The sequence below is a fragment of the Paracoccus sp. SJTW-4 genome (assembly GCF_047716885.1).
GTDB classification, from domain to species: domain Bacteria; phylum Pseudomonadota; class Alphaproteobacteria; order Rhodobacterales; family Rhodobacteraceae; genus Paracoccus; species Paracoccus solventivorans.
Genome location: NZ_CP136681.1, coordinates 2,817,417 through 2,874,014, shown reverse-complemented (window position 1 = coordinate 2,874,014; position 56,598 = coordinate 2,817,417). Strand labels below are relative to the sequence as shown.

Below are 56,598 nucleotides of genomic sequence, written 5' to 3'. Positions count from 1 at the left end.
GCTGGGGTTTGCATCCTTGGGGCTGGTGGCGATCTATCCCTTTGCCAAGCGCTTCACCTGGTGGCCGCAGGTGTTCCTGGGGCTGGCCTTCAACTGGGGGGTGCTGCTGGCCTTTGCCGCCCATGGCGGCAAGCTGCACCCGGCGCCGCTGCTGGCCTATGCGGCCGGGATCCTGTGGACGCTGCATTACGACACCATCTATGCCCATCAGGACGCCGAGGATGACGCGCTGATCGGGGTGAAATCCACCGCGCGGCTGTTCGGAAACGACAGCCCGCGCTGGCTGCTGGGCTTTGCCGCGGGGTCAGTGCTGCTGCTGGCGGCGGCGGTGGCGGCGACGCGCCCCTCGGCGGTGCAGGCGGTGCTGGCGATGCTGGGGATCGCGGGGTTCGCCGCGCATCTGCTGTGGCAGCTGCGCCTGTTCGACCAGCACGACAGCGCCTCGTGCCTGCGGCTGTTCCGCGCCAACCGCGACGCCGGGCTGATCGTGGCGGGGGCGCTGCTGCTGGCCGGGCTCGCCCAGGTTTGATTGCGGCGCGGTCCGGGCGCACCCATCTGGGGCAGGACCGCTGACGACAAGGAAAGACCCGGCATGGCCGATACGGACCGAAACGCGACCCCCTCTCCCTCCGTCCGCCGCCACCGCCGCTGGCGGGGACGGCTGGCCGGGCTGGGGCTGCTGGGGCTGGCCGCGGGCGCGGCCCTGACGGCCGGGCAATGGGCCACCACCCGGATCGAGGACCGGCTGGCCGCAAGGGTCCGGGCCGAGCTGGCCCAGCAATCGCTGGACTGGGCCCGGATCGCGGCCGACGGGCTCGAGGTGCGGCTGACCGGCACTGCCCCCGACGAGATCCAGCACCTGCGCGCCGTCGCCGCCGCCTCGGGCGCCGCCGCCAGCGTCACCGGGCTGTCCCGGATCAGCGATGCCGTCACCGTCGCCAGCGCCGACCGGCCCGCGCCCCCGCCCTTCCGGCTGGAGATCCTGCGCAACGAACAGGGCACCTCGGTGATCGGGCTGGCGCCCCGCGCCATGCAGCGGCGCCCGCTGATCGAGCGGCTGGGCCGCGCCGCCGGTCCCGCGCGGTTGACCGACCTGCTGGAGCTGGCCGACCATCCCGTGCCCGACCACTGGGACGCGGCGGTGGGCTTTGCCGTGGCCGCGGCCGAACAGATGCCGCGCGCCAAGATCGCGGTCACGCCAGGGCGGGTGGAAATCACCGCGGTGACCAACGGTCAGGCCGAAAAGACCCGGCTGGAACAGGCGCTGTCGCTGGCGCTGCCCGCGGGGGTGGTGCTGGCCACCCATATCACCGCGCCGCGTCCGGTAATCGCCCCCTTCGTTCTGGAAATCGCCCGCGATGCCGAGGGCACCAGCCTGAGCCGCTGTTCCGCCGACACCATCCCCAGCCGCGACGCCATCCTGGCCGCCGCGGCCGAGGCCGGGGTGGCCGGCACCCCGGGCTGCCAGGTCGGGCTGGGCGCCCCCTCGCCGCAATGGTCCGCCGCCGCGGTGGCGGGGATCGAGGCGCTGGCGGCGCTGCCCGCCGGGCGGCTGACGATCACCGACACCCAGGTGGTGCTGGATGCCCCCGCGCAGGCGGCCGAAGGTTTCGCTGCCGCCCGCGACGGGCTGGCGCAGGCGCTGCCGCGCAGCTTCGCGCTGACCGCCACGCTGGCCCCGCCCGCCCCGGGCGATCCCGCGGCGGGGGACGGGCCGCTGCAACTGCTGGTCAGCACCGGCCCGCAGGGGGTGCGGCTGCAAGGCGCGGTTCCCGACGAGCGCATGGGCGCGGCGCTGGCCAGCCTGGTGGCGGCGCGGCTGGGACCGGCGGATGCGGCCGGGCTGACGGTGCGCGGCGACACGCCCCCCGGCTGGGCCGCCCGCGGCATGGCCGCGGTCGAGGCGCTGGACGTGCTCGACCGCGGCACCGCCACAGTAACGCCGGCGCTGATCGCGCTGGACGGCACCACCGGCAACCCCGCCGCCGCCGCCGAGATCGCCGCGCGGCTGGGGATGCGGCTGGGCGCCGGCGCCGCGTATGAGCTGGCGCTCAGCTACGATCCCCGGCTGGATCCGGCCTCTGACCTGCCCGACGGGCAGCAATGCGTCGATGCGCTGAACACCGCCATGCAGCAGGCCGAAATCGGGTTCGAGCCGAACCGCGCCGCCCTGGCCGGCGAGGTCGGCCCCAGCATCGCCGCGCTGGCCGAGCAGTTGGAGCCCTGCAGCGATTTCCGCATCGAGGTCGGCGGCCATACCGACTCGCAGGGCTCGGCCGAGTTCAACCGCAAGCTGTCGGCGGATCGCGCCCGCGCGGTGATCGCGGCGCTGGCCGAGGCGGGCGCCGACACGCGCCACTTGTCCGCCGTCGGCCACGGCGCCGACCGGCCGGTGGCCACGAACGCCACCCCCGAGGGCCGCGAGGCCAACCGCCGCATCGAGTTCCGCCTGCTCTCGCCCGAGCCGGTGACGACCGAGCCCCCGGTGCAGATCACCACCCGCGGGGTGACCGTGGCCGTGGCAGCGGCGAACGGGGCGGCAGCGCCCGACCGCGGCGCGGAGGGGCAGGATGCCCCGCCGGAGGGTGCAGGTACGGGCGAGGATGGCGGGGCAACGACGCCGGACAGCGAGGCGGAGCGGCAGGATGCTCTGCCGGAGGGCGCGGTGGCAGATGGCGGTTACGCGCCACAGGCGCCGCCGGAGGAGGCCGCGGAGGGTGGCGCGGCAGAGGCGGCGTCGGAAGCTGCCGCGGAAGGTGACGGGGCAGAAGATGCGGCTGGAGCCACGGCAGAGGATCCGAGTGGCGCGGCAGCAGATGATGCTCCCAGCGCCACCGGAGACGCAGGCGACGATACGCCGACCCCCGCAACTGCCGCCCCGGCACCCGAGGCTGCATCGGGCGGCTCTGCACCCGAGGATTCTGCGCCGGAAGCCTCGGCAGCGGACACACCTGCCGGCGAGGCTTCTGCGGCAGACAGCCGGCAGCCGGGCGCACCGGAAGACGCCGGAGCGGACGGCACCACCCCACCGCAGGACGGCGCCGATGCTGCCGCAGCGACAGCCCTCGCAGGTGACACCGGCGCACCGGAAGACGCCGGAGCGGGCGGCACCACCCCACCGCAAGGCGGCACCGATGCTGCCGCAGCGACGGCGCCCGCAAGGGAAGCCAGCGCCCCAGAGGACACCGAAGCCGGTAGCATCACCTCGCCGCAAGACGGCGCCGATGCTGCCGCAGCGACAGCCCCCGCAGGTGACACCGGCGCACCAGATGACGCCGAAGCGGATACCACTACCCCACCGCAAGACGGCACCGATGCTGCTGCAGCGACAGCGCCCGCAGGGAAAGCCGGCGCACCGGCGGGTGCCGAAGCAGACGGCACCGCCTCACCGCAAGACGACGCCGCAGCGGCACCCGTGGGAACCGCGCCGCGGCCGCCGCCCGCGCGGCCGTCGCGTTAGAGACTGCAGCGCGGGCCGGAACCCGTCGGCGGGGGTTTGCCGGGGCGGGGCGTCGGGCGGTCTTGGCTCTCGCCCGGCCGCGGCGGGCGGCGTAAGCTCGGGGCATGAATCAGACCGAATTGATGATCGCCATCGCCGGCGGACTGTTCGCGGCCTTCCTGCTGGGCTGGCTGGCCGGCTGGCTGGCGCTGCGGGCCGGCGACTCGGGCGCTGACCGGGCGGTGCCGCCCCCGCCCACGGGCTTTGCCGACATGGAGGCCCGGATCGCCGCGGCCGAGGATGCCGCCACCCGCGCCGAGGACGACCTGCGCGTCGCCCAGATCGAGATCGAGGAGCTGCGCAACTATATCGAGCGCAAGCTGGCGCAGACCCCCGGCCAATCCTGACCGGCCCGCAGAGGCGGGAAAGGCGGCGGGCTCAGCCCTCGGCCGGGCGCCCCACCACCAGCGTCGCCCAGTCCCCCAGGTCGTCGCGGCGGATCAGCGGCACCCCGGCGGCGGCATAGGCGGCGGCCACGTCGTCCGCCTGCCCGGTCAGGATGCCCGACAGGATCGCCCGCCCGCCCGGCGCCAGATGCCGCGCCATTTCGGGCGCGAGGTCGATTAGCGGCTGCTTGAGGATATTGGCAAAGATCAGCTCATACGGTCCCGCATCATGCAGCAGCGGGTGCGAGAACCCCTCGGCCATCACGCATTCCACCCGCCCGTCCAGCCCGTTGGCCAGCACGTTGGCCTGGGCGGTCTCGACCGCCACCGGGTCGATATCGGACGCCAGCACCAGCCCCGGCAGCACCCGCGCCGCCGCCATCGCCAGCACCGCGGTGCCGCAGCCGATATCGGCCACGCGCTGCGGGGTCTCACCGGCCGTCAGCATCCGGTCCAGCGCCAGCAGGCAGCCGCGGGTGGTGTCGTGGTGGCCGGTGCCAAAGGCCATCGCGGCCTCGATGCACAGCGCTTCCGCCCCTTCGGGCACGCGGTCGGCGTCATGGGCGCCGTGGACGAAGAACCGGCCGGCCTCGACCGGCGTCAGCTCGCGGCGGACATGGGCCACCCAGTCGACCTCGGGCAGTTCGGACACCGCAAAGGGCTGCGCGCCATGGGCGGCGGCCAGCAGCGCCAGCGTGATTTCGTCAGGGGATTCGGTGAAATAGACCCCGACCTCCCAGCGGTCGGAGCCGTCCTCGATCTCGAACACGCCGCTGCCCACGGGCTCGGGGGTCAGCATGTCCTCGCACGCCTCGGCCAGCGCCTCGGCGGCGGCGCGGCCCTGCGCATGGGTCAGCGCGGTCCAGGTCGCCATTACAGCACCCCCGTCGCCACCGAGGACCCGCCCGCCGAGGAGGACGAGGGTTCCGGGTTGCCGTCGCTTTCGCCGCTTGCAGCCTCGTGCACCGCGGCGGCGCTGGAGGCCTGCACCCCGGTACCGCGCAGCCCGCAATAGCCGTCGGGAACCTTGTGCAGATATTGCTGGTGGTCCTCTTCCGGGGCGCGCCAGAAGCGGTCGAGCGGCGCGATCTGCGTGGTGATGCGCCCGTAGCCGTTCACCGCCAGCCGGTTGTCATAGTCGATGCGGCTGGCCTCGGCCGCGGCCAGCTGGCTGTCGGAGGTGGTGAAGATCACCGAGCGATACTGGTCGCCGACATCGTTGCCCTGCCGGTTACCTTGGGTGGGATCGTGGTTTTCCCAGAAGATCTTGAGGATCTGTTCCGTGCTGATCCGGCTGGGGTCGTAGACCACGCGCACCACCTCGGCATGGCCGGTGCCGCCGGCGCAGACCTGGCGATAGGTCGGGTTCTCGGTGCTGCCGCCGGCAAAGCCGACCTCGGTCAGGAACACGCCCTCCTGCTGCCAGTAGAGCCGCTCGACCCCCCAATAGCAGCCCATGCCCAGCACGATATCCTCGAACCCCTTGGGCGTGGGCGTGTCGAGCGGGCGGCCGAAAATGGCGTGGATCGGGGCTTGCATGGCGTGCTCCTGTCGGTTGGTCCCTGATCTAGGGCGCGGGGCGGGGTTTCACAACGCCTTGCGCGGCGGTCCGGTTCTGCGACAGGCTGGGCCGCGCGGCGAGGCCGGACCGGGGGCCAGCCCCCGGGCCCCCGGGATATTTTCGTAATGGAGAATGGCATGAAGGCGGGACCGTTGAACCTGATTACCGATGTCGCCGGGCTGCGTGTCGGCAATGCCTCGGACCCGGCGCTGAAATCCGGGGTGACGGTGCTGACCTCGGACGCGCCATTCGCCTGTGGGGTGCATGTGATGGGCGGCGCGCCGGGCACGCGGGAAACCGACCTGCTGTCCCCGGACCGGCTGGTGCAGGCGGTGGATGCGCTGGTGCTGGCCGGCGGCTCGGCCTTTGGGCTGGGCGCGGCCGAGGGCGTCGTGGCCGGGCTGCGGGCGGCGGGGCGCGGCTTTGCGGTGGGGGACGCGCGCGTGCCGATCGTGCCGGGCGCGATCCTGTTCGACCTGCTGAACGGCGGCGACAAGGGCTGGGGCGACAACCCCTATCCGGCGCTGGGGGGCCGCGCGCTGGAGGCGACCGGGGTCCGGTTCGCGCTGGGGTCCGAGGGCGCGGGGACCGGGGCCTTGACCGCGCAGTGGAAGGGTGGGCTCGGCTCGGCCTCGGCGGTGCTGGACGACGGCACCACCATCGGCGCGCTGGTGGCGGTGAATGCGCTGGGGTCGGTGACCGCGCCCTCGGGGCAGTTCTGGGCGGCTCCGTGGGAGCTGGGGGACGAGTTCGGCGGGCTGGGCCTGGCGGGCCCCTATGATCCGGGCCATGAGCCCGCACCGGAAAAGCGGCAGGGCGAGGCCACCACCATCGGCATCATCGCCACCGACGCGGCGCTGGACAAGGCGGCGCTGACCCGGCTGGCGGTGGGGGCGCATGACGGGTTCGCCCGCGCCATCGTGCCCTCGCACACGCCCTTCGACGGGGATCTGGTGTTCGCGGTCTCGACCGGGGCGCGCAAAGGGGCGGACCCGTTCCGGCTGGGCCATGCCGCCGCCTGCACCATGGCGCGGGCCATCGCGCGGGCGGTGTTCCTGGCCACCCCGGCCCCGGGCGATCTGCAGCCCTGCTGGCGGGCCGCGCGGGGCTGAGGGGCGCGCTTGCGGCGGATGCACGCCCGCGCCCGGTCTTGCGGCCGCCGGCACTGGACAATGGCGGCGGCTGGTGTTCACGTCGCGCCTGACCGATGCCCGGCCAGTCATACCGGAGGAGACCATGACCGCCCATTCGACCGATCTGAAGACCCTGCTGCGCGACCCCTCGCTGCTGGAAACCCGCGCCTTCGTGGCGGGCGAGTGGGTGGAGGCCGACGACGGCGCGACCTTCGAGGTGAAAAACCCCGCCCGCGGCGACGTGATCGCCCGCGTGGCCGACCTGTCGCGGGCCGAGGTCGCCCGCGCCATCGAGGCCGCCCACCGCGCCATGAAGGACTGGGCCGCCCGCCCCGCCAAGGAACGCGCCCAGGTCATGCGCCGCTGGTTCGAGCTGATGATGCAGAACCAGGACGACCTGGGCACCATCCTGACCGCCGAACAGGGCAAGCCCCTGCCCGAGGCCAAGGGCGAGATCGCCTATGGCGCCAGCTTCATCGAGTGGTTCGGCGAGGAAGCCAAGCGCGTCTACGGCGAGACCATCCCCGGCCACATGGCCGACAAGCGCCTGACCGTGCTGCGCCAGCCGATCGGGGTGGTCGGCTCGATCACGCCGTGGAACTTCCCCAACGCGATGATCACCCGCAAATGCGGCCCCGCGCTGGCGGTGGGCTGCGGCTTCGTCGCAAGGCCGGCGGCGGAAACGCCGCTGTCGGCGCTGGCGCTGGCGGTGCTGGGTGAACGTGCCGGGCTGCCCAAGGGGATCCTGTCGGTGGTGACCAGTTCGCGGTCCTCGGACATCGGCAAGGAGTTCTGCGAGAACCCGCTGATCCGCAAGCTGACCTTCACCGGCTCGACCGAAGTCGGGCGCATCCTGCTGCGCCAGGCCGCCGACCAGGTGCTGAAATGCTCGATGGAGCTGGGCGGCAACGCCCCCTTCATCGTCTTCGACGACGCCGATCTGGATGCGGCGGTGGAAGGGGCGATGGCGTCGAAGTTCCGCAACAACGGCCAGACCTGCGTCTGCGCCAACCGCATCTATGTGCAGGCCGGGGTCTATGACGAGTTCGCGCGCCGGCTGGCGGCGGCGGTGGACAAGCTGACCGTGGGCGACGGGCTGGAGACCGGCACCACCACCGGCCCGCTGATCAACGCCGATGCCGTGGAAAAGGTCGAGGAACATATCGCCGACGCGCTGGACCGCGGGGGCAAGGTGGTCACCGGCGGCAAGCGCCACGAACTCGGCGGCTCCTTCTTCCAGCCGACGGTGGTGACGAACGTGCCGGCCGACGCCAAGGTCTCGACCGAAGAAACCTTCGGCCCGCTGGCGCCGCTGTTCCGCTTCGAGACCGAGCAAGAGGTGATCGACAAGGCCAATGCCACCATCTTCGGCCTGGCCGCGTATTTCTATGCCCGCGACGTCGGCCGCATCACCCGCGTGCAGGAATCGCTGGAATACGGCATCGTCGGCGTGAACACCGGCATCATCTCGACCGAGGTCGCGCCCTTCGGCGGCGTCAAGCAGTCGGGGCTGGGCCGCGAGGGCTCGCGCCACGGCATCGAGGATTATCTGGAAATGAAATACGTCTGCCTGTCGATCTGAACCGGAAAAAGAAGGGGGCTGTCTGCCCCCCCATCGCCTGACGGCGATTCCCCCCGAGGATATTTCTGCACCAAAGACCTCATGGAGCTGCAGGCGCGGTCTTTGGTGTGAAAATATCCCGGGGTCCGGGGCAGAGCCCCGGTCCGGCGCGGCCCGTGATCAGACCAACTCGACCGCGATGGCGGTGCCCTCGCCACCGCCGATGCAGATGGCGGCGACGCCGCGTTTCTTGCCCTGCGTCTTCAGCGCGTTGATCAGCGTGACCACGATACGCGCCCCCGAGGCGCCGATGGGGTGGCCCAGCGCGCAGGCGCCGCCGTTCACGTTCACCACCTCGGGCGACAGGCCCATCTTCTGCATGAAGGCCATGGGGACGACGGCGAAGGCCTCGTTCACCTCCCACAGGTCGACGTCTTCCTTGCTCCAGCCCAGCTTCTCCAGCAGCTTTTCTGCGGCGGGGACCGGGGCGGTGGGGAATTCGGCCGGGGCCTGGGCGTGGCCGGCATAGCCCATGATGCGGGCGATGGCGCCCTCGGCCTTGTCCGACAGCACCAGCGCCGCCGCCCCGTCCGAGATCGAGGACGAGTTCGCCGCCGTCACCGTGCCGTCCTTGCGGAACGCCGGCTTCAGGGTCGGGATCTTGTCGGGGCGAGCGTTGCCGGGCTGTTCGTCGGTGTCCACCAGCGTCTCGCCGCCGCGGGTCGCGACCTTGACGCCCACCACCTCACCGGCAAAGCGGCCCTCGTCGATCGCGGCCTTGGCCCGGGTCAGCGAGCGCAGCGCGTATTCGTCCTGCGCCTGCCGGGTGAACTGGAACTCGGCGGCGCAATCCTCGGCGAAGGTGCCCATCAGCCGGCCCTTGTCATAGGCGTCTTCCAGCCCGTCGAGGAACATCGAATCCATCACCTGCCCGTGGCCCAGCCGGGCGCCGCCGCGCATCTTGGGCAGCAGATAGGGGGCGTTGGTCATGCTCTCCATTCCCCCCGCGACGATGGTGCGGGCCGAGCCGGCGCGGATGGAATCGGCAGCCGACATCAGCGCCTGCATCCCCGAGCCGCACATCTTGTTCAGCGTGACCGCGGGCACCGACTGCGGCAGCCCCGCCCCCAGCGCCGCCTGGCGCGCGGGCGCCTGCCCCTGGCCCGCGGGCAGGACGCAGCCCATCAGCACCTCGTCGACCTGCTCGCCGCCCACCCCGGCGCGGGCGATCGCCTCGGCGATGGCGGCGGCGCCCAACTCGGGCGCGGTGAGCGGAGCAAGGGCGCCCTGCATTCCCCCCATCGGGGTGCGGACGGCGGCGTGGATATAGACCTCGGGCATGGCACTCTCGGCTGTTTGCGATTTGGTAACGAGTTTCGGCTAACCATGGGGCAAAGGACGGATTCGCCGCAAGGGTCAGGGATGCAATTCCATACAGATCTCATCGACGACGGGGTCAGGGTGCGGGTCGAGGAACCGCGGCTGGACGCCGCCATCGCCATCCGCTTCAAGGACCGGCTGCGCGATGTGGCGGCGCGGCACGGGCCACGGATCCTGCTGGACCTGACGCCGGTGCAGTTCATGGACAGCTCGGGGCTGGGGGCGGTACTGGCGATCCGCCGCATTCTGCCCGAGGGCCACCGGCTGGAACTGACCGGACTGACCCCGAACGTGGACCGGGTGTTCCGCCTGACCCGGATGGACACGGTGTTCACCATCCACCGCGACCCGGATGCGCTTCCTCCCCCTCCCGCCCCGGATGATGAGGCCGACAGATGATCGACGACATGCCGTTCCCCCCTTGCGGCGACCGCCGACCGCGCGGGGCGCCGATGTTCCACCGCATCCTGGCGGCCGAGCCGCTGACCGTGCAGCAGGCGCTGATCGACCTGCGGGTGCGCTTTGCCGGCGCCGTGCCCGCCGATGCCCTGGACCGGATGGAGCTTGCGATGGCCGAGGTGCTGAACAACATCGTCCAGCACGGGCGCCATCCCCCGGGCGTCGCGCCGCGCGGGCGGCCGCCCCCGGTCACCATCCACCTGACCGTGACCAGCCACGCCGGCGGGCTGGCCTGCGCGGTCGCCGACGACGGCACCCCGCTGCCGCCGTCCTGCCTGGTCCCGGCCCGGCTGCCCCCGCCCGAGATCGCGGCCCTGCGCGAGGGCGGGTTCGGCTGGTTCATGATCCGCGACCTAACACAATCGCTGTTCTATTTCCGCGAGCAGCGGCGCAACGTGCTGTGCTTCCACATCCCCCCGGCCGAGGACGGGCGCCGCCCCTCGGGCACCGCGGTGGTGGCCTGAGGGATGCGCCCTGCCCCGGCACCGGCCCGCCCCTGCCGCGCCCGCCGGACGGTCCGCGGACGCCGCCGGCACCTGCCGCGACAGGCGCCTGCGGCCCGGAATCGCGGGTTTTCAGGCCGCTGCCGCCGGCGCGTCGAAAATCCCACACTGCGGCCAAATGCGGCACTGGCGGCGCGGCTCGGTGCTGGACTGACGGAATGTTGACCGCTAGAAACGCGCCTGCGAGGGCTGTCCAGAGCGGCGGCCCGACCTGTCGTATCGGCCCGGCTCACCCGCGCTGGCCCCGAATTGGAGAATGACCGTGTCCCACGCTGAAGACCACGCAGGAGACCACGGCGCCACCCGGAGGGACTTCCTCTATTACGCAACCGCCGGTGCCGGCGCGGTTGCGGCCGGGGCAGCCGCCTGGACCCTGATCAACCAGATGAACCCCTCGGCCGACGTGCAGGCCCTTTCCTCGATCCAGGTGGATATCAGCGGCGTCGAAGAGGGCACCCAGCTGACCGTCAAGTGGCTGGGCAAGCCGGTGTTCATCCGCCACCGCACGCAAGAGGAAATCGACCGCGCCCGCGCCGATGACGGCGCCACGCTGATCGACCATCAGTCGCAGAACCCCAACAAGCCGGGCTCGAACGCCGACGACATCAACCGCACGCTGGACGACGAGGGCCGCTGGCTGGTCCAGATCGGCGTCTGCACCCATCTGGGCTGCGTGCCGATCGGCGACGGCGCCGGCGACTACCAGGGCTGGTTCTGCCCCTGCCACGGCTCGCACTATGACGCCTCGGGGCGGATCCGCCGCGGCCCGGCCCCGCAGAACATGCATATCCCCGTCGCCGCCTTCCTGGACGACACCACCATCAAGCTGGGCTGAGGAGCGCGACGATGTCCGCCGGTATTCCGACCGATCACTACGAACCCAAGACCTCAGCCGAACGCTGGATCGACCGCCGCCTGCCGATCGTGCGGCTGCTGGTCGATTTCGTCACCCTGCCCACCCCCAAGAACCTGAACTGGTGGTGGATCTGGGGCATCGTGCTGACCTTCTGCCTGGTGCTGCAGCTGGCCACCGGCATCGTGCTGGCGATGCACTACACCCCCCATGTCGACCTGGCCTTCGGCTCGGTCGAGCATATCATGCGCAACGTCAACGGCGGGTATTTCCTGCGCTACCTGCACGCCAACGGCGCCTCGCTGTTCTTCCTGGCGGTCTATATCCACATCTTCCGCGGGCTGTACTACGGCAGCTACAAGGCCCCGCGCGAGATCACCTGGATCGTCGGGATGCTGATCTACATCGCCATGATGGCGACCGCCTTCATGGGCTATGTGCTGCCCTGGGGGCAGATGTCCTTCTGGGGCGCGACGGTGATCACCGGCCTGTTCGGGGCGATTCCCGGCGTCGGCCCGGCGATCCAGACCTGGCTGCTGGGCGGCCCGGCCGTGGACAACGCCACGCTCAACCGCTTCTTCTCGCTGCATTATCTGGTGCCCTTCGTGATCGCGGCGCTGGTCGTGGTGCACTTCTGGGCCTTCCACACCACCGGCAACAACAACCCCACCGGGATCGAGGTGCGCCGCACCTCGAAAGAGGAAGCCAAGCGCGACACCCTGCCCTTCTGGCCGTATTTCGTCGTCAAGGACCTGGTCGGGCTGGCCATCGTGCTGGTGATCTTCTTCGCCGTGGTCGGCTTCATGCCGAACTACCTCGGCCACCCCGACAACTACGTCGAGGCGAACCCGCTGGTCACCCCCGCGCATATCGTGCCCGAATGGTACTTCCTGCCGTTCTACGCGATCCTGCGCGCCTTCACCGCCGACGTCTGGCTGGTGATGGCGGTGAACTGGGTCACCTTCGGCATCGTGGACGCCAAGTTCTTCGGCGTGATCGCGATGTTCGGCGCGATCATCGTGATGGCGCTGGTGCCGTGGCTTGACACCTCGCGCGTGCGCTCGGGCCGCTACCGCCCGCAGTTCAAGTGGTGGTTCTGGCTGCTGGCCGTCGACTTCGTGGTCCTGACCTGGGCGGGGGCGATGCCGGCGGAAGGGATCTACCCCTATATCGCCCTTGCCGGCGCCGCCTACTGGTTCGCCTATTTCCTGGTGATCCTGCCCCTCCTCGGCGTGATCGAGCGGCCGCTGCCGATCCCGAACACCATCGAGGAAGACTTTGACGCGCACTACGGTCGCGCTACCCACCCCGCCGAGTAAGGAGAGGCGCGAATGTCCCTGAGAAACGTCACACTCACGGCGGTCGCGGCCCTGTCCCTCGGGATGGCAGCGAACGCGCAGAGCACGACCACCGTCACGGTGCCGCTGAACGAGCCCGGCACCCAGGCGCCGGTCCCGACCGGCCCCGGCACCACCGTCACCCGGCTGCCCGACGGCTCGAGCACGGTCGAGACCACCGGCGCGACCCCGGAGCCGCAGGCCGCGGCCCCCGCGGCCCCGGCAGCTGCTGCCCCGGCGGCTCCGGCCGCCACCGCTGCGCCGGTCGCCGCGGAACCGGCGCCGGTGACTGCCGAACCCGAGCCGCAGGCCGCGGCCGAGGTCACCGCCCAGGCGGCCGACACGGCTACACCGGCCACGACCGAAGAACCTGCCGCGGAAGAGGCTGCGGCCGAACCGGTGGCAGAGGAACCCGCGGCCGAGGCGCCGGCGGAAGAAGCTCCCGCGGAAGAAGCCGCGGCCGACGAGGCCCCGGCCGAGGAAGCCGCCGAAGCCGAAGCCGCCGCCGAGGACGAAGCGGTCGAGGAAGCCCCCGCCGAGGAAGCTGCCGCCGACGAGGAAGCCGCCCAGGACGAGGCGACCGAGGACGAGGCCCCGGCCGAGGCTGTCGAGGACGAAGCCGCTGCGGAAGATCTGACCGAGGATGTTGCCGTCGCGGAAGACTCCACCGAGGAGGACGCCCCGCAGATCGACGAGGCCGCGGAAGCGACCGAGGCCGCCACCCACGACCAGGTCATCCACGACGTCTCCTTCAGCTTCGAGGGTCCGTTCGGCACCTACGACCAGCTGCAGCTGCAGCGCGGCCTGCAGGTCTACACCGAGGTCTGCGCCGGCTGTCACGGGATGAAGCAGGTGCCGCTGCGCACCCTCTCGGACCCCAACGGCCCGCAGCTGCCCGAAGACCAGATGCGCGCCTATGCCGGCGAGCTGTCGATCTTCGACCCCGAGCTGGACGACGAGCGCCCGCGCGAGCCGACCGACATGTTCCCGACCGTCGAGGGCGAGGGCATGGGGCCGGACCTGTCGCTGATGGCCAAGGCCCGCGCCGGCTTCCACGGCCCCTACGGGACCGGGATCAACCAGCTGTTCCACGGCATCGGCGGGCCCGAGTACATCTACTCGATCCTGACCGGCTACACCGGCGAAGAGATGGAGCAGGCCGGCACGGTGCTGTACGAGAACACCGCCTTCCCCGGCGGCTGGATCTCGATGGCGCCGCCGCTGTCGGACGATCAGGTCACCTACGAGGACGGCGCGCCCACCGACCTGAACAGCATGGCACAGGACATCTCGGCGTTCCTGATGTGGACCGCAGAGCCCAAGATGATGGAGCGCAAGCAGTCCGGCCTGGTCGCGGTCCTGTTCCTGATCGTGCTGACGGTGCTGCTGTACCTGACCAACAAGCGCCTGTGGTGGCCGATCAAGCACCGCGACGAGGTCACCGGCAGCGACCGCTGACCGCTCTTGGAAACCAACCGAACGCGCCCCACCGGGGCGCGTTCTGCATTTCGGAGCTGGCGGGCCCAGCCGGGGATACCTCCAGACGACAGGCGGGAGCGGGAACCTCCGGACCACAGACGGGACAGCACGGCTGCCTCCAGACTCACCACGGCTGCACCGGCAACCCCACCTCGCCGCCATCAGCTCCGTTTCGGGCCGGCGCGGCGGCGATGGACGCTTAAAAGGACGGCACGCCGGCAGAGCAGACAAAGCCGCAATCCGGTCCGCACCCCAATGGTCGCCAAAGCTCCGCTCCGCATCCCTCCTCTGCACGTCGCACGAGCCGTCCTCTCGGCAATGCTCCATCAGGCTACGCCGATAGCCAGCCATTATCGGCCCGATCCGCACAAGCTCGGCGGCGATGGGCGCCTGAGAAGACGATACGCCGCCAAGTCAGACGACGCTGCAGCCCGGCCTGCGCGTCAATGATCGCCAAAGCGCGCCCCTTCCGATGCGGCGGGGCATTCCACTTCCTCTGTACGTCGCGGTGCCAAGCCTTCCTCTGGACAATGCTCCATCCGGCTACGTCGATAGCCCATTCCAGCCATCATCGGTCCCCATTTCGCGCCGGCGCGGCGATGGACGCCTGTCGAGAAGACAACAGGCGGGGAGAACCGGCGACCCTGCAGCCCGGACCGCGCCTCGATGGTCGCTAACGTGCGCGTCTCCGCTGCGGCGATGCATTCCACTCCTCGCAAGTCGCTGCGCCAAATCTCCTCTCGGCAATGCTCCCTAGACTGCACCGATAGCCATTCCCGCCACCATCACCCCCGTTTCGCGCCACCTCGGTAGCGACGGAAGCCCGTCAAGAAGCCGATAAGCCACCAGGGTTAGGCGACGCTACAGCCGGCCTGTGCCTCGATGTTCGCCAAAGCACGCCCTCCGCTGCGACGATGCATTCCACTCCTCGCAAGTCGCCGCGCCAAGCCTCCTCTCGGCAACTACGCCGATAGCCCGCATCAGCCACCAATCGCCCCCATTACGCACTGACACGGCGCCGATGGGCGCTTAAGAAGAACGGTTCACACCTGAAAACGATAGACCACCGGCGACAGGCAACACTCCAGCCCGGCCCACGCCTCGATGGTCGCCAAGGCGCGCCCTCGACGGGCCGCATCCACCCTCGCACGTCGCGGCACCTAGCTTCCCTCCTGGCAACCTGTTCCGACACCGCTGGCGCATTACCGCCCGCCCAGCCTCTCTCAGAGCCCCCGCCCCCGCCCGCTCCCCCATCACGACGCTTGCGGGCAGCTCTGCCGACGCTTATCTGGCTTGCCATGCGCATCCCGTTCCTGTCGCCGCGGCGGCCCGTCGTTTCTGTCATCCGCCTGCAGGGCGCCATCGGGGCCGCGGCCCGTGCGGGCGCGATCGGGCTGTCCGATGCCGGGCTGGCGCCGCTGCTCAGCCGCGCCTTCAGGCGCCGCAGCCCGGCGGCGGTGGCCATCGCGCTGAACTCGCCCGGCGGGTCGCCGGTGCAGACCTCGCTGATCGCCGCCCGCATCCGCCGGCTGGCCGAGCGCCACAAGGTTCCGGTGCATGTCTTCGTCGAGGATGTGGCGGCCTCGGGCGGGTACTGGCTTGCGACGGCCGCGGACAAGATCTGGGTCGATCATTCCTCGGTCATCGGCTCGGTCGGGGTGATCTCCTCGAGCTTCGGGTTCGCGGATTTCATCGCCCGCCACGGGATCGAGCGGCGCATCCACACCGCCGGCACCGCCAAGGCCTGGCTGGACCCGTTCCGCCCCGAACAGCCCGAGGATGTCGCCCGGCTGCACCGGCTGCTGGAGCCGATCCACGCCGCCTTCAAGGATCAGGTGCAGTCGCGCCGCGGCGACCTGCTGCCCGCTGACCGCGACCTGTTCACGGGCGAGGTCTGGGTCGGCCAGCAGGCGGTCGACCTCGGGCTGGCCGACGGCATCGGCCATCTGGAGCCGGTCATGCGCGACCTGTTCGGCCAGGATGTGCAGTTCCTGACCTATGGCCTGCGCACCCCGTTCCTGCGCCGCTTCGGCATCTCGGCCGAGGACCTGCTTGACGCGGCGGCCGAACGGGCGGCCTTCGCGCGCCTGACCCCGGGGGGCTGAGATGCTCAAGATCGTCGTCCTGTTCCTGCTGATCATGCTGGCCTTGGCGCTGGCCTTCGGCCCCGGTTTCCGCCGGGTGATCGCCCGTATCCTGGGGCTGCCCCTTGGCCGCTAGGGGGGTGGCACTGGTCACCGGCAGCGCACGGCGGCTGGGGCGGGCAATGGCGCTGGCGCTGGCCGGGCGCGGCCATGACGTGGCGGTCCACTACTTGGGCTCGCAGGCCGAGGCCGAGGCGACCGCCGCCGAGGCCCGTGCCCTGGGCGTCAATGCCCGCATCTTTCGCGCCGATCTGCTGGACGAGGGCGAAACTCAGGCGCTGATCCCGGCCGTCGCCGCGGCGATGGGGCCGCTGACGGTGCTGGTCAACAACGCCTCGATCTTCGAATACGACAACATCGCCACCGCCACCCGCGACAGCTGGGACCGGCATCTGGGCTCCAACCTGCGGGCCCCGTTCATCCTGACGCAGGCATTCGCCCGGCAGCTGCCCCCCGCGCCCCAGACGGGACCCGAGCCGCAGGCCCATGGGCTGATCGTCAACCTTGTCGACCAGCGGGTGCTGAAGCCGACGCCCGAGTTCATCACCTATTCGCTGGCCAAGGCCGGGCTGTGGGCGCTGACCCGCACCTCGGCGCAGGCGCTGGCGCCGCGGATCCGCGTCAACGCCATCGGCCCCGGCCCCACCCTGCAGGGCGCCCGGCAAAGCGCCGGGCATTTCGCCCGCCAGCGCGCCGCCACCATCCTGCAACGCGGCGGCGATGCGGATGACATCGCGCGCGCGCTGCTGTATCTTCTGGATGCGCGGGCGGTGACGGGGCAGCTGATCTGCGTCGACGGCGGCCAGCACCTGGCCTGGCAGACCCCCGACATCATCGGCGACTAGCCCGCCCGCGGCGGCACCCCGCGGCACTTTGTCCACCATCGCTGCGGCAGCCCGCCGATTGTCACGAATCCTTCAAGGGAATCATCCGCTTGTGGCGCATACAAAGAAAAACGATGAAAAACAGCCCCTTGCAACACTGCCTGTTTTTTGAGCAAACCCGGGAAAGCCTAGGAATCCCTGATCCGGGGGCCATGGTTTCGCAGCCGTTCCACAGAGTTATCCACAGATTCCGTGGATGCATATCTGCTTGCATCCCACCCCGTCTTGCGGGCTGAAAACGGAATCACTTCGTTAACGCCATGGACGATACCGCACCCCCCGCCGAACGCCCCGTTCCGCCCCTGACCGGCCACCGGCTGATCGCGGATTACTGCCGCCGGCTCGATTCCAGCCCCGGGGTCTACCGGATGCTGGATGCGGGCGGCGCGGTGCTTTACGTGGGCAAGGCGCGCAACCTGCGGGCGAGGGTGTCGAACTACGCCCGCCCCTCGGGTCATTCGGTGCGGATCGCGCGGATGATCCGCGAAACCGCCAGCATGATGTTCCTCAGCACACGGACCGAGACCGAGGCGCTGTTGCTGGAACAGAACCTCATCAAGCAGCTCAAGCCGCGCTACAACGTGCTGCTGCGCGACGACAAGTCGTTCCCGAACATCCTGGTCACCCGCAACCACCCGTTCCCGCAGATCAAGAAGCACCGCGGCGCGAAATCGGAAAAGGGCGATTACTACGGCCCCTTCGCCAGCGCGGGCGCGGTGAACCGGACGCTGAACCAGCTGCAGCGGGTGTTCCTGCTGCGGTCCTGCACGGATTCGACCTTTGCCTCGCGCACCCGGCCCTGCCTGCTTTACCAGATCAAGCGCTGCAGCGCGCCCTGCGTGGGGCGCATCTCGGAAACCGATTATGCCGGGCTGGTCGCGGATGCCGAGCGGTTCCTGCAGGGGCGCTCGACCTCGGTGCAGCTGCGGCTGGCGGCCGAGATGGCCGAGGCTTCGGCGGCGATGGAATACGAACGCGCCGCGGCGCTGCGCGACCGGATCAAGGCGCTGACCGCGGTGCAGTCGGTACAGGCGATCAACCCCAAGGGCGTCCCCGAGGCCGATGTGGTCGCCCTGCATCTGGACGCCGGGCAGGCTTGCGTGCAGGTGTTCTTCATCCGCGGCAACCAGAGCTGGGGGAACCGCGATTTCTATCCGCGCACCGGCGGTTCCGAATCCCCAGCCGAGATCATGCAGGCGTTCCTGGCGCAGTTCTACGCCGACAAGCTGCCGCCGCGGCTGATCCTGCTGAGCGATGCGGTCGAGGATGCGGATCTGATGGCGCGGCTGCTGTCGGACCGCGCCGGGCGGCGGGTGGTGCTGGGGGTGCCGCAGCGCGGGGAAAAGGCCGAGCTGGTGGCCAACGCGCTGCGCAACGCCCGCGAAAGCCTGGCCCGCCGGCTGGCCGAAAGCGCGACCCAGCGGCGGCTGCTGGAGGGTCTGGCCGAGGCGTTCGAGCTGCCGGTGGTGCCGCGCCGGATCGAGGTTTACGACAACAGCCACATCCAGGGCGCGGCCCCGGTCGGCGGCATGATCGTCGCCGGCCCCGAGGGCTGGATGAAAAGCCAGTATCGCAAGTTCAACATCAAGGGCACCGAGATCACCCCCGGCGACGATTTCGGCATGATGCGCGAGGTTCTGACCCGGCGGTTTTCCCGGCTGCTCAAGGAAGACCCCGACCGCGCGTCCGAAGCCTGGCCCGACCTGCTGCTGATCGACGGCGGCGCCGGGCAGGTGTCGGCGGTGGGGGGGATTCTGGCGGAACTCGGGGTCGAGGACATCCCCCTGATCGGCGTCGCCAAGGGCGAGGACCGCGACCACGGCAAGGAGGTATTCCACCGCCCCGGGATGCGCCCCAAGGCGCTGGCGATGAACGATCCGGTGCTGTATTTCACCCAGCGCCTGCGGGACGAGGCGCACCGCTGGGCCATCGGCACCCACCGCGCCCGGCGCACGAAACAGGCGATGGCGAACCCGCTGGACGAGATCCCCGGCGTCGGCGCCGCCCGCAAGCGCGCGCTGCTGGCGCATTTCGGCAGCGCCAAGGCGGTGTCGAACGCGGGTCTGGCCGATCTGCAGGCGGTCGAGGGCATCTCGGGCGCGCTCGCCCGCACCATCCACGACCATTTCCACCCCGAGGGATGAGGCGGGGCAGGCCGCCTGCCGCGGGCTTCACAGCCACCTAGCCCTCGGCGGGCAGATCCTCCCCGGCCGTATCCTCCGCAGGGGTCTCCTCTGCAGGGGGAACGGGTTGCGCTTCATCGTCTGGCGCTGCCCCCACGCCGCCCGCCGGCAGCTCGGCGGAACCGCCCGGCACCTCCGGTTCGGCAGGCACGGCGCTGCCCTCGGCTGCAGCGGCCGGGGCGTTCGCATCTTCCTTCAGCTGGTCGTCGCGCCATTCGCCCTCGGTCACGCGGCCGCTGGCATAGCGCATCACCCCGGCGCCCTGCCGCTTGCCGGCGACGAAGCTGCCCTCATAGACGTCGCCGTTGGCGTAGCTGGCCACGCCCTTGCCGTCGATCTCGCCGGCCTTCCAGCCGCCTTCGTAGCGGAAGCCGTCGGGGGTCATCAGCACGCCCTGCCCATCGCGCAGCCCGCCCGCGAAACCGCCGCGATAGGTGGTGCCGTCGGTATAGGTGGCCGCGCCTTCGCCGTGGCGCTGGCCGTTGACCCAGGCGCCGGTATAGACATAGCCGTCCGGGTGGGACATCGTGCCCAGCCCGTGGTTGCGCGCATTCTTGAAGCCGCCCTCATAGGACATGCCGTTGGCATAGGTGGCGCGGCCCTGCCCCTCGATCACCCCCGCCACCCAATCGCCTTCGTAGCCGGAGCCGTCGGGATAGGTGATGCGGCCGCGGCCGTCGGGCTGGTCGGCCTTGAGCGTGCCTTCGTAGACCGAGCCGTCGGGATACTGGATGCGGCCCTCGCCCTCCATCCGGTCGTCGACCCAGCCGCCCTCGTAGCGATAGCCGTCCTTGCCGGTGAACACCCCCTGCCCGTGGCGCTTGTCGGCGCGGAAGCCGCCCTCGTAGACGTCGCCGTTGACATAGGTGGCGCGGCCCTGCCCCTCGCGCCGGTTGGCGACCATGGTGCCTTCGTAGATGTCGCCCGAGGGCTGCACCAGCCGCCCCGGCCCCGACATCTGGCCGCTGGCCCAGACGCCTTCGTAGACCAGCCCGTCGGGCATGGTCAGCTTGCCCTGCCCCGCGCGCATCTCGGCCAGCATCCCGCCTTCGTAGACCGAGCCGTCGGGATAGGTGATCTTGCCGTGGCCCTCGCGCGCGCCGCGCACCCAGTCACCGTCATAGCGATAGCCGTTGGGCTGGGTCAGCACCCCCTTGCCGTGGTGCAGCGCCTTTTCGAACCCGCCCTCGTAGACCGAGCCGTTGGCATAGGTGGCGCGGCCCTGGCCGGTGATCTCGCCCTCGACCCAGTCGCCTTCGTAGCTGCCGCCGTCGGCATAGGTGATCTTGCCCTTGCCATGCGGCTTGCCACCGTCGAACTGTCCCTCGTAGACCGAGCCGTTGGGATAGACCGCCCGCCCCTGGCCGCGGATCTCGCCGTCCACCCAGTCGCCTTCGTAGCGATAGCCCGAGGGCAGGCTGTAGCTGCCGCGCCCGTGCTGGCGGCCGTTGCGGAACGTGCCCTCATAGACGCCGCCGTCGTCATATTGCTTGGTGACGACCGCCGCGGCCTGCGCCACGGCAGGCGCCGGCACCTGGGAAAGCGCCAGACCGGCCAGCGCCGCGGCAAGGACTGCGGGTTTCATCGCCAGAGCCTCTCAAGCCTGTGGGTGGATGCGGGCCGCGCCCGCTGCTGCGCTTGGTTTAACGCAGCCGCCGCCCGGCGCAAAGCCCAAGGCGACCTCTGCCGCCCCCGCGCGCTTTGGGCTTTCACCGTGCCGCAAATATCCTCCGGGGGTGCGGGGGTGGAAAACCCCCGTTCCGGCGGCGCCATCACCCTTTCCCTCGCCCCCCGCAGGCCCTATCTTTCCACAGCCCTGCACGGAGCCCCTGCCATGACCGACCGTTTCCGCCTGACCATCGCCCAGCTGAACCCAACGCTCGGCGACCTGCCCGGCAACGCGGCGCTGGCATTCGGGGCCTGGCAACAGGCCCAGGCCGCCGGCGCCCAGATGCTGGCGCTGCCGGAGCTGTTCCTGTCCGGCAGCCCGGCGGGGGACCTGGCGCGCAAGCCGGCGTTTCTGGACGACTGCCGCCGCACGATTGAAAAGCTGGCCGAGGATTGCGCGGAGGGGCCGGCGATCGGCATCGGCGCGCCCTGGCGCGTGGGCGGGCGGGTACATGACGCCTGGCTGGTGCTGCAATCCGGGCGCATCACCGCGCAGGTGCTGCGCCATGGCGGCGACGCCAGCTTCGACCCGGCGCCGGTCAGCGGCCCGTTTGCGGTGGACGGGCTGCGGCTGGGCTGCGTGATCGGCGCCGACGCGCTGTCGCCCGAGGTGGCCGAGACACTGGCCGAGACCGGGGCCGAGATCCTGCTTTGCCCTGCCGCCGACCCCTATCACCGCGCCCGCCACGACCAGCGCATCACCCATATGGTGGCGCGTGTGGTGGAAACCGGGTTGCCGCTGGTGCATCTGAACCTGACCGGCGGTCAGGACGAATGGGTCCACGACGGCGCCTCGTTTGTGCTGAACCCGGGCGGGCACAAGCAGCTGCAACTGCCGCCGTTCGAGGATGCGGTGGCCCATGTCGACTTCATCCGCGGTGATGACGGCTGGCAGGCCGAGCCCGGGGCGATGGCCCCGCAGCCCGACGAATGGGAACAGGATTACCGCGCCATGTGCGTGGCTCTGGGCGACTACATGCGCAAATCCGGGTTCCGCCGTGCGTTGCTGGGGCTGTCGGGCGGGGTCGATTCGACGCTGGTCGCCACCATCGCCGCCGACACGCTGGGGCCGGAAAACGTGCGGGCGGTGCGACTGCCCTCGGTCCATTCCACGCAGCATTCGCTGGACGACGCCGCGGAACAGGCGCGGCGGCTGGGCATCCGCATGGACACGCTGCCGATCACCCTTTCCCAGCAGGCGGTGACCGAGACGCTGGCCGAAAGCTTTGCCGGCACCACCCCCGACCTGACCGAGGAAAACATCCAGTCCCGCCTGCGCGGGGTGCTGCTGATGGCGCTGTCGAACAAGTTCGGCGATATGCTGCTGTGCACCGGCAACAAATCCGAGGTCGCGGTGGGATATGCGACCATCTACGGCGACATGGCCGGCAGCTATAACCCGCTGCGCGACCTCTACAAGACCCGGGTGTTCCAGACCTGCCGCTGGCGCAACGAAAACCATCGCGACTGGATGCGCGGGCCTGCGGGCGAGGTGATCCCCCCCGCCATTATCTCCAAGCCGCCCTCGGCCGAGCTGCGCCCGGGGCAGACCGATCAGGACAGCCTGCCGCCCTATGACCTGCTGGACGCGATCCTCGAAGGGCTGATCGAGCGCGACGAATCCACCGCCTCGCTGATCGCGCAGGGGTTCGACGCGGACACGGTGCAGCGGGTGGTGCGGCTGGTGCAGTTCAGCGAATGGAAGCGCTATCAGGCCGCGCCGGGGCCGCGGCTGTCGCCGCGCGCCTTCGGGATGGACCGGCGCTATCCGCTGGTCAACGCCTGGCAGGATCGGGGCTGAGCGGGCGGGCGGGCTGAGCGGGCTGGGCTGAGCGGACGCCCTAGACGATCACGTCGAACCGCTGCCCCTCGGCCGCATCGAACACGCGGCGGTAATGCGCCACCAACTCGGCCGGGCCAGTGGCTTTTTCCGGGTTGTCGGACAGTTTCACCGTCGGGCGGCCGTTCGCCGCCACCGCCTTGCACACCAGGCTGAACGGGGCCAGCCCGTCGCCGGGCACGAAGCCGCGGAAGTCGTTGGTCAGCAGCGTCCCCCAGCCGAAGCTGACCTTGACCCGCCCGTGGAACCGCGAAAACAGCGCGGCGATGGTCTGTTCGTCCAGCCCGTCGGAAAAGATCACCAGCTTGCCCTGCGGATCCTCGCCGCGGCTTTGCCACCAGCGGATCGCATATTCCGCCATCTGCACCGGATCGCCGGAATCGACGCGGATGCCGGTCCAGCGCGCCAGCCAGTCGGGCGCGCTGTCCAGAAACCCCGGCGTGCCATAGGTGTCGGGCAGGATGATACGCAGGTTGCCGTCGTGTTCCTCTTGCCAGTCGGCCAGCACGCGATACGGGGCCTGACGCAGCTCCGCGTCGCTGTCGGCCAGCGCCGCATAGACCATCGGCAGCTCATGGGCGTTGGTGCCGATCGCCTCGATGTCGCGGCGCATGGCGATCAGGCAATTCGAGGTGCCGGTGAAGCAGTCGCCCAGCCCCTCGATCATCGCCTGCACGCACCAGTCCTGCCACAGGAAGGAATGCCGCCGCCGTGTCCCGAAATCGGCGATGCGCAGGTCGGGGCCCAGCTTGCGCAGATGCTCGATCTTTTCCCACAGCCGGGCCATGGCGCGGGCGTAAAGCACCTGCAGCTCGAACCGGCCCAGATCCTTGAGCACGGCGCGCGAGCGCAGCTCCATGATGATCGCCAGCGCCGGGATTTCCCACAGCATCACCTCGGGCCAGCGGCCGTGAAAGGTCAGCTCGTACTGGCCGTCGCGGCGTTCCAGCTGGTATTCCGGCAGGCGCAGGTTTTCGAGGAACTCCATGAAATCGGGCCGGAACATCTGGCGCTTGCCGTAGAAGGTGTTGCCGCGCATCCAGGTGGATTCGCCCCGCGCCAGCGACAGGCCGCGCACATGGTCCAGCTGCTCGCGCAGCTCGCCCTCGTCGATCAGCTCGGCCAGGCGGATGGATTTGCTGCGGTTGATCAGGCTGAAGGTGACGTCCACGTCGGGCCGGTTGCGGAACACCGACTGGCACATCAGCAGCTTGTAGAAATCGGTGTCGATCAGCGAACGCACGATCGGGTCGATCTTCCACTTGTGGTTGTAGACCCGCGTCGCGATGTCGATATGGGGGATCATCATGCCAGCGTCACCCCGGCAGCGCGCATCGCATCGCGCGCGGCGTCAAGCGAGCCGTTCAGGTCGATGGCGCGGGTGGCGGTCTCGATGACCGTGGCCGCGAACCCCAGCCGCACCGCATCCATCGCCGACCAAGCGACGCAGAAATCCTGCGCCAGCCCGACGAAATGCAGGTCGCTCAGCCCGCGGTCGCGCAGATAGCCGGCCAGCCCGGTGGCGGTGCTGCGGTCGTTTTCGAAGAACGCCGAATAGCTGTCGATCCCCGGCCGGAACCCCTTGCGCAGGATCAGATCGGCGCGCGACAGGTCAAGCCCCCCGTGGAAGGCGGCGCCGTCCGAGCCGATCACGCAATGCCGCGGCCACAGCACCTGCGGGCCGTAGGGCATCTGGGTGGTGGAATAGGGCGCAGCGCCGTGGTTGTCGGCAAAGCTGGTGTGGTCGGCGGGGTGCCAGTCCTGCGTCAGGATCACCGCGTCGAACCGGGGCATCAGCGCGTTGATCGGGGCGATGATCTCGTCCCCACTTGCCACCGCCAGCGCGCCGCCGGGGCAGAAATCGACCTGCATGTCGACGACGATCAATGCGCGCATGACGCTCCTCCTGCGGACGGGGAACCCTAGAAAGCCCGCCGGTCGAGGTCAACGGGAGGGCGACCTTATGCCCCTCCTCCATCCAACCGCTTGCCTTTGCCGACGCGCCCGGATTACGCGGGCAGGATGTTCACCGTCGCCGCGCTTTACCACTTTGCCCCGCTTGCCGACCCCGCGGCCGCCCGCCTGCCGCTGCTGGCGCTGTGCCGGGCGGAAGGGGTGCGCGGCACGCTGATCCTGGCGCGCGAGGGGGTCAACGGCACCATCGCCGGCCCGCGCGAAGGGATCGAGGCGGTGCTGGCGCATCTCCGCGGCTGGCCGGGGTTCGCGGCGCTGGAGTGGAAGGAAAGCACCGCCGCCACCCTGCCCTTCGGCCGCATGAAGATCCGCGTGAAGCCCGAGATCGTGACCATGGGCCGGTCCGGCATCGACCCCACCGCCCGCGTCGGCCGCCATGTCGCGCCCGAGGACTGGAACGCGGTGATAAGCGACCCCGGCACGGTGGTGATCGACACCCGCAACGCCTATGAAATCGCCATCGGCAGCTTCCGCGGCGCCATCGACCCCGGCACCGCCAGTTTCCGAGAGTTCCCCGGCTGGTGGGCCGAAAATGCCCACCGCTTCGCCGGCAAGCGGGTGGCGATGTTCTGCACGGGCGGCATCCGCTGCGAGAAATCCACCAGTTTCCTCGTCTCGCAAGGAGTCCCCGAGGTGGTGCATCTGCAGGGCGGGATCCTGAAATACCTCGAGGATATCCCGGCGCAGGACAGCCTGTGGAACGGGGCCTGCTTCGTCTTCGACCGGCGGGTCAGCCTGACCCACGGGCTGGAACCGGGCGGGCATCTGCTCTGCCACGCCTGCCGCCGCCCGCTGTCCCCGGCCGACACCAGCCGCCCGGAATACGAACCCGGCGTATGCTGCCACCTGTGCGCTGACGAATATTCCGACGCCGACCGTGCCCGTTTCCGCGACCGGCAGCGCCAGGTCGAACGCGGCGAGCTGTTTGCGGAAAGCGACCCGGGCTGAGCCACCCCTTCCGCGCCGCGCCCCCCGTCGCTGCTGCATGGGTATTTAACCAGAAAGAAGCCCTCACCCCGCCGCAGCGGCGTGCTTCTTTCTGGTCCAAATACCCATTGCAACGGCGCGGCCAGGGGTGAGTGCGCCGGTGTCGCGCTACCTCGCCAGCCCCACCCCGCCCGCGGCGATCGCGGCCATGTTCAGGATGTCGTTCACCGTCGAGGTGGTCGAGCAGATCTGGATCGGCTTCGGCACCCCGGTCAGGATCGGGCCGATCACCGTGGCGCCGGCCATTTCCTGCATCAGCTTGACGCTGATCGAGGCCGAGTGCCGGGCCGGCACCACCAGCACGTTCGCGGGGCCGGTCAGGCGGCTGAATGGATAGCGCGCCGCCTGTTCGGGGTTCAGCGCCACGTCCACGGTCATCTCGCCTTCGTACTCGAAATCGGCGCCCATCGCATCCAGCACCCTGGGCGCCTCGGCCATCTTGGTGGCGCGTTCGCTGACCGGATAGCCGAAGGTCGAAAAGGACAGGAAGGCGACCCGCGGGTCCATCCCCAGCGCGCGGGCGACCTGCGCGCCGCGGGTGGCGATCAGCGCCAGGTCCTCGGCCTCGGGCCATTCGTGGACCAGCGTGTCGCCCATCAGCACGATCCGGCCCTTGTGCAGGATCGCGGTGACGCCGACCGCGCCGTCCTGCGGGCGCACGTCGAACACCTGCCCGATCTGTTCCAGCACATGCGCCGACTTGCGGGTGACGCCGGTGACCAGCCCGTCGCCATGCCCATGCGCCAGCATCAGCGCCGCGAACACATGGCGGTCGCGGTTGGCGAGCTTCCCGGCATCCTCGCGGTCGACGCCCTTGCGTTGCAGCCGCGCGTAAAGCGCCTCGTGATAGCGGGACTGGTGCGGGGAGTTGGCGGCGTTCACCACCTCGATTTCCTGCAGCGCATCCGCAAGCCCGGCGGCAGAAAGCTTTTCCGCCACGTCGGCCTCGCGTCCCACCACCAGCGCACGGCCCAGCCCGCTGCGCTGCCAGGCGACGGCGGCGCGCAGCACGCGCGGGTCGTCGCCCTCGGCAAAGATCATCCGCGCCTGTGCACGGCGGGCGCGCGCATGGATCCCCTGGAGGATCGAGGCAGTGGGGTCCATGCGCTGGCGCAGCGACTGGACATAGCCCTCCATGTCGATGATCGGGCGGCGGGCGACGCCGGTGTCCATGCCCGCCCGCGCCACCGCCGGCGGCACCACATGGATCAGCCGCGGGTCGAAGGGCGTCGGGATGATGTAGTCGCGGCCGAACACCAGCTTGCGGCCGTAGGCCACCGCCACCTCGTCCGGCACGTCCTCGCGCGCGAGCTCGGCCAGCGCGCGGGCGCAGGCGATCTTCATCTCGTCGTTGATGGCGCGGGCGTGGATGTCCAGCGCGCCGCGGAACAGATAGGGAAAGCCCAGGACGTTGTTGACCTGGTTGGGATAGTCCGAGCGCCCCGTGGCGACGATGGCGTCGGGGCGGACCTCATGCGCCTCTTCCGGGGTGATCTCGGGGTCGGGGTTGGCCATGGCGAAGATCACCGGGTTCGGCGCCATGCTGGCCACCATTTCGGGCGTCACCGCGCCCTTGGCGGAAACCCCCAGGAACACGTCGGCGCCGACCAGCGCCTGTTCCAGCGTCCGCGCCTCGGTTGCGACGGCGTGGGCGGATTTCCACTGGTTCATACCCTCGGTCCGGCCCTGGTAGATGACCCCCTTGGTGTCGGCCATGATGCAGTTTTCCGGGCGCGCGCCCATTGCCTTGACCAGTTCCAGACAGGCGATACCGGCGGCGCCGGCCCCGTTCAGCACGATCCTGACGTCCTCGATGCGCTTGCCGGACAGGTGCAGCGCGTTGATCAGCCCGGCGGCGCAGATCACCGCGGTGCCGTGCTGGTCGTCGTGGAACACCGGGATGTCCATCAGCTCTTTCAGGCGCTGCTCGATGATGAAGCATTCGGGCGCCTTGATGTCCTCAAGGTTGATGCCGCCGAAGGTCGGGCCCATCAGCCGCACCGCCTGGATGATCTCGTCCGGGTCCTCGGTGTCCAGTTCGATGTCGATGGCGTTGACGTCGGCAAAGCGCTTGAACAGTACCGCCTTGCCCTCCATCACCGGCTTGGAGGCCAGCGCGCCGAGATTCCCCAGCCCCAGGATCGAGGTGCCGTTCGACACCACCGCGATCAGGTTGCCCTTGGTGGTATAGTCATAGGCGGTTTCCGGGTTGGCCGCGATCGCCTGCACCGGCACCGCGACGCCGGGGGAATAGGCGAGGCTGAGGTCGCGCTGGGTCACCATCGGGGTCGAGGGCACCACGTCGAATTTTCCCGGCCGCGGTTCCAGGTGATAGGCCAGCGCTTCTTCCGGTGTGATTCGCGCCTTTTGCGGCTGGTTCTTCGCGGTCATAGTTCCTCTCTCGTCCCTGGGTTCGGCCACAGCTTTGCCGGGACCGGCGGCAAAGCGCAACGTGCGGCGTGGCAGGCGGGGGCCAGCCCCCGCGCCCCCGGGGTATTTTCACCAGAAAGAAGCAATGGCGGGCGGTTCTCTTTGCGGATGGCGCACCCTAGAAGAGGGGCGACCAGAAAGGACCGCCGATGACCGACCAGCCGACCCCGATGATGGCCCAGTATCTCGCGATCCGCGAGGCCAATCCGGGGGCGCTGCTGTTCTATCGGATGGGCGATTTCTACGAGATGTTCTTTGAGGACGCGGTGGCCGCCGCCGCGGCGCTGGACATCGCGCTGACCAAGCGCGGCACCCATCTGGGCGAGCCGATCCCGATGTGCGGGGTGCCGGTCCATGCCGCGGAATCCTATCTGCTGACCCTGATCCGCAAGGGCTTCCGCGTCGCCATTGCCGAGCAGATGGAGGACCCGGCCGAGGCCCGCAAGCGCGGCTCGAAATCGGTGGTGGCGCGCGACGTGGTGCGGCTGGTCACCCCCGGCACCCTGACCGAGGAATCGCTGCTGGAGGCGCGACGGCACAACTTTCTGGCCGCCTGGGCGCAGGTGCGGGACGAGGCGGCGCTGGCCTGGGTCGATATTTCCACCGGCGCGCTGCGGGTGGCGCCCTGCCCCCTGCCCCGGCTGGCGCCGGAACTGGCCCGCCATGCACCGCGCGAGTTGCTGGCGCTGGACGGGTCACGGCTGGACGACATCGCGCATGAGGCCGGCGCCGCCCTGACCGAGCTTTCGGCGGCGAGTTTCGATTCCACCGCCGCCGTGCGCCGGCTGGGGGATCTTTACGGGGTCGGCACGCTGGACGGTTTCGGCCAGTTCACCCGCGCCGAGCTGTCGGCGATGGGGGCGATCGCCGACTACCTGTCACTGACCCAGCGCGGGCGGATGCCGCGGCTGTCGCCCCCGGTGCGGGAAAGCGGCGCCGGCGTCATGCAGATCGACGCCGCGACCCGGCGCAATCTGGAACTGACGCAGGCGCTGTCGGGCGGGCGAGAGGGCTCGCTGCTGTCGGCCATCGACCGCACGGTGACGGCGGCGGGGGCGCGGCTGCTGGAACGGCGCATCTCGGCCCCCTCGCGCGACCTGGCGCTGATCCATCGCCGGCAAGAGGCAGTGGCGGCGCTGGTCGATGATTCCCGGCTGACCGCCCGCCTGCGCGAGGCGCTGGCTTCGGTTCCCGACATGGACCGGGCGCTGTCGCGGCTGGGGCTGGACCGCGGCGGGCCGCGCGATCTGGCCGCGATCAGGGGCGGGCTGGCGGCGGCCGAGCGCATCGCCGCGATGCTGGCGGGGGCCGAGGGGCTGCTGGCCGAGGCCGCAGGAGATCTGGTCGGTCATCAGGCGCTGACCGGGCTGCTGGACCGGGCGCTGGTGGCAGAGCCGCCGCTGCTGGCCCGCGACGGCGGTTTCGTCGCCGCGGGGTTTGACGCCGAACTGGATGAAACCCGCGCCCTGCGCGACGAGGGCCGCGGCGTGATCGCGCAGATGCAGGCCGATTACGTCGCGGAAACCGGCATCGCCAGCCTGAAGATCAAGCACAACAACGTGCTGGGCTATTTCATCGAGACCACCGCCACCCATGCGGAAAGGATGCTCGCGCCGCCCCTGAACGCGCGCTTCATCCACCGCCAGACCACCGCCAGCCAGATCCGCTTCACCACCGTCGAGCTGTCGGAACTGGAGACTCGCATCCTCAACGCCCGCGACCGCGCGCTGGAGCTGGAACGCGCGGTGTTCGCCCGGCTGCTGGCGGCGGTGCTGGACCAGTCCGCCCGCATCGGGCAGGCCGCCCGCGCGCTGGCGGAAATCGACGTGGCCGCGGGTTTCGCCGACCTGGCCACGGGCGAGGGCTGGACCCGCCCCCATGTGGACGACAGCCGCGCTTTTGTGGTCGAGGGCGGGCGTCACCCGGTCGTGGAGCGGGCGCTGAAACGCAAGGGCGAACCCTTCGTCGCCAACGACTGCGCCCTGACCGAAGGCGACACTCCGGCGATCTGGCTGCTGACCGGGCCGAACATGGCGGGGAAATCGACCTTCCTGCGGCAGAACGCGCTGATCGCGGTGCTGGCGCAGGCCGGCGGCTTCGTTCCCGCCGCGCGCGCCCATGTCGGGCTGGTCACGCAGCTGTTCAGCCGCGTCGGCGCCGCCGACGATCTGGCGCGGGGGCGGTCGACCTTCATGGTCGAGATGGTGGAAACCGCGGCAATCCTGAACCAAGCCGACGCCGGCGCGCTGGTGATCCTGGACGAGATCGGGCGCGGCACCGCCACCTGGGACGGGCTGTCCATCGCCTGGGCGGTGCTGGAACATCTGCATGGTGCCAACCGCTGCCGGGCGCTGTTCGCCACCCATTACCACGAGATGACGCAGCTGGCCGCCAAGCTGGAGGGCGTGGAAAACGCCACCGTCGCCGTGCGCGAATGGGAAGGCGAGGTGGTGTTCCTGCACGAGGTCAGGAAGGGCACCGCCGACCGCAGCTATGGGGTGCAGGTGGCGCGGCTGGCCGGGCTGCCGCCGGCGGTGGTCGAGCGCGCGAGAGAGATTCTGGACGCACTGGAAGCGGGCGCCCGCGACGGCGCCGCCCGCCCCGCGGCGCTGATCGACGACCTGCCGCTGTTCCGGGCCGCCCCTCCGCCGCCGCCAGCAGCACCCGCCCGCGAATCGGCGGTCGAGGCGCGGCTGCGCGACATCGACCCCGACCGGCTGACCCCGCGCGAGGCGCTGGATCTGGTCTATGAGCTGGCAGCACTGGGGGGCGAGTGAGGAAGGGCGGCGCGGTGAAGCTGCGCCTTGGGCAGGATCCGCGACAGGGCGCCCTTATCTGACCGGCGGTAACAACGGACCGGCGGCGCATCGGCGCCCGCCGGGCCGGCATCGCGCTTAACGCTCGTCTTCGTCCTCGTCGTCGCCGTCCGGCAGGTTGAAGAAGCTCTCGGCGTCCAGGTTCGGTTCGGGCTTGTCGTCGTCGCGGCTCAGGCTGAAGTTTTCCAGCCCGGCGATGGAAGACGGCAGCCGCGGTTCGTCCGGCATCGACAGGCTGGACTGGGTGGACACCAGCTTGCGGCGCTCGTCGTCGGACATCACCTCAGGCTGGGCCTTGGCGGCTTTCTGCACGGCGGCGTCCAGTTCCGACTGCCGGCACAGCCCCAGCGCCACCGGGTCGATGGGCTGGATGTTCTGGATGTTCCAGTGGGTGCGCTCGCGGATGGCGGTGATGGTGGGCTTGGTGGTGCCGACCAGCCGCGCGATCTGCGAATCGGCCAGTTCCGGGTGGAACCGCACCAGCCACAGGATCGCCGCCGGGCGGTCCTGCCGCTTGGACAGCGGGGTATAGCGCGGGCCGCGGCGCAGCTCCTCGCCCTCGGCGGCGGGGTTGTGCTTGAGCTTGAGCTTATAGGCCGGGTCCTTCTGGCCCTTTTCGATCTCGGCCGGGTCCAGCTGGTTCGAGGCCACCGGATCGAAGCCCTTGACCCCGGCCGCCACGTCGCCATCGGCAATGCCCTGCACCTCGAGCTCGTGCATCCCGCAGAAATCCGCGATCTGCTTGAAGCTGAGCGTGGTGTTGTCGACCAGCCAGACGGCGGTGGCCTTGGCCATCAGCGGCTTGTTCATGGGTTGCTCCTTCGCAATGACTCTGTGTCCGGGGAAACCGGGGCGGCCCGGGGACAGGCCATTCCGCAGATTTCGGGGGGAATTGCCTGTCCATATACGACCGCGGCGGCGTGGTTTGAACCCCCTTTTTCGCCGCACGCGGGCCGCATAGGCTGGGGCGCATGAAACGCCCGCTTCTTCGCGCTCTGATCTGTGCCGCCCTGATGCTGCCCCTGCCAGCCGCGGCGGAGGACGTGGCGGGCCGGTTCGACTATTATGTGCTGTCGCTCAGCTGGTCGCCAAGCTGGTGCGCGTCCGGGGGCGGCGACGCGCCGCAATGCGACCCCCGGCGGCGGACCGGTTTCGTCGTCCACGGGCTGTGGCCGCAATACGAACGCGGCTGGCCGGATTTCTGCACCACCGCGCAGCGCGACCCCACCCGCCGCGAAAGCCGGGGGATGGAGGCGCTGATGGGCTCGGCCGGGCTGGCCTGGTACCAGTGGCAGAAACACGGGCGCTGCTCGGGGCTGTCGGGGCCGGACTACTACCGCGCCACCAGCGAGGCCGCGGCAACGGTGGCGATCCCGCCGGTGCTGGCGCAGCTGCCCCGCGATGTGCGGCTGGGCGCGGCGGTGATCGAGGATGCGTTCATCGAGGCCAACCCCGACCTGACCCGCAACGGCATCACCGTCACCTGCAAGGACGGCCGCCTGCAAGAGGTCCGCATCTGCCTGACCCGCGAGATGGAGCCTCGAAGCTGCGGCCCTGACGTCCGGCGCGACTGCCGCACGCCGATGCTGGTTGAAGCGCCCTGAGGCGCTGCCGCAGCGGGGGATTTTCCATCCCCCGCACCCCCTGGAGGATATTTCCAGACAGAAGATCGCCCTTAACCGAATCGTAAGATTTTCCTGCCAGAACGATGGGGCGGTACAGGCGGGGACGCCGATGACCGTGACAGGAGACGCCACACCCTGGCCGGACAAGCGCCGAGCCGGGGTGTGTGCGCTTTCGGGGCGCCCTATTCTCCCGGCTCCGCCCGGACATCTTCTGTCCTTAAATATCCCCGCCGGAGGCTCCGGCCGCACCGCCCAGCAATACGGCGCCTGTATGGGCGCGACAGCGCAAGCCAGCAGACAGAAGCCCGCTCAGCCCGCCACGCGCAGCACGATCTTTCCGATGTGCTCGCCCGCTTCCATATGGGCGTGGGCGGCGGCGGCGTCAGTCAGCGGGAACTCGGCATCCATCACCGGGCGCAGCTTGCCCGCGGCGACCAGCGGCCAGACATGGGCGCGCAGCTCGTCCGCGATCCGCGCCTTGGCCAAGTCGGACTGCGGGCGCAGGGTGGACCCCGTGATCGTCAGCCGCCGCATCATCACCGGCGCAAGGTTCAGCGTCACCTTGGGCCCGCCGAGGAAGGCGATGAACACCAGCCGCCCCTCGTCCGCCAGCGCCTTGAGGTTGCGCGCCACATAGTCGCCGGCCACCATGTCGAGGATCAGCTCGGCCCCGCCCTCGGCGCGCAGGATCTCGACGAAATCCTGCGTGCGATAGTTGATCGCGGTGGCGCCCAGCCGCTCGCAGGCGGCGCATTTCTCGTCCGAGCCGGCGGTGGCCCAGACCCGCGCCCCTAGCGCCGCGGCGATCTGGATCGCGGTGGTGCCGATCCCAGACGAGCCGCCGTGGACCAGGAAGCGCTCGCCCGCCTGCAGGTCGCCGCGCATCACCACGTTGGACCAGACGGTAAAGCAGGTCTCGGGCAGGCAGGCGGCCTCGGCCAGGCTCAGCCCCTCGGGGACCGGCAGCGCGTGGTCGGCGGGGGTCAGCACGTATTCGGCATAGCCCCCGCCCGGCAGCAGCGCGCAGACCGCATCGCCCACCGCCCAGCGTGTCACCCCCGGCCCGACCGCCGCCACATGGCCGGAACATTCCAGCCCCGGCAGCTCCGATGCCCCGGGCGGCGGCGCATAGCCCCCCTGCCGTTGCAGCACGTCGGGGCGGTTCACCCCGGCATAGGCCACGCGGATCAGGATCTGCCCGGCGCCGGGGGCCGGCACCGGGCGGCGGGCCGGGGTCAGCACCTCGGGCGCGCCGGGGCGGGCGATCTCGATGACCTGCATGTCGTGGGGAATGGACATCACGCTTCCTTCTGATGGCCGGGCGCGGCGGCGCGCTGCGGCTTGCGGATCCAGCCGGTAGCCAGCCCGGCCAATGCGCCCGCCCCCGGCAGCTTGCGGGCGGCGGCCTTGAGCTTTTCGACCCGCATCACGTCGTCGATGCGGCGGTCGATGAAGCCGCGGGTATCCTCGTGCCCCGGTGAAGCATCGCCCAGCCAGTAGAGCACCACCGCACCCCAGACCGAGGCCAGCGCCGCGCGCTTGGTCCACCAGTTCACGTCCTCGGAACCGTCGCCGAGCGCGGTCCAGATCGTGTCGGCGGTTTCCCACATCAGCCGCGCGCCAAGGCCCGCGTTCTGCGGCAGCGCCATCACCGCGGTGCCGGCGCGCACCAGTTCCGGGTCCGACAGCGCCAGCCGCGTCCAGATCGCCCCGGCGATGCGGTCGCGGATGCGCCCCGAGGGCGGGGACAGCGCCATCGCCCGCGCCAGCGCCGCGTCCGAGCGGCGGTGATAGGCCGCGGCCAGCCCGGCGCCGCCCTGCGGGAACAGCACCCGCGCCAGCTCCGGCGCGATCCCGCAGTCGCGCGCCCCGGCCAGCAGCGCGCGTTCGTTCATTCCGTCGAAGGGCACATGGGTCAGCGCCGCGTCCAGCAGCCGGTTGCGCTCGTCCTGCATCATCTTGCCTCCGTCAGGGTGGACATCCGCGGGACGTTGCGCTAAAGGGGCGCGTCCTGCAATCAAGTTCAACTCTAGCCTAGGAAGGTGGTGACAACCACATGCAGGTAAGCGTTCGCGACAACAACGTCGAACAGGCGCTTCGTGCCCTGAAGAAGAAACTTCAGCGCGAAGGGGTCTTTCGCGAAATGAAGCTGAAGCAACATTTCGAGAAGCCGTCGGTCAAGAAGGCCCGTGAAAAGGCCGAGGCCGTGCGCCGCGCCCGGAAACTGGCCCGAAAAAAGGCCCAGCGTGAAGGCGCGCTGTAAGGCGTCAGCGAACCGGATGGTTCAAGAAAACCCCCGCGGCCGATGGCTGCGGGGGTTTTCGATTCGGGGACCGCTGCGGGCGGCTCAGACCGAGCGCATCAGCCCGCCATCGACGCGGATGTTCTGGCCGGTGATATAGCCCGCGCCCTCGGACAGCAGGAACGCGACCGTGGCCGCGATCTCGTCCGCGCGGCCATAGCGCCCCATCGGGACCGAGGCGCGGCGTTCGTCCGTTTCGGGCAGGCTGTCGATCCAGCCGGGCAGCACGTTGTTGATTCGGATGTTCTGCGCCGCATAGGCATCGGCGTAGATCTTGGCGAAACTGGCCAGCCCCGCCCGGAACACCGCCGAGGTCGGGAACATCGCCGAGGGCTCGAACGCCCAGGCGGTCGAGATGTTGACGACCGCGCCGCCGCCCTGCGCCTGCATGATCGGGGTCACCAGTCGCAGCGGCCGCACCACGTTCAGGAAATAGACCTCCATCCCGCGATGCCAGTCCTCGTCGGAAATCTCGAGGATCTGCGCCCGCGGCCCGTGCCCGGCCGAGTTCACCAGCGCGTCGATGCGCCCCCAGCGCGCCATCGCCGCGTCGACCAGCCGGCGCAGGTCGTCCTCGGACTGGTTCGAGCCGGTGACGCCGACCCCGCCCAGCTCGCTCGCCAGCGCCTCGCCCTTGCCCGAGGACGACAGCACCCCGATGTGCCAGCCGTCCTGCGCCAGCTTGCGCGCCACCGCCGCCCCCTGCCCGGAACCGCCGGCCGTGACCAGCGCGACTTTCGCCGTGGACATCTGCGCCCCCCTTTTCTTCATGGACGGGGGCAGCGTCTCATGCCGCGGGCGGGGCGGCAAGGCGCCGCTAGACCGGCAGCGCCGTGGTCTGCATCACCGTGCGCAGCGCAAAGGACGAATGCATCTGCGCCACCCCGGGCAGGCGCGACAGGTGCTGGCGGTGGATGCGGGCGAAATCGTCGGTATCCTCGGCCATGATCTTCAGCAGGTAATCCGCGGTCCCCGCCATCAGGTGGCATTCCAGCACATCGGGAATGGCGCGCACGGCCTTTTCGAACACGTCCAGCAGCTCGTCGGCCTGTCCCGAGAGGGTGATTTCCACGAACACCGTGGTGGTGCGGCCCAGCCGCCGCGGGTCCAGCAGCGCCACGTAGCCGGCGATGAACCCCGCCTCTTCCAGCCGCTGCACGCGGCGGTGGCAGGCGCTGGCCGACAGGTTCACCCGCGCGGCCAGGTCGGCGTTGGAGATCCGCCCCTCGCGTTGCAGCACTGAAAGGATCCGGCGGTCGGTCGGGTCGAGTTGCTCTGTCACATGCGGCCTTGCGGTAGGGGTCGGCGCCGACGATAGCCCGGCCCGATGCCGCCCGCCAAGCCGCAACCGCGGGCAGGGGCATCGGAAAACCGACGCCCCGCAAGCGCCGCCCTGGCGGTCAGGCGCGGTTGCGCTGGTCCGCCAGCAGGTCGCGGATCTCGGCCAGCAGCGCCTCTTGCGAGGGGCCGGCGGCGGATTCCTCGGCCTTCTGGGTGTGGACCGCGGCCGCCTTGATCCGGTTCACCATCTTGACCAGCAGGAACACCACAAAGGCGATGATGAAGAAATTGATCACCGCCGACAGGAACGAGCCCCAGGCGAACACATTCGCCCCCGCGTCGCGCGCCGAGTTCAGCGAGGTGCCCGGCGCGACCTCGACCCCGTTCAGCACCAGGTAGTTCCCGGAAAAATCGGTGCCGCCGGTGATGATGCCGATGATCGGGTTGATGATGTCGCCCACCATCGAGGTGACGATGGCGGTGAACGCCGCCCCGACGATGATGCCGACGGCCATGTCCATGACATTGCCCTTGGCGATGAAATCGCGAAACTCCTTGATCATGACCCTGTCCCCTTTGAGCGCCCGCAGGCCGATGCCTTCGGGCTAACACGAGGACTGGAAACCACGCAATTGCGATGAAAGGACAAGCCGCCATGGCCGACACGCTGGACGATTTCCCGATCACCCGCCGCTGGCCGCCCCGGCGCGCGGGCGTGATCCAGCTTTACACGCTGAACACGCCGAACGGGGTCAAGGCCTCGATCATGCTGGAAGAGCTGGGGCTGGACTATGATGCGCACCGCATCAGCATCAACGACCCCCAGGACCAGATGACGCCCGAGTTCCTGTCCCTGAACCCCAACAACAAGATCCCGGCGATGATCGACCCCGACGGGCCGGACGGCAAGCCGATGGGGCTGTGGGAAACGGGCGCGATGCTGATCTATCTGGCCGACAAGACCGGGCGGCTGCTGCCCGCGGGCGGGGCGGCGCGCTATCAGACGCTGCAATGGCTGATGTTCCAGATGGGCGGCGTCGGGCCGATGTTCGGGCAGCTGGGCTTCTTCCACCGCTACCGCGGCGCCGAGATCGAGGACAAGCGCCCGCGCGACCGCTACGTAGCCGAGGCGCGGCGCCTGCTGGGTGTGCTGGACCGCCAGCTGGACGGGCGCGACTGGATCACCGGCGACTATTCCATCGCCGACATCGCCACCGCGCCCTGGGTCGACAACCTGCTGCGCAACTATGACGCCGGCGAGCTGGTCGGCTATGCGGATTTCCCCGTGGTCGACGCCTGGGTGCGGCGGTTCATGGCCCGCCCGGCGGTGCAGCGGGGCATGGTGGTGGGCGCGGCCTGACCGCCCCCCTTCCTTTGCACAGGTTGCGGCCGGGGGCCGGCGCCGTTATGAACCGCCCTCAGCCGCTGCCATCCCGGAGCCCCCATGACGCCTGTCGAACTGGATACCGCCCGGAAATCGGCGGTGCTTGCGAATCTGCCGCAGCCCTTGCAGGAAAAGATGCTGGAAGGCTCGCAGATCCAGACCGTCGAGACCGGCCAGACGCTGTTTTTGCAGGACGAACCGGCGGATGCCCTGTTCATCGTGCTGGAAGGCTGGATCAAGCTTTACCGGATCGCCGCCAGCGGGGCCGAGGCCGTGGTCAGCGTGGTGACTCGCGGCCGCAGCTTTGGCGAGGCGGTGGCGCTGCGCGGCCTGTCCTATCCGGTCGCGGCCGAGGCGATCACCCCCAGCCGCCTGCTGCGGCTGGACGCGGCCCGCATCCGCCACCACCTGCAAAGCGACCCGGTGATGGCGACCTCGATGCTGGCGGCGACCTTTGTGCATCTGCAACAGCTGGTCGAGCAGATCGAGGGGCTCAAGGCGCGCTCGGGCGTGCAGCGGGTGGCCGAGTTCCTGCTGGACCTCGCCCCCTGCGCCGAGGGCGAGTGTTCCGTCGCCCTGCCCTACAACAAGGCGCTGATCGCCGGCCGTCTGGGGATGAAGCCGGAAACCCTGTCGCGCGCCTTTGCCCGGCTGCGCGAACACGGGGTGCGCATCGACGCCGCCCGCGCCCATATCGAGGACATGGACCGGCTGCGCCAGCTGACCGCCGAGGACCCGGCCAAGGCCTGGCTGCGCTGACCCGCCTGCCCGGGCCAGAACGCCCTCAGCCCGCCTGCCCCAGCGCGTAAAGCACCAGCGCCGCCAGCGCGAATGCGCCCAGCCCGGCGCCAAAGCCGCGGCGCGCGCCCGGAACCTCGGCCAGCCCCAGATAGCGATTCAGGATGATCCGCGCCTTGAGCCAGGCGAACCCCAGGATCACCGCCCCCGCCACCGTGCCCGCCCAGGCCGGCGATTGCGGCCGCAGGATCGCCACCGCCGTCGCCGCCAGCGACAGCGCCATCAGCGCCACCCAGGCCCGCACCAGCGGATCGGACCACGACAGGCGTTTCACAGCAGATAGATCACGGGGAACAGGATCACCCATACCAGGTCCACCATATGCCAGAATTGCGCCGAGGCCTCGACCGCATCGGCATTGGCGCGGATCGAGACAATGGCCAGGATCACCATCCCCGCCAGCACATGCGCGGCGTGGAACAGGGTCAGCAGCCAGTAGAAGGTAAAGAAGACATGCGCCTCGAGCCCCAGCCCGCGGCGGGCGGCGTCGGCGTATTCCACCCCCTTGAGCAGCAGGAACACGCCCCCCAGCAGGATCGCCACCGCCAGCAGCCGGCGCACCGCGCGCCGGGCGCCGGCCGTGCCCGTTTCCGCCGCCCGCGCGGCCAGCGCCGCGGCAAAGCCGGAGCTGACCAGCACCATGGTGTTGATCCCGGCCGACAGCCGGTGCAGCTGCGCCTGCGAATCCGCGAACCCCTGCGGGTCGCCCAGCCGCAGCACCAGAAAGATCAGCAGCGCCGCGCCGAACACTGCCAGCTCGCTGACGATCAGCACCCACATGATCAGCTCGCCCGGCAGGCCGCCCGGGTTGCGGCGGATATCCGTGGCCTCGGTCATGCGCCGACCAGCTGCCGGTAGATCTGCGGCAGCGCCTCTGGCAGGCGGTCGGGATGGGGGATCAGCGCGTGGCCGCCCTGCCCGAAGATGCGCGGGAACCACGACTTGCCGTCGCGGTCCACGGTGATGCCAAAGACCGAATGCCCGGCCCGGCGCGCCTCGCGCACGGCCATGGCGCTGTCCTCGATGCCGTGGCGCCCCTCGTAGTGGTCAAGGTCGTTGGGCTTGCCATCGGTGATGACCAGCAGCAGCCGGCGCCGCCGCGCCTGCGCGGCCAGCGTGGCGCTGGCGTGGCGGATGCCCGCCCCCAGCCGCGTGTAGAAAGCCGGGCGCAGCGCCGCGATCCGGGCCTCGACCGCGGTCCCCATCGGCTCGTCGAAACGCTTGCAGGTATGGACGAACACCCGGTCGCGGCGCAGCGAGCAGAACGCCTGGATCCCGACCTGATCGCCGCAGGCATCCAGCCCCCAGGCCAGCGCCGCCAGGGCCTCGCGCTCGATGTCGATGACCGCGCGGCCGGTGACGGCGCTTTCGGTCGACCGCGAGACGTCCAGCAGGATCGACACCGCCAGGTCGCGATTCTGCGGGCGCGACTGTTTCCAGATCCGGTCCGAGCCCTCGCCCGACACGATCAGCCCCACCCGCGACTGCACGGTGGCGTCCAGGTCCAGCTCTTCGCCGTCGCGGTGGCCGGTGGTGACGACCCGCCCCGGGCGCATCGCCTCGAACTGCCGGCGCACGGCGCGGATACGGCGGCGCGCGGCCTCGTCAAAGGGCGCGGGGGCGTCGGCGGGGGTCTCGGGTTCGCTGTCCAGCACCCGCGCGTGCGAGGGCAGATAGCGCCCCGACCGCGCCTCCCACTCGGGATAGGTGAAGACGCCGGAAATCGCCTCGCGGTCCACGTCCTCGGGGGCCAGGTCCAGATGCAGCTTCAGCCGCGTGGCGGGGGCCTTGCTGATCTGGCCCAGCCCCAGTTCGTCCTGGTCGTCCAGAGCCTTGCGGGCGCTGTCGTCGTCGTCATCCTCGACCCGGCGGTTGAGGTTGAGGAACTCGGCCCAGCTCAGGATCGCCTCGAACTTGTTGATGATCAGGCTGTCCTTGCGGTTGGCCTCGTCAGCCTTGCGCCGCCGGGCGCGGATGGTCTTTTCGCCGGCCTCGGTCGAGGGCTCCTCGCCCGCCTCGTCGGCCTCGCGCGTCGCCACCCGTTCGGACGAAACGCTGGCGTCGCCCGCGGCCACCCACAGCGTCACCGGCCGGATCGGCTGGTAAAGCCGCGTGGCGGCGAAGCCCGACAGATCGCCCGCATCGATCGCGGCCAGCATCCCGGCCGCGCGTTCGTCCAGCGGCGCCGGATCGCCCAGCAGATGCCGGGCCACCGCCTCGACCGCGGCCTCGTCCGGGGGCAGCTTGGGCAGCGGCCGCGCCGCCAGCAACAGCGCGCGCAGCTCGTCATAAAGCGGCATCAGCCCCGGCGCCGATTCGGCCACCCGCGCCACCGTGGCGCGGGCCGAGCCCAGCCAGGCCAGATCGCGCCGCAGCGGGTCGTCGCCCACATCCGCCGGCAGCACCAGATGCGCGGCGTGGGCCGCCAGCCACAGATACAGCGCCCCGTTGGCCTCGGCCGCGGGCAGGATCGCCAGCGAGGCCGGCAGCCGCAGGATGCCGCCGTCGAACTCGGCCTGCGGCACGGCTTCGGCCTCGGTGCCCAAGCGGCGCAGCCAGCTCAGCCGGTGCCGGCTGACGCGGTCGGCGGTCGGGCGCATCTCGATCGAGTGATCGCCGCCCAGACCGCGGAACAGCACCGCCAGCCGGCCCGCGACCTCGGACAGCGCCACCCGCGCATCCTCATGTTCGGGAATCGAATCGAATCCGCTCGCCCAGCCGTGCCACAGCTTGCCGATGGTTTCTTCCGGCTCCCACGGCTCGATCTCGCGCCAGTCCACCCGCGCGGCCATGATGGCACCTTTCTTCATCATCCAAATATCCCGGGGGTCCGGGGGCTGGCCCCCGGTCCCAAGGGTTCAGCCCAGAACCGCCACGACCAGATCGGCCAGCCCGCGCTTGATGTCGGCGTCGTCGGTCAGCGGCTCGATCATCGCCGCGGCGATGGCGCGGTCAAGCTCCATCCCGCCGGCGATCAGCGTCGCCGCATAGACCACCAGCCGGGTGGACACGCCCTCTTCCAGGTCCTGCCCCTTCAGCGCCCGCAGCTTGCCGGCCAGACGCACCAGCATCGCGGCGCGGCGTTCGTCGATGCCGCTTTCCTCGATCACGATGGTCTTTTCCTGATCCGGCGGCGGGAAATCGAACTCCATCGCCAGGAAGCGCTGGCGGGTCGAGGGTTTCAGCGTCTTGAGGATATTCTGGTAGCCGGGGTTGTAGGACGCCACCAGCATGAAGCCGGGCGCGGCCTCCAGCTCTTCGCCGGTACGGTCGATGGGCAGGATGCGGCGGTCGTCGGTCAGCGGGTGCAGCACCACGGTGACGTCCTTGCGCGCCTCGACCACCTCGTCGAGATAGCAGATCGCGCCTTCGCGCACCGCCCGGGTCAGCGGCCCGTCCACCCAGACGGTCTCTCCGCCCTTGAGCAGATAGCGCCCGATCAGGTCCGAGGCCGACAGGTCGTCGTGGCAGGCCACGGTGTAAAGCTTGCGTCCCAGCCGCGCCGCCATATGGGTGACGAAGCGGGTCTTGCCGCAGCCGGTCGGGCCTTTCAGCAGCACCGGCAGGTCGTTGCGGGCGGCGGCCTCGAACACCTCGATCTCGTCGCGCTGCGGAAGATAGAAGGGGGCTGCCGCCCCCTCCTTCGTTGTCGTTGCATGAGCGTTCATCGTCTTACTCCGCCGGCTCGATATGGCCGTCCTTGTGGGCCTGAACCGGGCCGGGGGTAAAGACCTCGCGCCGCACCACCGCGATCGAGTAGATGAACAGCAGCGCCCCAAGCACCACGGCCACACCCGACCCGAAGCGCATCCAGTAGAAGATGGCCAACTGGTCCTGCACGTCCATATAGGCTTCGCCGTTCACCCGCTGCAGGTGGGTCTGCACCGTTCCCGCGAAAGTGAGCGTGAAGGTCATGAACAGCATCCCGCCCGACATCAGCCAGAAGGACGCCATGTTCAGCACCTGGTTATAGGGGTCGCGGTTGCGCATGATCGGCATCGCATAGGTGATGATCGCCAGCACCAGGCAGACATAGGCGCCGTAGAAGGCCAGGTGGCCGTGGGCGGCGGTGATCTGCGTGCCGTGGGTGTAGTAGTTCACCCCGTGCAGCGTGTGCAGGAAGCCCCAGATCCCGGCGCCGAAGAACGCCAGCACGGTGCAGCCCAGCGACCACAGCAGCGCGGCCTTGTTCGGGTGGTCGCGGCGGCCCTTCCAGACCATCACGAAGGCGAATGCCATCATCGCGAAGAAGGGCACGATCTCGAAGCTCGAGAAGATCGAGCCGACCCACTGCCAGTATGCCGGCAGGCCGATCCAGTAGTAGTGGTGCCCGGTCCCCAGGATCCCCGAGAACAGCGCGGTGGCGACGATGACATACAGCCACTTCTCCACCACCTCGCGGTCGACGCCGGTCAGCTTCAGCATCAGGAAGGCCAGGATGGCGGCCATCACCAGTTCCCAGACGCCTTCCACCCACAGGTGGACGACCCACCACCAGTACTGCTTGTCCAGCACCAGGTTCGCGGGGTTGTAGAAGGCGAACAGGAACAGCAGCGCCAGACCCCAGAGCCCCAGCAGCAGCACGTTCGAGATCGCGGTCTTGCGCCCCTTCAGCACCGTCAGCGTGACGTTGTAGAGGAAGATCAGCGCCGCAACGACGATGCCCACCTTGACCCATTTGGGCTGTTCCAGGAACTCGCGCCCCTCCTTGCCCAGCAGCCAGTTGCCGTTGAACAGGTCGAACAGATAGGTCACGACCACCCCGGCGGTGCCCAGCACCAGGATCGCCAGCTGCAGATAGGCCAGCGTGGGCGAATGGATGTCACGCTCGGCTTCCTCGGGAACGAGGTAATAGGCCGAGCCGAAGAACCCCAGCAGCAGCCAGACGATCAGGCTGTTGCTGTGCAGCATCCGCACCACGCTGAACGGCAGCGAGTCGGACAGGAAATTGGGCTGCACATAGATATAGCCCATGATCAGGCCCATCGTGACCTGCACGGCAAACAGCGCCATCGCGACCGAAAAATACGCGAGGGCTATGTTCTGAGTACGATATTTCATGTTTTTCGTCCCTCGCTCAGCCCGCGTCGTTCGGCGGCCAGTTCTGGGTGTTGATCGTGCTGGTCCAGACCAGGAAATCGCTCAGCTGGCGAAACTCCTCGTCGGTCAGCGGGAAGTTCGGCATCTGGCGCCGTCCCTCGATGTCGGTGGGCATCGCCTGCATCCAGGTCTTGAGCGCGTCGGCCGCGGCCTCGGGGTCGTCCTGCACGCCCCAGCGCACCATGACGTTGCCCAGCTCGGGCGCGAAATACGCCCCTTCACCCAGCAGCGAGTGACAGTTGATGCAGGTATGCCGTTCCCAGATGTGTTTCCCGGCGGCCACGCTGTCGGTCAGCGTTTCCTTGTTGGTGGACACATTCACGGCATAGATGTGGCTGTGCACCGTCATTGCCACGAATATGGCAATAAAGAACAATGACCCGCCGTAAAAGACGTTGCGGGCCATGCTCTTGGTCATGACGTCGCTCATGGCGGCGGTCCCTTCGAGCAATTTCGACTGTGTGTCACGATAACGATAACGTGGCCCCGGACCTTGCCCAAAGTCAACCGAAACGCGATTCCACATTTATTCTGTCGGAAATCCGTGTCCTGCGTGCCGAATCTGCATCCCGGCCGCCGGCCGCACCCGCGATTCCGCCCCCACCCGGCCGGCGGCCTCAGCCCGCCAGCGCCTCGAGCCGGGCGCCCGGGAAGCGCGCCAGCGCCCGGTCGATCGCGGGCCGGTCCAGCAGCACCGCGGCGGTGGACAACGCATCGGCCAGCGCTGCGCTGTCGGCGCTGATCGAAACCAGCGCCCAGTGCGGCGCTTCCCCCCCGGGGCCGAGGATATGCGGGCGCTGCGCCGGCCCGATTCGGGTGCCCAAAGCCGCAGAGGTCGCCAATGCCCGCTCGCGCAGGGCCAGCTCGCGCACCGGCTGGCCGCCGGGGGCCTCGATCCGCGCCTGCCAGTCGCGCGCGCCCAGCGCCCGGATCTCGCCCGCGTCGATCAGCACCTCGCGCAGGCCGTGGCTGCGGGCGATTTCGGCCAGACGGTCGGCGGCGGCGCCCTGGGCGATGCCGTTCAGGGTCAGCGCCATGCCCGGGCGGGACAGGCGGATCTCCTGCGGGGTGATCTGCACGCCGCCCCACCCGACCAGCGCGCGGGCAGCGGTCTCGTCCCCGCCCCGGCGCCGGGCGTCCCACAGCGGCTGCACCGTGGGGTCAAAGGCGCCGCCGGTGGCGTCATGCACGCGGCCCGCCAGTTCCAGCAGCGCCACCATCCCGGCCGAGGGCTGCGCCAGCCGCCCGATGGCGTTCAGCCGCGTCAGTTCAGAGCCGGTGTAGAGCGAGAACTGCCGCTCGATGTTGCGCAACGCCCGCTCGGCTTCGGCAAAGAAGGCGCGGGCGGCACGGGATTCGCCGCCCGCGACGGTCAGCTGCACATCCGCGCCCAGCGCCACGCCGCGCCAGACATGGCGGTCGGACGCCGCCCGGGCCGCGGCCCCCGGCAGCACCGCCGCCAGCGCGGCCAGCGCCAGAAACCGGCGCCGCGGCAGGCCGGGGGCGGTCATCGCGCCCCGCCTCGGGCACGCGGCGTGGTCCAGACCGGCCACAGCGCCACCAGGAACAGCGCGAACGCCAGCACCCACAGCGCCCCCGCGCCCACGGTGCCGACAAAGTGGAACATCTCGGGCCAAGTCGAGGCCGCCCAGCGCAAGCCCGCCGCCACCGGCAGCAGCACATAGCCCCAGATCAGCGGCGCCGAGGCGCGGATCGGGCGGCCGGAGTGGCCCAGGCTCGCCCGGCTCATGATCGACAGGGTCATGCCGCCGACGGCGCCGACACCCAGCAGGTGCAGCCCGGCGATTTCCGAGCCCAGCCCCAGCAGCGACAGCCCCCAGCCCAGCAGGCCCAGCCCCAGGAACAGGTAGCTGGCGTGCATGGTCCAGACGATGGGGTCGCGCAGCGTGTCCAGCGCCCGCCAGCCCGACAGCCGCAGCAGCGCCGCCAGCCCGGCGACCACCGCCACGGCGCCGGTCAGCGCCGCGGGGACGTCGGCGGTGGCCAGCAGCGCGGTCAGCAGCGCCAGCACGATGCCCGCCATGTCGATGCGGGGCCGCGACACCGGCACCGCCGCGCCCGGGTTCACGCGCAGCAGCGCGTTGCGGGTGAAGGCGGGGGTGACGCGGCCGCCGAGGATGGCGATCATCGCGCAGACGGTCAGCAGCCCGCCGCGGATCCCCTGCGCTTCGGTCCCCGCCAGCCGCATCCAGTCCAGATGTACCAGCAGGTTGGCGACCCCGGCCAGCGTCAGCAGCCCCAGGAACATCAGGTTCTGCGGCTTGGGCCGGACCAGCAGCTGCGCCAGCATGGTGGCGGCCAGCACCGGCAGGAACGTCAGGTCGACCAGCGCCACCAGCCAGCCCGGCAGCACCATCGCGAACCACACCGCCACCCGCCCCGCCAGCCACAGCCCGGCCAGCAGGGTGATCACCCGGCCCGAGGCCGGGCGCGCGCCGGTCCAGTTCGGCACCGCAGTCAGGAAGAACCCGGCAATTGCTGCAAAGGCAAAGCCGAACACCATTTCATGCGCATGCCAGGCGATCGGGGCGGGGGCGAAGGGCAGATCGGCAAGCCCGCCGGCCCAGACCAGCCACACCCCCAGCGCCACCACGGCGTAGATTCCCGCCGCCATGAAGAACACGCGCCAGCCCTCTTGCAGGATGATCGAGCGGCTGGAGGTGGTTTTTTCGTTGAGCACGGCAGTCATGTCCTCTCCTGTTGCGAGCGGAACGAGGGGGGTTGCAGCGGCCCCGGCACTCCGGCCGCGGCAGCATGGGCCGAAGCCGGCACCTGTGTCGGCGTCAGCGGCGGCGGGGCGGGCGGGGATGCGGGCGCAGGCGGGATCGGCGGCGCGGTGAAGCCCCCACCCATGCCGCCGCCCGGCCCCGCCCCGGCGCCGCGGGCGCGGCGCTTGAGCACGGGGCAGGTGTTTTCGTCGTTCATGATCACCTGGCAGCGCAGGCACAGCACGCATTCATTGGCGTTGATGCGGCCCAGCGGGTCGATGGCGCCGACGGTGCATTTCGTCTCGCACAGCCGGCACTCGCGGCCGCATTGCGGGCGGCGCTTGAGCCAGTCGAAGATCTTGAGCTTGGCCGGCAGCGCCAGCCCGGCCCCCAGTGGGCACAGATAGCGGCAGAAGAAGCGTTCAATGAACAGCCCGGCGCCCAGCAGCACCAGCACATACAGCACGAACGGCCAGGCCCGCATGAAGCGCATGGAGATGGCGGTCTTGAACGGCTCGACCTCGGCCAGGATCAGCGCCTGTTCCATCGAATAGAAAGACAGCGCCACCAGCCCGACGAACAGCGAATACTTGATCACCCACAGCCGTTCATGCAGCGCCTGCGGCACGGCGATCTGGCGCACGCCCAGCCGCTGCGCGGCCTGGTTGGTCAGTTCCTGCAGCGCGCCGAACGGGCACAGCCAGCCGCAGAACACCCCGCGGCCCCAGAACAGCATCCCCAGCGCCACCGCCGACCACAGCACGAAGATCAGCGGCGCGACCAGGAAGGTTTCCCAGCGGAAGCCGGACAGCACCGCGTGGATGAAGGCGATCACCTGCACCACCGACAGCTGCGCACCCAGCCCCCAGCCCAGCACCACCAGCGTGGTGGCCAGATAGCCCAGCCGCAGCCACAGCCACAGCCGCTTGCGGCGCACGATCCATTCCTGCGCGAACAGGATCAGCCCCAGCACCGCCAGCATCACCCCGACGACCACGATCTGCGGCTGCTTGTCCTGCCACGCCTGCAGCCACAGCGGCTCTTCGGGCGGCGGCGGCGCAACGCGGAACGGCTCGGGCAGCGCGACCTCGGTGCTGACCGGCAGGACCAGCAGCTCGCCCTCGCGCCCGGCGCGGGCGGTCAGCACGGTGACGCGGAACGGGCGGGTCAGGTCCAGCCCGCCCGCCTCGGGGTCGGCGTTGATGCGAAAGACGCTGGTTTCCTTGAGCTCGGGCGCGCCCTCGATCGAAAGCCCCGAAATCTGGGTGTAATCCTCGGCCATCGGCACCAGCGTCACCGGGCCTTGCGCGATCTCGATCCGCTCGAACCGGCCCGAGCGCCGCCATTTCGTGCCGCGATGCGATTGCAGCCCGCGCGACATCACCGCCAGCAGCGCCTGATCCGGGCCCAGCGCGCCGGCGAGTTCCGTCAGCCGCTGCGCGCCCAGCAGGTTCTGCCCCACGGCGGGGGTGTCGATGATCCCGGTCCACAGCTCCAGCCAGGGCGCGTCCGAGGGGGTGACCGGCTGGCGCGCACCCGCCAGCGCCTCGGCGGCGTCGGCCATGCTCACCCGCACATGCGACAGCGCCCCCATGGATTCCAGCGCCGCCCAGTCGGCGGGGGCATAGGCCACGCGGTCGATCACCCCGCCACCGGTCTGCGCCGCCGCCAGGATGCGGGCGCTGCGCAGGATGCCGTCGCGGATCACCCCGGTCGAGACGGTGGCCCGCGCGATCACATCGGGCAGCCCCTCGGCGCGGGTGGCGGCCTGCGCGGTGTCGTAGCCGGCGAAACCGTCGACATAGGCGGCGATGTCGGCGTCCGAGATGCCCAGCGTCAGTACCGGCTCGTTATGGCGCATCAGCTGCGCACCGGCGATGGTCCCGTCGGGGGCGACGGCGACCAGCACCTCGAGCGGCAGCCCGGAATAGCCGGTCGAACTTGCCAGCTCCCAGGTCGAGCCGATCAACCCCAGCGTGCGCCCCTCGGCCTCGACCCGCCACGAGGGCGCGGGGGTTTCCTGCCGGGTGACGATGACCTGCCCGTCCTGCGGCGCCCCGAACAGCCGCGCCGCCAGCGCCGCGTCGGGCACCGCCGGGGCCACGGTTTCGGCCCCCATCCCCAGCCCCAGCCGGGTTTCCGCCGGGGTTTCGGCGACCGCCGGCATCCCCAGGGACAGCGCCGCCAGCGACAGCGCCAGCAGCCGCGCCAACGCCGGGGCGGCGGCGGCGGCAAGGGCGCGGCGCAAGGGGACAGGCAGTTGCATGGAGGCTCCGTCATGGTTGCAGACACCGCCGATCGTGCCATGGTAAGCGAGGCGTCATCCGAAATCAGCCTGCCGCCGGCCGGCAGCCCCCACCTTAACTGAAGTCAAGGACACCGCACACGCGATCGTTATAATTCTTTTCGCCTCACCAGCTAAACGGAGAGACTTCATGAAGTTCCCAGCGCATACTGCCAGGTCATCGCTCCTGGCATCTGCGGCACTGGCCCTGCTGTTCGCCACGGGTTTCGCCGCGGCACAGACGGCCGAGACCGCACCTGCCGAATCAGAAGCCGCGGCTGCCGATTCGGATCCGAACGCGGTCAGCGGCCCCAAGGCCGGCCCCGACACCGAGGTCCAGGAGCTGCCCCGCTCGCCGGGCGCAGGCATGACCACCGCCGAACAGGCCAAAGCGGAAAGCAAGGTCGAGGATCACACCTCGAAGCCGCAGGACCAGTATGAGCCGGCGCTGACCACGCTGGCCCAGGAATCGATCCCGGTTCCCGGCGCCCCCGAGGGCATCCCCGCGATGACCCAGGCCGAGTTCGACGAGGCCAACAAGATCTATTTCGAACGCTGCGCCGGCTGCCACGGCGTGCTGCGCAACGGGGCGACCGGCAAGGCACTGACGCCGGACCTGACCCGCGATCTCGGCTTCGACTATCTGCACAGCTTCATCACCTATGGCTCTCCGGCCGGGATGCCGAACTGGGGCACCTCGGGCGACCTGTCCGAAGAGCAGGTGACGCTGATGGCGAACTACCTGCTGCAGGACCCGGCGGCTCCGCCCGAATGGGGGATGCCGGAAATGCGCAACTCCTGGCAGGTCATCGTGCCGCCGGAAGAGCGCCCGACCGAAAAGATGAACGACTGGGACATCGAGAACCTGTTCTCGGTCACGCTGCGCGACGCGGGGCAGATCGCCCTGATCGACGGCGGCACCTATGAGATCAAGAAGATCATCGACACCGGCTACGCCGTCCACATCAGCCGCCTGTCGGCCTCGGGCCGCTATCTGCTGGTGATCGGCCGCGACGCCAAGGTCGACATGATCGACCTGTGGATGGAAGACCCGTCGGTCGTCGCCACCATCAAGATCGGCATGGAAGCCCGTTCGGTCGAGACCTCGAAGATGGAGGGCTGGGAGGACAAATACGCCATCGCTGGCGGATACTGGCCGCCCCAGTACGTGATCATGGACGGCGCCACGCTCGAGCCGCTCAAGATCGTCTCGACCCGGGGCAACATCTACGACGAACAGACCTACCACCCGGAACCCCGCGTGGCCGCCATCCTGTCGTCGCACTACCGCCCCGAGTTCCTGGTCAACATCAAGGAAACCGGCAAGATCCAGCTGGTCGACTATACCGACCTGAAGAACCTCAAGATCACCGAGATCGAGGCCGAGCGCTTCCTGCACGACGGCGGGCTGGATTCGACCAAGCGCTACTTCATCACCGCGGCCAACGCCCGCGGCAAGCTGGTCGTGATCGACACCAAGGAAGGCAAGCTGGCGGCGATCACCGAGACCGGGGGCGAGACCCCGCACCCGGGCCGCGGCGCGAACTTCGAACACCCGACCTTCGGGCCGGTGTGGGCGACCTCGCACCTGGGCGACGATTCGGTGGCGCTGATCGGGACCGACCCGGAAGGGCACCCGGACAACGCGTGGAAGATCGTGGACAGCTTCCCGGCGCTGGGCGGCGGTTCGCTGTTCGTCAAGACCTTCCCGGGCTCGAACCACCTGTATGTCGACGCGACGCTGAACCCCGAAACCGACATCTCCGGCTCGGTCGCGGTGTTCAAGATCGACCAGATGACGGGCGACGGCTCCGACCCCGAGTTCACCACGCTCAACATCGCGGAAATGGCCGAGATCACCGAAGGCCAGCCGCGGGTCGTGCAGGGCGAATACAACAAGGACGGCACCGAAATCTGGTTCTCGGTCTGGAACGGCAAGGACCAGGAATCGGCGATCGTCGTCATCGACGACAAGACGCTTGAGCTGAAGCAGGTGATCAAGGACGAGCGCCTTGTCACCCCGACCGGCAAGTTCAACGTCTACAACACGCAGAACGACGTCTACTGATCGTCGGAATGCGAAATCGGGCGCGCGGGCAACCGCCTGCGCGCCCAACCATCCCCAGCAGGCACGGCAAGGGAAAACGGACATGGCAGGCAAGGTATATCTGATTGGCGCAGGGCCCGGGGACCCCGATCTGCTGACCGTCCGCGCGCTGAGGCTGCTGCAATCCGCCGAGCTGGTCGTCCATGACCGCCTGGTCAGTCCCGAAATCATGGCGCTGGTCCCCGCGACCGCGCGCTGCATCCCGGTCGGCAAGGCCGCCGGGTTCCATTCGGTCCCGCAGGACCGCATCAACGAGATTCTGGTCGAGCTGGCGCGCGAGGGGCACAGCGTGATCCGCCTGAAGGGCGGCGATCCGCTGATCTTCGGCCGCGGTTCGGAAGAGGCCGAGGCGCTGGCCGCCGCCGGCATCCCCTACAGCTACATCCCCGGCATCACCGCGGCGCAGGGCGCCTCGGCCTCGACCGGGGTGCCGCTGACCCATCGCGGGCTGGCGACCGGCGTGCGCTATGTCACCGGCCACCGTGCCAAGGACGCCACGCTGGACCTGCATTGGGAAAGCCTCGCCGACCCCGACACCACGCTGGTGGTCTATATGGGCGCGGGCAACATGGCGGAAATCGCCGCGCGGCTGATCGCGGCCGGGATGCCGGTCGACCTGCCGGTGCTGGCGGTGTCCCACGCCACCACCCCGCGCGAGACGCGGCTGCTGTCGGACCTGACCCAGATCGGCGCCGATCTGGCCCGCGCGCCGATGGAGGCGCCGGTGCTGTTCATGATCGGCCGCGTCGCCGGGCTTTACGAAACCGCGGCGCTGCCGCTGCCCCGCGAATTACGCAGCGCGCATCTGCGCGTGGTCAGCAATGGCTGACACCGGCCTGATCGCCGCCGCCTGCGTGGTGGTGATGTCGGTCGGGCTGGTGGCCGCGTTCGCGCCGTCCTACAGGTCCCCGCCGGCACCGTCGCCGGCTGTCGACACCGCGGCCTCGGCCGCGGCCGCCACCCCTGCCCCCGAAACGCCGGTCAGCCCGGCCCGGCAGGCAGAGCTGGAGCACATGGTGATCCAGGACTGCGGCTCGTGCCACGGGCTGACGATGAAGGGGGGGCTTGGCAAACCGATCACGCCCGGCGATCTTGCCGGCTTCGACCCCGAGGGGCTGGCCGCGATCATCCTCGACGGGGTGCCGGGCACGGCGATGCCGCCCTGGCGGCCGCTGATCTCGGAACCCGAGGCGCTGTGGATCGCGGAATATCTGATGAAGGAAAAGACCGAATGATCCGCACGACGCTGACCGCCCTGGCCCTGATCGCGCCCGCCGCCGCGCTGGCGCAGGACGGCAGCACCCTGCGCGGCACCGGCGATCTGGGCGTGGTGATCGAACGCGCCACCGGCTCGGTGCTGGTGGTGGACCAGTCGGACCGCGCCGCGCTGTGCCGGGTCGAGGGGTTGGGGGATCTGTCCCACGCCTCGCTGACCTTTTCCCCGGACGAGCGTTACGCCTATGTGTTCGGCCGCGACGGCGGGCTGTCCAAGGTCGATATCCTCGCCTGCACGCTGGAAAACCGCATCATCCAGGCCGGCAATTCCATCGGCGGCGCGATTTCCGACGACGGGCGGTTGATCGCGGTGTCGAACTATGAGCCGGGGGGCGTCAACGTCTTCGACGCCGACACGCTGGCGCCGGTGGCGGAAATCCCGATGGGCTCGAAGACCGTGGGGCTGGCCGATGTGCCCGGGTCCCGCTTCATCGTCGCCACCTGGGACGATGGCGAGGCATGGCTGCTGGACCATTCCGCCGACCCGGCGAACCCGCAGGTCACCCGCATTCCGGACGTGGGCGCGAACCCCTATGACGCGCTGCTGACCTCGGACGGGCGGACCTATATCGTGGGGCTGTTCGGGGAAAAGGGGCTGACCACCATCGACCTGTGGGCCGACCCGCCCGCGGTGCGCCGCATCCTGCCCGATTACGGCAAGAACGAACCCGACCTGCCGGTCTACAAGATGCCGCATCTGCAGGGCTGGACGCTGGCCGGCGCGACCTATGCGCTGCCGGCGGTGGGGCTGCATCAGGTGCTGTGGGCCGACGCGGCCTCGGGTCAGGAAACCGGCCGCACCGATGTGGCCGGGCAGCCGGTGTTCGTCACCGCCCGCCCGGACGGGCGCGAGCTGTGGGTGAACTTTGCGCCGCCCGACAACGGCAAGGTGCAGGTGATCGACAGCATGACGCATGAGGTCAAGCAGACGCTGGAACCGGGCCGCGGCGTCCTGCACATGGAGTTTACCCCCCGCGGGCGCGAGGTCTGGATGTCGGCCCGCGACGACGATCGCGTGGTGATCTACGACAGCCGCACCTACGAAAAACTGGGCGAGATCGAGGCCAAGGCGCCGTCCGGCATCTTTTTCACCGCCCGCGCGCATCGGACCGGGCTATGACCGAACTGGCGCCCGACTGTCTGGACACGCGGCTGCTGGACGAGTTCCAGCGCGACCTGCCGCTGGCCTCACGCCCCTTCGCCGTCATGGCCGAGCGGCTGGGCACGACGGAAGCCGACGTGCTTTCACGGCTGGCGCGCTTGCAGGATTGCGGCCGGATCAGCCGTGTGGGCGCGACCTGCCGGCCGAACACCGCCGGGGCCTCGACGCTCGCCGCGCTGGCGATCCCCGAGGACCGGATCGAGGAGGTCGCCGAGATCGTCGGCGCCGAGCCGGGGGTGAACCACTCCTACCTGCGCGAGGATCGCTGGAACCTGTGGTTCGTCGCCACCGCGCCCTCAGACGCCGAACTGGTGCAGTCGCTGGCGCGGATCGAGGCGGCCTCGGGCTTGGCCGTACTGTCGCTGCCGCTGGTGCGGCCGTTCAACATCGACCTGGGGTTCCGGCTGCGCGGGCCGCGGGTGGCACTGGGGCTGGACCGCGACGCCGACATGAGCGTGCTGCGCGATGACGACCGCCCGATCATGCAGGCGCTGTCGGACGGGCTGGAACTGGTGGCGCAGCCGTTTGCAGCGCTGGCCGAACAGCTGGGCCGCAGCGAATCCGACATTATCACCCGCATCAAGGCGCTGGCGGATGCCCGCATCCTGACCCGCGTCGGCGTCATCGTGCGCCACCGCGCGCTGGGCTGGGCCGCGAATGCCATGGTGGTCTGGCAACTGCCCGACGACGCCATCGAGCCCGCCGGCATCGCGCTGGCGCAGGTGCCGGGCGTCACCCTGTGCTATCAGCGCCGCATCTTGCCCGGCGTCTGGGACTGGCCGCTGTTCTGCATGATCCACGCCCGCTCGCGCACCGAGGCGCTGGCGGTGCTGGAGCGTGCCCGCGCCCTGCCGGAACTGGCCGGGGTGCCGCACAAGATCCTGTTTTCCACCAGATGTTTCAAGCAGCGCGGCGCGCTGATCGAGGCCGCATGACACGACCATCTCGCCAGGTCCTGCCGCAGGATGCGCTGGACGACACCGACCGCGCCATCCTGAACGCGTTGCAGGACGGGTTCCCGCTGACCCCCCGCCCCTATGACGACGCGGCCAGGCCGCTGGGGATCGCAGGCAGCGAGCTGATCTCGCGGCTGACCCGGATGCGCCAGATCGGCGCCATCACCCGCTTTGGCCCGTTCTTCGACGCAGCCGCGATGGGTGGCGCCTTCTGCCTGTGCGCGATGGAGGTGCCCGAGGACCGCTTTGACGAGGTGCTGGCCCAGGTCAACGCCCACCCCGAGGTCGCGCATAACTATGAACGCACCCATGCGCTGAACATGTGGTTCGTGCTGGCCACCGACCGTCCCGACGGGATCGAGCGGACCGCGCAGAAAATCGAGGCTGAGACGGGGCTGAAAGTGATGCTGTTTCCCAAGCTCGAGGAATATTTCATCGGTTTCCGGGTGCAGGCATGACCGCGGCGCTGGACCCCACCGACCGCCGCATCGTCAAGGCGACCCAGGCCGGGCTGCCTCTGACCCCCGCCCCCTATGCCGCCGTGGCCGAGGCGCTGGCCCTGACCGAGGCCGAGGTGATCGCGCGCCTCGCCTCGATGCAGGAACGCGGCATCGTCCGCCGCATCGCCGTCGCCCCCAACCATTACGCGCTGGGCATGACCGCCAACGGGATGAGCGTCTGGGACGTGGCCGACGACCGCATCAGCGAGTTGGGCGCGCAGGTCGGCGCCCTGCCCTTCGTCACCCATTGCTACCAGCGGCCGCGCGCCCTGCCCGGCTGGCCCTACAACCTGTTCGCGATGCTGCACGGCGGCAGCCGCGCCGAGGTCGAGGCCAAGCGCGACGAAGTGGCCGCCCTGCTTGGCACCGCCTGCCGCAGCCACGATATCCTGTATTCCACGCGTATCCTGAAAAAGACCGGATTGCGCCTGCGCGACGAATGAAAGGGGGCAAGGATGTTCCGCCTGACCCAATACATGCACCAGCTGGTCGAGCCGACCCCGGTCCGCCGCCGCGGCACGCCCGGCTCGGTCAAGCCGGTGGTGATCTGGAACCTGACCCGCACCTGCAACCTCAAATGCCGCCACTGCTACACGGTCAGCTCGGACCACGTGTTCCCGGGTGAGCTGACCCACGAACAGGCGCTGGGGGTGCTGGACGACCTGTCGCAGTTCCGCATCCCGGCGCTGATCCTGTCGGGGGGCGAGCCGCTGAGCCGCTTCGACTTCTGGGAGCTGGCCGAGCGCGCGCGGGCGCTGGATTTCCGGCATCTGTCGCTGTCCACCAACGGCACCAAGCTGGGCGAGCCCGGCGTGGCCGACCGGGTGGCGGCGCTGGGCTTCGATTACGTCGGTATCTCGCTTGACGGGATCGGGGCCACCAACGATTGGTTCCGCGGCGTCGAGGGCGCATTCGACAATGCGCTGGCGGGCGTGCGCGCCTGCAAGGCCCGCGGCGTCAAGGTCGGCCTGCGCTTCACCATCACCAAGGACAACGGCGACCAGCTGCCGCTGATGCTGGACCTGTGCGAATCCGAAGGGGTGGACAAGTTCTACCTGTCGCATCTGGTCTATGCCGGGCGCGGCGACAAGCACCGGGGCGAGGACCAGGAACACGCCCACACCCGCCGCGCCATGGACCTGCTGATCGAACGCGGCTGGGACGCGGTGTCGAACGGCCGCCCGCTGGAGATCGTGACCGGCAACAACGACGCCGATGCGGTGTGGTTCATGCGCTGGGCGGAACGCAATTTCGAGCCCGCCGCGGTGGCCCATATGCGCGAGCATCTGGTGGCCTGGGGCGGCAATTCCTCGGGGCTGGGGGTGGCCAACATCGACCCGCAGGGCAAGGTCCACCCCGACACCTACTGGTCGGACTACACCGTCGGCAGCGTCAAGGAAAAGCCGTTCAGCCAATGGTGGACCGGCGACGACCCGATGCTTGCCACGCTGCGCACCCGTCCGCGGCCGCTCAAGGGCCGCTGCGGCGCCTGCGCGTTTCAGGATGTCTGCGGCGGCAACACCCGCATCCGCGCCTTGCAGCTGACCGGCGACCCCTGGGCCGAAGACCCGGCCTGCTATCTGTCCAATGCCGAGATCGGGGTCGAGGGCGACCTTGAGCGGCTGACCGTCACCCCGTTCCGTGGAAAGAGCCATGACCCCGCGCATCGTTTCTTCTGAAAGACGCCTCCGGCGGGGGTATTTGGGCCAGAAAGAAGTCCTGTGGGCAGCAGCCCTTGCGCTGGCGCCGCTGGCGGTTGCGGCTGACCCGGCGGCGGATTACGCCGAGCATTGCGCCTCGTGCCACGCCGAGGACCGGCTGGGCGGAACGGGCCCGGCGCTGATCCCGGAAACGCTGGGCAGGGTGAAGGGGCTGGACGAGGTGATCGCCCACGGCCGCCCCGCCACCCAGATGGAGGGTTTCGCCGACCGGCTGTCCGAGCCGCAGATCGCCGCGCTGGTCGAGTTCATCAAGGCGCCGCTGGCCGAGACGCCATCGTGGACCGTGGCCGATATCGA

At 69.9% G+C, this 56,598-nt stretch carries 51 protein-coding genes (2 of these 51 running past the window's edge); 29 read left to right on the top strand and 22 right to left on the bottom strand.

All coding sequences use genetic code 11. From position 1 onward, the window contains the following. From ubiA to RSP45_RS14045, 3 genes are all read left to right on the top strand, one after another. A protein-coding gene (ubiA, locus tag RSP45_RS14055; protein ID WP_415392404.1) for a 4-hydroxybenzoate octaprenyltransferase crosses the window boundary here: on the top strand, window positions 1-529 show its 3' portion. The gene continues 470 nt to the left of window position 1, outside the view; the window shows 529 of its 999 coding nt (coding positions 471-999); the start codon falls outside the window, past its left edge; it ends in the stop codon at window positions 527-529. Between the two features lie 63 nt (window positions 530-592). Next, window positions 593-3,460, top strand: coding sequence for an OmpA family protein (locus RSP45_RS14050; RefSeq protein WP_415392403.1), 2,868 nt, complete (start codon window positions 593-595; stop codon window positions 3,458-3,460). Between the two features lie 104 nt (window positions 3,461-3,564). Next, window positions 3,565-3,846, top strand: coding sequence for a hypothetical protein (locus RSP45_RS14045; RefSeq protein ID WP_415392402.1), 282 nt, complete (start codon window positions 3,565-3,567; stop codon window positions 3,844-3,846). Between the two features lie 31 nt (window positions 3,847-3,877). Here RSP45_RS14045 and RSP45_RS14040 read toward each other — a convergent pair whose 3' ends face one another. Beyond that, window positions 3,878-4,759 (bottom strand): 50S ribosomal protein L11 methyltransferase, encoded by an 882-nt coding sequence (locus RSP45_RS14040; RefSeq protein ID WP_415392401.1) that lies wholly within the window; start codon window positions 4,757-4,759, stop codon window positions 3,878-3,880. Further along, window positions 4,759-5,424 (bottom strand): peptide-methionine (S)-S-oxide reductase MsrA, encoded by a 666-nt coding sequence (gene msrA / locus RSP45_RS14035; protein ID WP_415392400.1) that lies wholly within the window; start codon window positions 5,422-5,424, stop codon window positions 4,759-4,761. Before msrA ends, RSP45_RS14040 begins: the two co-directional genes overlap by 1 nt. A 159-nt stretch (window positions 5,425-5,583) precedes the next feature. Between msrA and RSP45_RS14030 the strand changes: the two genes are divergently transcribed. Together RSP45_RS14030 and RSP45_RS14025 are read left to right on the top strand one after the other, a co-directional pair. Next, a complete protein-coding gene (locus RSP45_RS14030; RefSeq protein ID WP_415392399.1) occupies window positions 5,584-6,558 on the top strand; it encodes a P1 family peptidase in 975 nt (324 codons plus the stop codon). A 124-nt stretch (window positions 6,559-6,682) separates the two neighbouring features. Then, the gene (locus RSP45_RS14025; protein ID WP_415392398.1) at window positions 6,683-8,161 is read left to right on the top strand and encodes an NAD-dependent succinate-semialdehyde dehydrogenase; all 1,479 of its coding nucleotides are present in this window, start codon (window positions 6,683-6,685) and stop codon (window positions 8,159-8,161) included. 159 nt (window positions 8,162-8,320) lie between these two features. On the opposite strand, the gene RSP45_RS14020 is transcribed toward RSP45_RS14025, so the two are convergent. After that, window positions 8,321-9,481 (bottom strand): thiolase family protein, encoded by a 1,161-nt coding sequence (locus RSP45_RS14020; RefSeq protein ID WP_415392397.1) that lies wholly within the window; start codon window positions 9,479-9,481, stop codon window positions 8,321-8,323. Window positions 9,482-9,562: 81 nt separating this feature from the next. On the opposite strand from RSP45_RS14020, the gene RSP45_RS14015 reads away from it, so the two are divergent. The 8 genes from RSP45_RS14015 to uvrC all read left to right on the top strand — a co-directional run bounded on the left by RSP45_RS14015 (window position 9,563) and on the right by uvrC (window position 19,323). Then, on the top strand, window positions 9,563-9,919 hold the full coding sequence (locus RSP45_RS14015; protein WP_415392396.1) for an STAS domain-containing protein: 357 nt from the start codon (window positions 9,563-9,565) through the stop codon (window positions 9,917-9,919). A gap of 53 nt (window positions 9,920-9,972) precedes the next feature. Next, window positions 9,973-10,443, top strand: coding sequence for an ATP-binding protein (locus RSP45_RS14010; RefSeq protein WP_415392395.1), 471 nt, complete (start codon window positions 9,973-9,975; stop codon window positions 10,441-10,443). 301 nt (window positions 10,444-10,744) lie between these two features. Next, entirely contained in the window at window positions 10,745-11,317 is a 573-nt protein-coding gene (gene petA, locus RSP45_RS14005) for a ubiquinol-cytochrome c reductase iron-sulfur subunit (RefSeq protein WP_415394078.1), read from the top strand. Window positions 11,318-11,328: 11 nt separating this feature from the next. Continuing rightward, on the top strand, window positions 11,329-12,654 hold the full coding sequence (locus RSP45_RS14000) for a cytochrome b (protein WP_415392394.1): 1,326 nt from the start codon (window positions 11,329-11,331) through the stop codon (window positions 12,652-12,654). A 705-nt stretch (window positions 12,655-13,359) separates the two neighbouring features. After that, a complete protein-coding gene (locus RSP45_RS13995) occupies window positions 13,360-14,130 on the top strand; it encodes a cytochrome c1 (RefSeq protein WP_415394077.1) in 771 nt (256 codons plus the stop codon). 1,319 nt (window positions 14,131-15,449) lie between these two features. Continuing rightward, window positions 15,450-16,256, top strand: coding sequence for a S49 family peptidase (locus RSP45_RS13990; RefSeq protein WP_415392393.1), 807 nt, complete (start codon window positions 15,450-15,452; stop codon window positions 16,254-16,256). Between the two features lie 161 nt (window positions 16,257-16,417). Continuing rightward, window positions 16,418-17,140, top strand: coding sequence for an SDR family oxidoreductase (locus RSP45_RS13985; protein ID WP_415394076.1), 723 nt, complete (start codon window positions 16,418-16,420; stop codon window positions 17,138-17,140). A gap of 299 nt (window positions 17,141-17,439) precedes the next feature. Further along, window positions 17,440-19,323 carry an excinuclease ABC subunit UvrC gene (uvrC, locus tag RSP45_RS13980; RefSeq protein WP_415392392.1) on the top strand — a complete coding sequence of 628 codons (1,884 nt, stop codon included), beginning with the start codon at window positions 17,440-17,442 and terminating at the stop codon, window positions 19,321-19,323. A 37-nt stretch (window positions 19,324-19,360) separates the two neighbouring features. Here uvrC and RSP45_RS13975 read toward each other — a convergent pair whose 3' ends face one another. Beyond that, a complete protein-coding gene (locus tag RSP45_RS13975; RefSeq protein WP_415392391.1) occupies window positions 19,361-20,947 on the bottom strand; it encodes an MORN repeat-containing protein in 1,587 nt (528 codons plus the stop codon). Between the two features lie 249 nt (window positions 20,948-21,196). Here RSP45_RS13975 and RSP45_RS13970 point away from each other — a divergent pair, with 249 nt between their 5' ends. Then, window positions 21,197-22,831 (top strand): NAD+ synthase, encoded by a 1,635-nt coding sequence (locus RSP45_RS13970; protein ID WP_415392390.1) that lies wholly within the window; start codon window positions 21,197-21,199, stop codon window positions 22,829-22,831. A gap of 40 nt (window positions 22,832-22,871) precedes the next feature. On the opposite strand, the gene pncB is transcribed toward RSP45_RS13970, so the two are convergent. Both pncB and pncA read right to left on the bottom strand, forming a co-directional pair. Continuing rightward, window positions 22,872-24,179 carry a nicotinate phosphoribosyltransferase gene (gene pncB / locus RSP45_RS13965; protein ID WP_415392389.1) on the bottom strand — a complete coding sequence of 436 codons (1,308 nt, stop codon included), beginning with the start codon at window positions 24,177-24,179 and terminating at the stop codon, window positions 22,872-22,874. Beyond that, window positions 24,176-24,766 carry a bifunctional nicotinamidase/pyrazinamidase gene (gene pncA, locus RSP45_RS13960; RefSeq protein WP_415392388.1) on the bottom strand — a complete coding sequence of 197 codons (591 nt, stop codon included), beginning with the start codon at window positions 24,764-24,766 and terminating at the stop codon, window positions 24,176-24,178. Before pncA ends, pncB begins: the two co-directional genes overlap by 4 nt. A gap of 126 nt (window positions 24,767-24,892) precedes the next feature. Between pncA and RSP45_RS13955 the strand changes: the two genes are divergently transcribed. After that, window positions 24,893-25,792, top strand: coding sequence for a rhodanese-related sulfurtransferase (locus RSP45_RS13955; protein ID WP_415392387.1), 900 nt, complete (start codon window positions 24,893-24,895; stop codon window positions 25,790-25,792). Window positions 25,793-25,939: 147 nt separating this feature from the next. On the opposite strand, the gene RSP45_RS13950 is transcribed toward RSP45_RS13955, so the two are convergent. Beyond that, on the bottom strand, window positions 25,940-28,222 hold the full coding sequence (locus RSP45_RS13950) for an NADP-dependent malic enzyme (protein WP_415392386.1): 2,283 nt from the start codon (window positions 28,220-28,222) through the stop codon (window positions 25,940-25,942). A 188-nt stretch (window positions 28,223-28,410) separates the two neighbouring features. On the opposite strand from RSP45_RS13950, the gene mutS reads away from it, so the two are divergent. Further along, on the top strand, window positions 28,411-31,038 hold the full coding sequence (gene mutS / locus RSP45_RS13945; RefSeq protein WP_415392385.1) for a DNA mismatch repair protein MutS: 2,628 nt from the start codon (window positions 28,411-28,413) through the stop codon (window positions 31,036-31,038). A gap of 117 nt (window positions 31,039-31,155) precedes the next feature. On the opposite strand, the gene RSP45_RS13940 is transcribed toward mutS, so the two are convergent. After that, window positions 31,156-31,887, bottom strand: coding sequence for a DUF1013 domain-containing protein (locus tag RSP45_RS13940; protein WP_415392384.1), 732 nt, complete (start codon window positions 31,885-31,887; stop codon window positions 31,156-31,158). 161 nt (window positions 31,888-32,048) lie between these two features. Between RSP45_RS13940 and RSP45_RS13935 the strand changes: the two genes are divergently transcribed. After that, entirely contained in the window at window positions 32,049-32,681 is a 633-nt protein-coding gene (locus RSP45_RS13935; RefSeq protein WP_415392383.1) for a ribonuclease T2 family protein, read from the top strand. A gap of 330 nt (window positions 32,682-33,011) precedes the next feature. Here the strand turns inward: RSP45_RS13935 and RSP45_RS13930 are convergent, their stop codons facing one another. After that, window positions 33,012-34,001, bottom strand: coding sequence for an NAD(P)H-quinone oxidoreductase (locus RSP45_RS13930; protein WP_415392382.1), 990 nt, complete (start codon window positions 33,999-34,001; stop codon window positions 33,012-33,014). Further along, entirely contained in the window at window positions 34,001-34,660 is a 660-nt protein-coding gene (locus tag RSP45_RS13925; protein WP_415392381.1) for a COQ9 family protein, read from the bottom strand. The genes RSP45_RS13930 and RSP45_RS13925 overlap by 1 nt, the downstream gene beginning before the upstream one ends. Window positions 34,661-34,758: 98 nt before the next feature. On the opposite strand from RSP45_RS13925, the gene rpsU reads away from it, so the two are divergent. Continuing rightward, window positions 34,759-34,965, top strand: coding sequence for a 30S ribosomal protein S21 (gene rpsU, locus RSP45_RS13920; protein ID WP_011748553.1), 207 nt, complete (start codon window positions 34,759-34,761; stop codon window positions 34,963-34,965). Between the two features lie 84 nt (window positions 34,966-35,049). On the opposite strand, the gene RSP45_RS13915 is transcribed toward rpsU, so the two are convergent. The 3 genes from RSP45_RS13915 to mscL form a co-directional block, all read right to left on the bottom strand. Then, window positions 35,050-35,754: an SDR family oxidoreductase gene (locus RSP45_RS13915; RefSeq protein ID WP_415392380.1), complete on the bottom strand. Its 705-nt coding sequence runs from the start codon at window positions 35,752-35,754 to the stop codon at window positions 35,050-35,052. Between the two features lie 67 nt (window positions 35,755-35,821). Then, on the bottom strand, window positions 35,822-36,286 hold the full coding sequence (locus tag RSP45_RS13910) for an Lrp/AsnC family transcriptional regulator (RefSeq protein ID WP_073067382.1): 465 nt from the start codon (window positions 36,284-36,286) through the stop codon (window positions 35,822-35,824). Window positions 36,287-36,404: 118 nt separating this feature from the next. After that, window positions 36,405-36,848 carry a large conductance mechanosensitive channel protein MscL gene (gene mscL / locus RSP45_RS13905; RefSeq protein WP_415392379.1) on the bottom strand — a complete coding sequence of 148 codons (444 nt, stop codon included), beginning with the start codon at window positions 36,846-36,848 and terminating at the stop codon, window positions 36,405-36,407. Between the two features lie 92 nt (window positions 36,849-36,940). Between mscL and RSP45_RS13900 the strand changes: the two genes are divergently transcribed. After that, the gene (locus RSP45_RS13900) at window positions 36,941-37,645 is read left to right on the top strand and encodes a glutathione binding-like protein (protein WP_415392378.1); all 705 of its coding nucleotides are present in this window, start codon (window positions 36,941-36,943) and stop codon (window positions 37,643-37,645) included. A gap of 84 nt (window positions 37,646-37,729) precedes the next feature. Continuing rightward, a complete protein-coding gene (locus RSP45_RS13895) occupies window positions 37,730-38,428 on the top strand; it encodes a Crp/Fnr family transcriptional regulator (protein ID WP_073067375.1) in 699 nt (232 codons plus the stop codon). A gap of 25 nt (window positions 38,429-38,453) precedes the next feature. On the opposite strand, the gene RSP45_RS13890 is transcribed toward RSP45_RS13895, so the two are convergent. The 9 genes from RSP45_RS13890 to RSP45_RS13850 form a co-directional block, all read right to left on the bottom strand. Then, window positions 38,454-38,741 (bottom strand): nitric oxide reductase F protein, encoded by a 288-nt coding sequence (locus RSP45_RS13890; protein ID WP_324327395.1) that lies wholly within the window; start codon window positions 38,739-38,741, stop codon window positions 38,454-38,456. Beyond that, window positions 38,738-39,304: a cytochrome c oxidase subunit 3 gene (locus RSP45_RS13885; protein ID WP_415392377.1), complete on the bottom strand. Its 567-nt coding sequence runs from the start codon at window positions 39,302-39,304 to the stop codon at window positions 38,738-38,740. Before RSP45_RS13885 ends, RSP45_RS13890 begins: the two co-directional genes overlap by 4 nt. Further along, window positions 39,301-41,280, bottom strand: coding sequence for a nitric oxide reductase activation protein NorD (locus tag RSP45_RS13880; RefSeq protein ID WP_415392376.1), 1,980 nt, complete (start codon window positions 41,278-41,280; stop codon window positions 39,301-39,303). The genes RSP45_RS13885 and RSP45_RS13880 overlap by 4 nt, the downstream gene beginning before the upstream one ends. A 45-nt stretch (window positions 41,281-41,325) precedes the next feature. Continuing rightward, window positions 41,326-42,135, bottom strand: a complete 810-nt coding sequence (locus RSP45_RS13875) for a CbbQ/NirQ/NorQ/GpvN family protein (protein WP_415392375.1) — start codon at window positions 42,133-42,135, stop codon at window positions 41,326-41,328. A 4-nt stretch (window positions 42,136-42,139) separates the two neighbouring features. Beyond that, a complete protein-coding gene (locus RSP45_RS13870; protein WP_073067367.1) occupies window positions 42,140-43,528 on the bottom strand; it encodes a cbb3-type cytochrome c oxidase subunit I in 1,389 nt (462 codons plus the stop codon). 16 nt (window positions 43,529-43,544) lie between these two features. Next, window positions 43,545-43,997 carry a c-type cytochrome gene (locus RSP45_RS13865; RefSeq protein ID WP_415392374.1) on the bottom strand — a complete coding sequence of 151 codons (453 nt, stop codon included), beginning with the start codon at window positions 43,995-43,997 and terminating at the stop codon, window positions 43,545-43,547. A gap of 187 nt (window positions 43,998-44,184) precedes the next feature. Beyond that, window positions 44,185-44,949 (bottom strand): FAD:protein FMN transferase, encoded by a 765-nt coding sequence (locus RSP45_RS13860; protein ID WP_415394075.1) that lies wholly within the window; start codon window positions 44,947-44,949, stop codon window positions 44,185-44,187. A 125-nt stretch (window positions 44,950-45,074) separates the two neighbouring features. Next, on the bottom strand, window positions 45,075-46,277 hold the full coding sequence (locus tag RSP45_RS13855) for an NnrS family protein (protein ID WP_415392373.1): 1,203 nt from the start codon (window positions 46,275-46,277) through the stop codon (window positions 45,075-45,077). Then, window positions 46,274-48,562: a 4Fe-4S binding protein gene (locus tag RSP45_RS13850; RefSeq protein WP_415392372.1), complete on the bottom strand. Its 2,289-nt coding sequence runs from the start codon at window positions 48,560-48,562 to the stop codon at window positions 46,274-46,276. The genes RSP45_RS13855 and RSP45_RS13850 overlap by 4 nt, the downstream gene beginning before the upstream one ends. A 385-nt stretch (window positions 48,563-48,947) precedes the next feature. On the opposite strand from RSP45_RS13850, the gene RSP45_RS13845 reads away from it, so the two are divergent. From RSP45_RS13845 to RSP45_RS13805, 9 genes are all read left to right on the top strand, one after another. After that, complete coding sequence (locus tag RSP45_RS13845; protein WP_415394074.1) at window positions 48,948-50,648, top strand: cytochrome D1 domain-containing protein; 1,701 nt, start codon at window positions 48,948-48,950, stop codon at window positions 50,646-50,648. An 82-nt stretch (window positions 50,649-50,730) separates the two neighbouring features. After that, entirely contained in the window at window positions 50,731-51,516 is a 786-nt protein-coding gene (gene cobA / locus RSP45_RS13840) for a uroporphyrinogen-III C-methyltransferase (protein WP_073067358.1), read from the top strand. Next, window positions 51,509-51,922: a c-type cytochrome gene (locus tag RSP45_RS13835; RefSeq protein WP_415392371.1), complete on the top strand. Its 414-nt coding sequence runs from the start codon at window positions 51,509-51,511 to the stop codon at window positions 51,920-51,922. The genes cobA and RSP45_RS13835 overlap by 8 nt, the downstream gene beginning before the upstream one ends. Further along, complete coding sequence (locus RSP45_RS13830; RefSeq protein WP_415392370.1) at window positions 51,919-53,082, top strand: cytochrome D1 domain-containing protein; 1,164 nt, start codon at window positions 51,919-51,921, stop codon at window positions 53,080-53,082. The genes RSP45_RS13835 and RSP45_RS13830 overlap by 4 nt, the downstream gene beginning before the upstream one ends. Next, the gene (locus tag RSP45_RS13825) at window positions 53,079-54,059 is read left to right on the top strand and encodes an AsnC family transcriptional regulator (RefSeq protein WP_415392369.1); all 981 of its coding nucleotides are present in this window, start codon (window positions 53,079-53,081) and stop codon (window positions 54,057-54,059) included. The genes RSP45_RS13830 and RSP45_RS13825 overlap by 4 nt, the downstream gene beginning before the upstream one ends. After that, window positions 54,056-54,538 carry an Lrp/AsnC family transcriptional regulator gene (locus tag RSP45_RS13820; RefSeq protein WP_415392368.1) on the top strand — a complete coding sequence of 161 codons (483 nt, stop codon included), beginning with the start codon at window positions 54,056-54,058 and terminating at the stop codon, window positions 54,536-54,538. Before RSP45_RS13825 ends, RSP45_RS13820 begins: the two co-directional genes overlap by 4 nt. Then, window positions 54,535-55,023, top strand: a complete 489-nt coding sequence (locus RSP45_RS13815; protein WP_073067347.1) for an AsnC family transcriptional regulator — start codon at window positions 54,535-54,537, stop codon at window positions 55,021-55,023. The genes RSP45_RS13820 and RSP45_RS13815 overlap by 4 nt, the downstream gene beginning before the upstream one ends. A gap of 12 nt (window positions 55,024-55,035) precedes the next feature. Next, window positions 55,036-56,259, top strand: a complete 1,224-nt coding sequence (nirJ, locus tag RSP45_RS13810) for a heme d1 biosynthesis radical SAM protein NirJ (protein WP_415392367.1) — start codon at window positions 55,036-55,038, stop codon at window positions 56,257-56,259. Window positions 56,260-56,281: 22 nt separating this feature from the next. Then, window positions 56,282-56,598 carry the 5' end (the start) of a cytochrome D1 domain-containing protein gene (locus RSP45_RS13805; protein WP_415392366.1) on the top strand. 1,228 nt of this gene lie beyond the right edge of the window, so only the first 317 of its 1,545 coding nucleotides appear in the window; it begins with the start codon at window positions 56,282-56,284; the stop codon falls past the right edge of the window.

Excerpts from the sequence above, each read along its gene's own strand:
- RSP45_RS13985 (WP_415394076.1), top strand. The coding sequence starts at position 16,418 with ATGGCGCTGGCGCTGGCCGGGCGCGGCCATGACGTGGCGGTCCACTAC.
- RSP45_RS13885 (WP_415392377.1), bottom strand. The coding sequence starts at position 39,304 with ATGACCGAGGCCACGGATATCCGCCGCAACCCGGGCGGCCTGCCGGGC.
- RSP45_RS13925 (WP_415392381.1), bottom strand. The coding sequence starts at position 34,660 with ATGATGCAGGACGAGCGCAACCGGCTGCTGGACGCGGCGCTGACCCAT.
- RSP45_RS13950 (WP_415392386.1), bottom strand. The coding sequence starts at position 28,222 with ATGACCGCGAAGAACCAGCCGCAAAAGGCGCGAATCACACCGGAAGAA.
- RSP45_RS13895 (WP_073067375.1), top strand. The coding sequence starts at position 37,730 with ATGACGCCTGTCGAACTGGATACCGCCCGGAAATCGGCGGTGCTTGCG.
- pncA (WP_415392388.1), bottom strand. The coding sequence starts at position 24,766 with ATGCGCGCATTGATCGTCGTCGACATGCAGGTCGATTTCTGCCCCGGC.
- RSP45_RS13815 (WP_073067347.1), top strand. The coding sequence starts at position 54,535 with ATGACCGCGGCGCTGGACCCCACCGACCGCCGCATCGTCAAGGCGACC.
- RSP45_RS13845 (WP_415394074.1), top strand. The coding sequence starts at position 48,948 with ATGACCACCGCCGAACAGGCCAAAGCGGAAAGCAAGGTCGAGGATCAC.
- pncB (WP_415392389.1), bottom strand. The coding sequence starts at position 24,179 with ATGATGATCCCCCATATCGACATCGCGACGCGGGTCTACAACCACAAG.
- RSP45_RS13930 (WP_415392382.1), bottom strand. The coding sequence starts at position 34,001 with ATGTCCATTCCCCACGACATGCAGGTCATCGAGATCGCCCGCCCCGGC.
- RSP45_RS13825 (WP_415392369.1), top strand. The coding sequence starts at position 53,079 with ATGACCGAACTGGCGCCCGACTGTCTGGACACGCGGCTGCTGGACGAG.
- RSP45_RS13915 (WP_415392380.1), bottom strand. The coding sequence starts at position 35,754 with ATGTCCACGGCGAAAGTCGCGCTGGTCACGGCCGGCGGTTCCGGGCAG.
- RSP45_RS13865 (WP_415392374.1), bottom strand. The coding sequence starts at position 43,997 with ATGAGCGACGTCATGACCAAGAGCATGGCCCGCAACGTCTTTTACGGC.
- cobA (WP_073067358.1), top strand. The coding sequence starts at position 50,731 with ATGGCAGGCAAGGTATATCTGATTGGCGCAGGGCCCGGGGACCCCGAT.
- RSP45_RS14025 (WP_415392398.1), top strand. The coding sequence starts at position 6,683 with ATGACCGCCCATTCGACCGATCTGAAGACCCTGCTGCGCGACCCCTCG.
- RSP45_RS13900 (WP_415392378.1), top strand. The coding sequence starts at position 36,941 with ATGGCCGACACGCTGGACGATTTCCCGATCACCCGCCGCTGGCCGCCC.
- RSP45_RS14045 (WP_415392402.1), top strand. The coding sequence starts at position 3,565 with ATGAATCAGACCGAATTGATGATCGCCATCGCCGGCGGACTGTTCGCG.
- RSP45_RS13935 (WP_415392383.1), top strand. The coding sequence starts at position 32,049 with ATGAAACGCCCGCTTCTTCGCGCTCTGATCTGTGCCGCCCTGATGCTG.
- RSP45_RS14000 (WP_415392394.1), top strand. The coding sequence starts at position 11,329 with ATGTCCGCCGGTATTCCGACCGATCACTACGAACCCAAGACCTCAGCC.
- RSP45_RS13970 (WP_415392390.1), top strand. The coding sequence starts at position 21,197 with ATGACCGACCGTTTCCGCCTGACCATCGCCCAGCTGAACCCAACGCTC.
- RSP45_RS13875 (WP_415392375.1), bottom strand. The coding sequence starts at position 42,135 with ATGAACGCTCATGCAACGACAACGAAGGAGGGGGCGGCAGCCCCCTTC.
- RSP45_RS13880 (WP_415392376.1), bottom strand. The coding sequence starts at position 41,280 with ATGATGAAGAAAGGTGCCATCATGGCCGCGCGGGTGGACTGGCGCGAG.
- RSP45_RS13820 (WP_415392368.1), top strand. The coding sequence starts at position 54,056 with ATGACACGACCATCTCGCCAGGTCCTGCCGCAGGATGCGCTGGACGAC.
- rpsU (WP_011748553.1), top strand. The coding sequence starts at position 34,759 with ATGCAGGTAAGCGTTCGCGACAACAACGTCGAACAGGCGCTTCGTGCC.
- RSP45_RS14040 (WP_415392401.1), bottom strand. The coding sequence starts at position 4,759 with ATGGCGACCTGGACCGCGCTGACCCATGCGCAGGGCCGCGCCGCCGCC.
- RSP45_RS13850 (WP_415392372.1), bottom strand. The coding sequence starts at position 48,562 with ATGCAACTGCCTGTCCCCTTGCGCCGCGCCCTTGCCGCCGCCGCCGCC.
- mscL (WP_415392379.1), bottom strand. The coding sequence starts at position 36,848 with ATGATCAAGGAGTTTCGCGATTTCATCGCCAAGGGCAATGTCATGGAC.
- RSP45_RS14020 (WP_415392397.1), bottom strand. The coding sequence starts at position 9,481 with ATGCCCGAGGTCTATATCCACGCCGCCGTCCGCACCCCGATGGGGGGA.
- RSP45_RS13940 (WP_415392384.1), bottom strand. The coding sequence starts at position 31,887 with ATGAACAAGCCGCTGATGGCCAAGGCCACCGCCGTCTGGCTGGTCGAC.
- uvrC (WP_415392392.1), top strand. The coding sequence starts at position 17,440 with ATGGACGATACCGCACCCCCCGCCGAACGCCCCGTTCCGCCCCTGACC.
- RSP45_RS13975 (WP_415392391.1), bottom strand. The coding sequence starts at position 20,947 with ATGAAACCCGCAGTCCTTGCCGCGGCGCTGGCCGGTCTGGCGCTTTCC.
- RSP45_RS13855 (WP_415392373.1), bottom strand. The coding sequence starts at position 46,277 with ATGACTGCCGTGCTCAACGAAAAAACCACCTCCAGCCGCTCGATCATC.
- RSP45_RS13990 (WP_415392393.1), top strand. The coding sequence starts at position 15,450 with ATGCGCATCCCGTTCCTGTCGCCGCGGCGGCCCGTCGTTTCTGTCATC.
- RSP45_RS13870 (WP_073067367.1), bottom strand. The coding sequence starts at position 43,528 with ATGAAATATCGTACTCAGAACATAGCCCTCGCGTATTTTTCGGTCGCG.
- RSP45_RS13830 (WP_415392370.1), top strand. The coding sequence starts at position 51,919 with ATGATCCGCACGACGCTGACCGCCCTGGCCCTGATCGCGCCCGCCGCC.
- RSP45_RS14015 (WP_415392396.1), top strand. The coding sequence starts at position 9,563 with ATGCAATTCCATACAGATCTCATCGACGACGGGGTCAGGGTGCGGGTC.
- RSP45_RS14050 (WP_415392403.1), top strand. The coding sequence starts at position 593 with ATGGCCGATACGGACCGAAACGCGACCCCCTCTCCCTCCGTCCGCCGC.
- RSP45_RS13955 (WP_415392387.1), top strand. The coding sequence starts at position 24,893 with ATGTTCACCGTCGCCGCGCTTTACCACTTTGCCCCGCTTGCCGACCCC.
- RSP45_RS14010 (WP_415392395.1), top strand. The coding sequence starts at position 9,973 with ATGTTCCACCGCATCCTGGCGGCCGAGCCGCTGACCGTGCAGCAGGCG.
- mutS (WP_415392385.1), top strand. The coding sequence starts at position 28,411 with ATGACCGACCAGCCGACCCCGATGATGGCCCAGTATCTCGCGATCCGC.
- RSP45_RS13835 (WP_415392371.1), top strand. The coding sequence starts at position 51,509 with ATGGCTGACACCGGCCTGATCGCCGCCGCCTGCGTGGTGGTGATGTCG.
- nirJ (WP_415392367.1), top strand. The coding sequence starts at position 55,036 with ATGTTCCGCCTGACCCAATACATGCACCAGCTGGTCGAGCCGACCCCG.
- msrA (WP_415392400.1), bottom strand. The coding sequence starts at position 5,424 with ATGCAAGCCCCGATCCACGCCATTTTCGGCCGCCCGCTCGACACGCCC.
- RSP45_RS14030 (WP_415392399.1), top strand. The coding sequence starts at position 5,584 with ATGAAGGCGGGACCGTTGAACCTGATTACCGATGTCGCCGGGCTGCGT.